Raw genomic sequence first — 57,671 nt, forward strand, 5'->3', positions numbered from 1 at the left:
CTCTGGGACCAGGCCCGCGGGGGTGTCGAGCCGGTGTGGATCGCGCAGCACGCCGTGCAGGCGCGTCATCGCGTCGGGCGACATCGTGTCGCACGCCTCGATGATCCGTGCGGCCCGCGGATCCGTGGCCCGGGCCTGCGCCTTCTCGTCGTCGGTCATCGTCATCACGCGCAGAGTCAAGATCTCGTCGATCTCGGTGCAGTCATACAGCGCGGTATTGCTCTGCTCGGCGACCTCGGGGTGGTCGTAGAGGATGATCGGCGAGATCAGCAGGACGTCGTGGCTGCCGGGCGGACCGGCCAGCACGGGGAAGCAGCGGTGCTGGCTGCACCGCGACGCTGCCTCGGTCGCCGCCCGTGGTGGCTCGAGCAACGAGACGAAGCGGCCACCGACGACCTCGACGATCAGGTGGCTGCCGATCATGGACCGCGCGATCGCGTCGTCCTTGTCCACCGCGGCATCGCCGATATTGTTCAGCCGCACCGAGACTCGGCGCATCGCGCCGTCGGGTTGGCTGCTGACGGTCAGTTCGCCGCGGATCTGCTTGCGTTCGCGAACCAGGCGGCCGCCTTCGACACGCTCGATGTCGGTCGCCGCACTCACCACAATCGGCACTTTCCACACCTGGTCGTCGAGTGCGAGAGGGCCGAAGGACCTCTCGCACTCGACGGCTTCGTCCCAGGTCAGCCACGAGCCGGCCGGCGTGGCGAGCTCGGCAACCGGTTCGAATCGATCGTCGGAGGCGGCGCGTTCGGCCCGGCGGTGCTGCAACTGCAGAAACCGCACCACCAGCGTGAGCGCCTCGGCTCCCTCGACCAGGAACTGCGCCGCCAACCCGTCGTCTTCGCCCAGGCTTTCCGCGGCCGCCCCGGGCGGTCCCAGAACCCCGAACTGCCAACGAGATTGGTTCTTGCTCGACGTGCCGCGGTACGGATAGAGCAGATAACCCTCGTAGAGCACCGCGTCGGCGACGGCGCGGGCGCGGTCCCAGCTCGACGTTGTCATGCCGTGGTCCGTTCGCGATCCAGTAGCGAGGTGACCGCCTGATCGAGGTCGAGCATGCCCTGTACCGACTTGTAGTTGGCCAGCGCGGCGATGGTCTCGTGATTCAGCCGGACCCAGCCGGTGTTGGGATAGTGCTGCGCGATCAGTGCCCGCCAGGCCTGCACCGGCATGTCGTAGCGGTGCTCGCGGTCCCATGGCACTTGCTGGACCGAGAAGCCGCGGTCGGATTTGACGAATATGGTTCCGCTGAACAGGAATTGCAGCGGCACCGCGCCGTCGCGCAGCGCGTGCAGATACTTGGACGCCGCGACCTCGAAGTCGTAGGTGCAGTCCAGCGCAAGCTGCACGGTGGTGTGTCCGGTGAATCCGGGCACCATCGCGGTGCAGTGCTGCCAGAGGAACCCGTGCTGGGTGCTCGCCCAGCGCTCGCGCGGGCCGAACAAGTCGATCAGCCCGGCGGCCTCGTCGTCGGAGTACGACCGGCGCGGCGGCTCGATGCGGACCTGAGCGCGCAGCGCGATGGCGTGCACCGGGTCCCCGTCGGCCACGACGCCGACGCGGGCCGTCAGCACCGGGCTGACCGCGTACGGTTCGGGCGCGACGTCTAGAACGTGGTAAGCCACCTCGGCGCTCATCGCGGCGTCTCCAGTGGCGTTTCTAAAGCGCGGGCCGCGATCGCGGCGAAGAACTCGTCGATGAACCGCCGCGCCTCCTGACCGCCGTCGAAACCGCGCCACAGCATGCGCAGGCGGCCGACGAATTCGTAACAGGCGTCGATCGGGACGAGATAGCTTTGCGGCTGCGCGTATTCGTTGCTGACCCGGACCAGCAGCGCCTCCACGTCCGCGGTGAGCAGGCCCACCCGCGGATCGGCCGCGCGGATGGCGTTCCAGGCGTCGAGGTCTAGCTCGGACTCGCACGCCCCGGCGGGGCCGGGATAGAACGCCACCGTGCGCAGCAGCGCGGAGTTGGTGAAGAAGAACGCCACGCCGACCGGAATCTGCAGTGCGTCCCAGGCGCGCCGGTCCAGCGCGAAATTCGGGAACGCCAAATACCTGTCCGGCACCGCGCGGTAGCTCAACTCGGCTTGCGCGTCGGTGAACAGCAGATAGCAGGCGCGACACACACACATCAGTTGCCGCCCGGCCACATTCACTACGTGCTGATGCTCGTCGGCGATGCTCTCCGAGCACATTTCGCAGCGCTCGCCGGCCGGCTCGGGATTTGCGCGGCCGCTCTGGATACGGGCCAGCACGTCGTACGGGGTTGTCATGCGCCGGCTCCCAACGGTTCGGCCAGTGCCACCGATGGCACCCCGTCACGCAGCAGCAGGGGCAACGGTTCCAGGTGCGCTCCGTCGGGGCCGGCGCCCGCGTGTACGACGTCGAACTGGGTGCGGCAGCGCGGGCAGCCCAGCAGCGTGTCGCGCAGGTGGGCTCCCGCCAACGTGTCGTCGCACACCGGGCAATGGTCGACGTAGGCCAACGGCAGGTCGCCCACCCGGCACACCACGATCGTGGCGCCCGAAATCCGGAATCCGGCCACCTCGCCGGGCGCCAACTCGGCCAGTTCGGGTACCGGGTGCCAGCGGGACCCGTGCGCACGCGGCGGGGAACCGTTCGAACGCACCTGCGCCAGCAGCGATTCCGCGGGAATCACGGACGGCTCGGCCGCGGGTTGGGCGGTGACCACCTCGATTGCCGAAATCTCGGGCGCCGCAGCGCGAACGGCGTCCTGGACGGCGAGCTCCAGCGTCACCGCCGACGACGGGCAGCTCTTACAGCTGCCGGTGAACGCCAGCCGTACGGTGCCGCCGGCGATCCCCAGCAGGTCGACGTCGCCGCCGTGTGAGCCCAAGTACGGCCGCACCCGGTCCAGCGCGTCGCAGACCCGGCGATGCACGTCGTGTGGGTGCAAGCCGTGCACAAGGAGCAGGCTGGCCACCAGGTCGTCGGTGGCCAGCCGCTCGGCTAGGGCCGGGTCTCCGGCTAAAAGATACAGCACGATCCGTTCGAGGCCGGCGCCGTACAAGCCGACCACCTCGCGGACCAACTGCTGTGCGCGCTCATGCGCTGCCGCACCACCCGCCGCGCAGGAATCCAGCAGTGTCTGGATCCGATCGCCCGCAGTACGCCATTGTGTGTCGCTGTCGGGACCTTCCGGGCGATCTGCCATGCGTCCTCCAATATTGTGACGACCCGCTGCGCCCGGCTTCGCCGCGCTTGCGATCGTCACTCCCCGGCGGGTGATTGCGTTGGCGTGTGCAGTCTCTCCAGGGTCTTGCCCTTCCCCAGATACATGTGCACACCGCACGGCAGGCAGGGGTCGAAGCTGCGCACGGTGCGCATGACGTCGATGCCCTTGAAGTTCTCCCGGTCGTTCTCCTCGAAAATCGGCTGCCCCTGGACCGCGTCCTCGTAGGGGCCCGGCGTGCCAAAACTGTCGCGCGGGTTGGCATTCCACGGCGTCGGCGGGTACGGGTGGTAGTTCGCGATCTTGCCGTCCCGGATCACCAAGTGATGGCTCAGCACGCCGCGTACCGCCTCGGTGAAGCCGCACCCGATGCCCTCGTCGGGCACCTCGAAGCGCTCCCAGGTCTTGGTGCGCCCGGCGCGGATCTCCGCCAAGGCCTTTTCGGCGAAGTGCAGCGCGCAGGCCGCCGCGTAGGCCTGGAAGTAGGTCCGGGCGCGGTCGCGTTCGATCGTGTTGCTGCCGTACTTGGGCACCTTCCACTCGAACTCGACCGGCCCCTTCAGCGCGGTCTTGGGCAGGTTGATCTGCACGCTGTCGCCGGTCGCCTTGACGTAGCCGATGTCGACCAGGCCGGCCAGCGCGGTCGACCACAGCCGCGCCAGCGGGCCCCCGCCGGTGTCGAGCGCCAAGTGGTCCTTGCCGTCGAACCAGCGCGGTGACATCACCCAGCTGTACTTGCCGCCGTCCATGTCGCGCTTCTGCGGATGCGGGTTGGTGTGCTGGTTCCACGGGTGCCGACGGTCCACCGCGTTGCCCAGTGGATCGGTCTTGACGAACATCTCCTGTTCGGTCCAGTCGTCGTAATACGAACTGCCCAACAGGATCCGGATGCCGAGATTGATGTCGACCAGCGAGTGGGTGACCAGCTGGCCGTCCACCACCACACCCGGCGTCACGAACATCGCGTTTCCCCAACGCTCCATGTCCTGGTACGCGAAATTGCACACCTCGGGATCCTGGAAGGAGCCCCAGCAGCCGAGCAGGGTGCGACGCAGCCCGACCTTCTCGTAGCCGGGCAGTGCGGTGTAGAAGAAGTCGAACAGGTCGTCGTGCATCGGCACGACCTTCTTCATGAACTCGACATAGCGCATCAGCCGCGTCATGTAGTCCGTCATCAGCTGAATCGTCGCGACCGTGCCCACCCCGCCCGGGTACAGCGTGGACGGGTGCACGTGGCGACCTTCCATCAGGCAGAACATCTCTCGCGTCCAGCGGCTCACCGCCAGCGCCTCGCGATAGAACTCGCCGCTGAACGGATTGAGCGAGCGCATGATGTCGGCGATGGTCCGATAACCGTGCGCGTCGGCGTGCGGTGCCTGCGTTTTCTCAGCCAGGGCAAGCACGCTTGGATTTGTCTCGGCGACCATCTTCTCGCAGAAGTCGACGCCGACCAGGTTCTCCTGAAAGATGTTGTGGTCGAACATGTATTCCGCGGCCTCACCCAGGTTGACGATCCACTCGCCCAGGTGTGGTGGCTTGACGCCGTAAGCCATGTTCTGCGCGTAGCACGAGCACGTCGCGTGGTTGTCGCCGCAGATGCCGCAGATCCGGCTGGTGATGAAGTGCGCGTCGCGGGGATCCTTGCCCTTCATGAAGATCGAATAGCCACGGAAGATCGACGACGTGCTGTGACACTCGACGACTTCCTTGTTCTCGAAATCGATCTTGGTGTAAATGCCAAGGCTGCCGACGATTCTGGTGATCGGGTCCCACGCCATCTCGACGAGCTGACCCGGTTCCTTTTTTTCCTCGGTCGGTTTGGGAATGATGGTTGTCATCGCATTACTGCTCTCTGCCCCAAGGGCTGGTGGCGTGAAGATCGCTGAAACAAGACGAGCGCGCCGCGACCTACCAGGTGCGGCGTGCCCCGCTGACGAGCTCGGTGCCCTTGTGGCGCCAGCGCGGTTCCTTGTCGACGGTTCGGGCCGTGATACCCCTCAAACTACGAATCACGGATCCGTATAACCCCGACGCGGTGCTGGAGAGCTTGCCCCCGGGCGGTTCGTCCATGAACGGCATGAACTTGTCGGGGAACCCCGGCATCGTGCACCCGATGCAGATCCCCCCGACGTTCGGGCAACCACCGATTCCGTTGATCCACCCACGCTTGGGCACGTTGCATTTCACGACCGGGCCCCAACAACCAAGCTTGACAATGCATTTCGGTGAGCCGTACTCGGTGGCGAAATCACCCTGCTCGTAGTAGCCGGCCCGGTCACACCCCTCGTGCACCGTGTTGCCGAATAGCCACTTGGGGCGCAGCGCGTCGTCGAGCGGGATCATCGGCGCCTGACCGGTGGCCATGTACAGCAGGTAGGTCAGCGTCTCGGACAGGTTGTCGGGATGGATCGGGCAGCCGGGCACGCACACGATCGGGATCCCGGCCTTGCTTTTCCATCCCCAGCCGAGGTAGTCGGGTACGCCCATCGCTCCGGTCGGATTGCCGGCCATCGCGTGGATGCCGCCGTAGGTGGCGCAGGTCCCGACCGCGACGATCGCCGTGGCCTTGGGCGCCAGCCGGTCGAGCCACTCGCTGGTGGTCATCGGCTGACCGGTGGCGGGGTCGTTGCCGAACCCACACCAGTAGCCCTCGTCCTTGATCTTCTCGTTGGGAATGGATCCCTCGACGACAAGCACGAACGGTTCCAATTCACCGCGATCGGCCTTGAAGAACCACTCGAGGAAGTCGTCCGCGCCCCCGTTGGGTCCGCATTCGAAATCGATCAGGGGCCAGTGCACGGCGACTTTGGGGAGACCGGGCAGAGCCCCGAGAGCGATCTCCTCGACGCTGGGCTGGGTGGCGGCAGTCAACGCCACCGAATCACCGTCACAACTGAGGCCCGCGTTGATCCATAGAACGTGGATCAGCGTCTCTTCTGCTTTGACTGCTGCTTCCGTTGGCATGCTGCAGCTTTCCGGGGCCGGGCTGGGGCCCCTGCGCCGCCGGAGTCGACCGTCGGCCCACTTGCGCAGCGCTGTTTTTGGGTCTACTCCCGCCCTCAAGGGTTGTCAACGGTTCCGGCACGCGTCGTGAATCAATGGCGCTGTCCTGCAAATGATTTGCAAGACAGTCAGGGTTCAGTCCACGGCGCCTTCGGCGAAGCGTCTCAGCCAGCCGAACCAGGCGCCCATGCCGGCGCCGGTGCGGGCGCTGACCGGCAGGATCGGCGCCGTCGCATTGACCTCGCGAACGTGCGCGATGTAGCTGTCCACGTCCACGTCCAGGTGGGGGATCAGGTCAATCTTGTTGAGCAACACCACATCCACCGATCTGAACATGACGGGATACTTCAGTGGCTTGTCCTCGCCCTCGGTGACGGAGTAGACCATGGCCTTGGCATGCTCGCCGACGTCGAACTCCGCCGGGCAGACCAGATTGCCGACGTTCTCGATGATCACCAGGTCCAGACCGGGTAGGTCGAGGCCCGGCAGTGCGCGATTGACCATGGGCGCGTCGAGGTGGCATTCGCCGCCAAAGCCGTTACTGGTGTTCAGCAGTGACACTTGGGCGCCGCGACCGCTGAGCTTGGCCGCGTCGAGGTCGGTGGCGATGTCACCCTCGATCACCCCGATCGTCAACGGGCCGGCGAGCTCGTCGAGTGTGGCCGCGAGGACGGTCGTCTTCCCCGAGCCCGGCGAGCTCATCAGGTTGAGCGCACGGATGCCGTTGCTCTCGAATGCGGCCCGGTTGGCCTCGGCGCGAACATCGTTCTCGGCGAAGATCGCCTCCAGTACGTCGATGCGCTGCGTGCCGGTCTCGTAGTGACGGTGATCGCCGTGGTCGTGCTCGTGCGCGTGGGTGTGCACGGTGCCGTCGTCGTGCCGATGAAATCTACCCATCGCTCAACACCTTTCGATGTGCCAACGGTGCCGCGGGCCCTTTCTCACGACACGTCCAGCGACGTCACCAGGAACTCGTTGCCGGACACGACCTCGACGTCGGAGCTGTCGCAGCGTGGACACCAAATCGACCAGGCCGAGGTGATCTCCGACCGGCGGCCGCACGCGCGGCAGCGCACCTCGGCGCCGACGCACTCGAGTTCCAGCTCGGCGTCCGGCATGTTCTCCGACTCCCGGACGAGTGTCCAGCAGAACGCCAACGAATCGGGGACCACCTGGCGCAGGGCGCCGATCCGGACACGGACGACGTCGACGTGCCGTCCGTCGGCATGTGTTTTGACCACGCCGGCGATCGCCTCGCACAGCGAGAGCTCATGCATCGCCGGTCCCCGGGCGCGCGGCCATGACGTCGTTTCTACACCCGTGCGGTCGCGGATACCCGGTGAATCCAGGGCGTGCTCACGGCGGCGGGACGGTCCAGACTGGCAATCCGGGGTATCCGGCGCAAGACTAGGCGGGTGACGTCCAACCCGTCGTCGCTTGATCCCGCGGTCACCGAACGCATCGGCGACTTCCTGCGTGCCCGCGGATTGCGGCGCATGACCTCGCGGATCCAGGTACTGGCGGTGCTCGAACCCGTGAACGGACACCTCTCCGTCGCGGAGATTCACCAGCGGGTGCGGGCGAGCCTGCCCGCCGGCGCTCAGCCGCCCGATGTGGCCACCATCTACCGCACGGTGACCACGCTGGTCGAGCAGGCGGTGTTGCACGCGCTCACCCTCGACGGCGGGATCACGACCTACGGATTGGCGACCGCCCCGCACCACCACGCGGTGTGCACGCAGTGCGACTCGATCATCGAAGTGCCCGCGCGTCAGCTCAGCTCGGCGCTCGAGCACGCGATGGAGGGCAGTGCGTTCGCTCTGTCGGATCGGGCCGGGCTGACGCTGCGGGGTCTGTGCCCGCAATGCCAGCAGGGCGGGTCCGCGGCTCGGCGCTGAGGTCAGCGCAGGCCCAATAGCGCGTTCTCCACCACTTCGGGCAGCGCCGGGTGAATCCAGTACTGCCCGCGCGCCATCTCGGGAGCGGTCAGCCCGAAGCTCATCGCCTGGATCAAGGGCTGGATGATCGACGAGGCCTGATGGCCCATGATGTGGGCACCCAGCAGACGCCCGGTGCCGCACTCGCCGATCAGCTTGACGAACCCGGTGGTGTCCTCCATCGCCCATCCGTAGGCGACGTCGCCGTAATCCTGGATCTTCACCGAGATCTTGAAACCCTGTGCAATGGCTTCGTTTTCCGTAAGTCCGACGCAGGCGACCTGCGGGTCGGTGAACACCGCGGACGGCACGAAGCGATGGTCGGTGACCGCCATCGCCTCGGTGTCGTCCCAGTCGCACAGCAGATTGTGCTGCACCACCCGCGCCTCGTGATTGGCGACGTGCTTGAGTTGATACTTCGAGGAAACGTCACCGAGAGCGAAAACCCCACGCGCCGTAGTTCTTTGGTACTCGTCAACGACGACGAGGCCGTCCTCGACGGCGATGCCGGCCTGCTCGAGGTCGAGTTGATCGGCGTTGGAAACCCGGCCGGTCGCGACCAGCATCGCGTCGGCGTTGATGGTGTGGCCGTTGTCGAGTCGCACCGCGACACCGGAGCCCTGGTTCTCGGCGCTCACGACGTTGCAGTGGGTGTGCAGTTCCCATTTGCTCGACGCGATGCGGGTGAAGCGCTTGCACAGGGCGTCGTCGCAGTGCCGCAGCAACGCGGAGCCACGCACCACCAGCGTGACCCGCGCGCCCAGCGACGAGAACATATGGGCGAATTCGGCGGACACGAAACCACCCCCGACGATCACCAGATGTTCTGGGAATTCCGAGATTCGCATGATGGTGTCGCTGGTGTAGTACTGCGCGCCGCAGTCGAGGATCGCGGCGGGAACCACGGCCCGAGCCCCCGCGGCGACCACCACCTGCTCGGCGGTGAACTCGTCGCCGGCGTCGGTGCGCAGCAGATAGCGCCCGTCGGCCTGGACCGGACCGAACCGGGTGTGCTGCTTGTACACGTCGATGTTGGGCGCCGAGCTGCGATAGTCCTCGCCGCCGACCCCGATCGGATCGATGCGCCCGAAGACGCGCGAGACGATGTCGTCCCAGCGCACCCGGTCGATGTGTGCGTCGACGCCGTAACGCGAAGCCTCACGGATGGTTTGGGCGACCTCGGCGGCGTAGACGAACATCTTGGTCGGGATGCAGCCGACGTTGAGACAGGTGCCGCCGAAGGTGCCCTGCTCGCAGATCGCCACCCGCTTGTCGGCGAAACGGTCATCGAGAACGGTGTTGCCCGAGCCGGTTCCGATGATCGCGAGGTCGTAGGTCTCCACGCCGTCACCCCTTTCCGAACGATGCCGAGGCGTCGCTGTTCGTGGAGCGCAGGTAGCCGTCCAGCCACAGATCCAGTTCCCGATAGGCGACCGAGCGCGGACCCTCCAGCGACAGGAACACGTCGTGTTTGGCGTCGGCCACCGGAACGACGTTGCTGCGGTGCCCGATGCAGCCCGCCCACCGGGCGATCTGAGTGACGTCGAGGACCGCGTCGCCGCGTTGCATCGACATCGCGTCCGCGGATTCGGTCACGCTGTGGTCCGAGCGCAGGATCAGGTTCGACACCCCCACGTCGAGGCCCCGGTGCAGGCGGGCCTGGCCGCGGCGCACGGCGTGCAGCCATCCCGCGGTAATAGGGAAGCCGCCCAACGGTTTCCAGTCCAGGTTGTAGTCGAACTCGCCGTCGTAGTCGCGGTGCAGCGTGGTGCCGTATCCGCCCTTGCTGGTGCCACGCAACACGACTTTGGAACGCACCCGCGACAGGCCGCCGATCATCGCCGACGTCATGCCCAGGCGCAGCACCGCCGGGCCATGCAGATCCAGGAAGGGGCTGTTGAGCACCAAGCCGCCGATACCCGCGTGCGCCTTGGCGTTTCGGCGGCGCAACCGGTCCAGCCACAGCGGCACGATCAGGCCGCCGGCCGAATGGCCGTACATCAGGACCCGGACGTCGGGGGCCTGCTCGCCGATCACGGCCAGGGCGCGGTCGAGTTCGGTGTCGTAGTGCGCGAGATCGGTGATGAAGTGTGGGGTCTGGCCGTCGCGTCGCGACCGTCCGCACTTCTGCAGGTCCAATGCGTAGAAGGTGAAACCACGGGCGGCGAAGTGATCGGCCAGCGCGGTGTTGAAGAAATAGTCGGTGTAACCGTGCACCGTCAGAACCGCGTGCTCGAGACCGCCGCCGTCACCGCCGCCGGGGCCGCGCCGAATCAAGGTTGCGACGATGTCGCCCTCGCCGGCGGGGTCGGGTCCCAATTCGATGGTGTACTGCCAATAGCCAGGCAGGACATCGGGCACCCAGCCAGTCACCAGGCCAGCTTAGCGTGGCGACTGCTTTTGCTGGTCGTGGCCGGTTCGGGTCGGCGCGGCCGCGCCGGCCGGGATAGCCTGGATGACCGGCTGGAAAAGGACCTAGAAAAGGAATCAGAAAGGGCCAGCGTTTCGGTGTCAGACACAACGGCGCGCACCGACATCGTGCTGGTCGGCGCCGGGATCATGAGCGCCACCCTGGCCGTATTGCTGCGGCGGCTGGAGCCGGACTGGTCGATCACGGTGGTCGAGCGACTCGATGCGGTCGCCGCCGAGAGCAGTAGCCCCTGGAACAACGCGGGCACCGGGCATGCCGGGCTGTGCGAGATGAACTACACCCCCGAGCGGGACGGGTCGATCGACATCACCAAAGCCGTGTCGATCAACGAGCAATTCCAGGTGACGCGCCAGTTCTGGGCCTATGCCGTCGAGCACGGCATCCTCACCGATCCGGGCTTCGTCAACGCCGTCCCGCATGTCAGCTTCGTGCAGGGCGCGCGACAGGTCGATTATCTGCGGCGCCGTCAGCAGGCGCTGGCGCCGAATCCGCTGTTCGCCGGGACGGAATTGGTCGACGACCCGGGCGAGTTCGCCCGCCGGCTGCCGTTGATGGCCGACGGACGTGACTTCTCGGAGCCGACTGCGCTCAACTGGGCCGCCGACGGCACCGACGTCGACTTCGGCGCGCTGACCAAGCAGCTCATCGGCTATTGCGTGCGCCACGGCGCCACGGCGCTGTTCGGCCACGAGGTGCGCAACCTGACCCGTCATGCCGGCGGCTGGACGCTGCGGATCGCAAACCGGCGGACCGGCGAAAAGCGCAAGCTGGACGCAAAATTCGTATTCGTCGGCGGCGGTGGTGACGCACTGCCGCTGTTACAGAAGTCTGGGATCGCGGAGGTCAAAGGCTTCGCCGGCTTCCCGATCGGCGGGCGGTTCCTGCGCACCGACAACCCGGCGCTGACCGCCGCGCACCGGGGCAAGGTCTACGGCGTCCCCGCCCCCGGTGCCCCGCCGCTCGGGGCGCTGCATCTGGACCTTCGGTTCGTCAACGGCAAGTCGTGGCTGGTCTTCGGGCCGTATGCCGGTTGGTCGCCTAAGTTCCTGAAACATGGTCACGTCAGTGATTTGCCCCGTTCGGTCAGGCGGGACAACGTGGTGTCGATGCTGGGGGTCGGGATCACTGAGATGACGCTGGTCAATTATCTGGTTCGCCAACTGCGCCTCACCGAACGCGACCGGATGGATGTGCTGCGCGAATTCGCGCCTGGCGCGCGGGATTCGGATTGGCAACTGACGGTGGCCGGTCAGCGCGTGCAGGTGATCCGGCGGGTCGCGGGCAAGGGTGGGGCCCTCGAGTTCGGCACCACCGTGGTGGGATCGTCGGACGGCAGCATCGCGGGTCTGCTCGGCGGCTCGCCCGGCGCCTCGACGGCCGTCCCGATCATGCTCGATGTGCTGGCCAGTTGTTTTGCCGACCGCTACCAATCCTGGCTACCCAGGCTCAAAGAGATGGTGCCCTCGCTGGGGACCCGGCTATCCGAGGAACCGGCGCTCTACGACGAGGTGAGAACGTGGAGCGCCAACGTATTACAGTTGAACGGCTCATGAACCGCGCCGGCGAGCCAACCGAACTGATGAGGAGGAGCGGCGCCGATGACAGAAGCGCTACGCCGCATCTGGGCCAAAGACCTTGACGCGCAGACCCTTTACGAGCTACTCAAGCTACGGGTAGAGGTGTTTGTCGTGGAGCAGGCCATCCCGTATCCGGAACTGGACGGGCGGGATTTGCTCGCCGAGACCCGGCACTTCTGGCTGGAGACGGCGGACGGCGAGGTGATCAGCACGCTGCGGCTGATGGAGGAGCACGCGGGCGGGGAGAAGGTGTTCCGGATCGGGCGGCTGTGCACCAAACGCGGTGTGCGCGGACAGGGCCACACCACCCGGCTGCTGCGGGCCGCGCTGGCCGAGGTCGGTAACTACCCGTGCCGGATCAATGCGCAGACCTATCTCGCCGAGATGTACGCCCACCATGGTTTTGTGCGCGACGGCGACGATTTCATCGACGACGGCGTGCCGCACGTCCCCATGCTGCGGCCCGGCTCCGGGCAGACGGCCAAGCCGTGAAGCCGTATCCGTTCAGCGCGATCGTCGGCCACGACCAGTTACGGCTGGCGCTGCTGCTGTGTGCGGTGCGCCCGGAAATCGGCGGCGCGCTGATCCGCGGCGAGAAGGGCACCGCCAAATCGACGGCCGTGCGCGGGCTTGCCGCGCTGTTGTCCGCGGCGACCGGAACCAACGGCGGCGGGTCCGGCCTGGTCGAAATGCCGCTCGGCGCAACCGAAGACCGGGTGATCGGGTCGCTGGATCTGCAGCGGGTGCTGCGCGACGGCGAGCATGCTTTCTCGCCCGGGTTGCTCGCGCGTGCCCACGGCGGCGTGCTGTACGTCGACGAGGTCAACCTGCTGCACGATCATCTGGTCGACGTGCTGCTCGACGCCGCCGCGATGGGCCGGGTGCACATCGAACGCGACGGCATCTCGCATTCGCATGAGGCGCGTTTCGTGCTGATCGGCACGATGAATCCAGAGGAAGGCGAACTGCGCCCGCAGCTACTCGACCGGTTCGGGCTGACGGTCGAGGTGCACGCTTCGCGTGACGTCGAGGTGCGCGCGGAGGTGATCCGGCAGCGGATGGCCTACGAGGCCGACCCGGACGGGTTCGCCACCCGCTACGCCCCCGACGACGCCGAGCTGGCCCAGCGGATCGCCGCGGCCCGCGCACTGGTCGACGATGTTGTGTTGCCGGACAACGAATTACGGCGCATCGCGGCGCTGTGTGCGGCGTTCGACGTCGATGGGATGCGGGCGGATTTGGTGGTGGCGCGCACCGCCGTCGCGCACGCCGCCTGGCGGGGCGCGACAACCGTGGCCGAGCAGGACATCAGGGTGGCCGCCGAGCTGGCGCTGCCGCACCGGCGTCGCCGCGACCCGTTCGACGACCCGGGCATCGATCGCGAGCAGCTGGACGAGGCGCTGCGGCAAGCCGGCGACCAGCCGGAGCCCGATCCCGACCCGCCCGGCGGCGGCCAGTCCGCCAATGACTCAGCCGCACAACAAGAGTCGTCTTCCAACGGGAAAACCCAGACGCCCCAGACACGACCCAGCGCACCGCCGTCGAAGACGTTTCGCACCCGGGCATTGACGGTGCCCGGCGTCGGTGAAGGCGCGCCCGGCCGGCGCTCGCGGGCCCGCAATTCCTCGGGCAGCGTCGTGGCGTCGGCCGGCGCCGACGACGCGGGCGCCCATGGTCTGCACCTGTTCGCCACTCTGCTGTCGGCCGCCGAGCAGGCCGGCGCGGGACCGCTGCGCCCGCGGCCGGGTGACATCCGCCGCGCCATCCGCGAGGGACGCGAAGGCAACCTGGTGATCTTCGTCGTCGACGCGTCCGGGTCGATGGCCGCCCGCGACCGGATGGCCGCCGTCAGCGGTGCCGCCCTGTCGCTGTTGCGCGACGCCTATCAACGGCGCGACAAGGTCGCGGTGATCACGTTCCGGCAGCAGGAAGCGCGGTTGCTGCTGCCGCCGACCTCGTCGGCCCACATCGCCGGCCGGCGGCTGGCCCGATTCGACACCGGCGGCAAGACCCCGCTGGCCGAGGGTCTGCTGGCCGCGCGGGAGCTGGTCGTGCGGGAGCGGGCCCGCGATCGCGCGCGCCGTCCGCTGGTGGTGGTGCTGACCGACGGCCGGGCAACCGCGGGCCCGGACCCGTTGGGCCGCAGTCGAATCGCGGCGTCGCGACTGGCGGCCGAGGGTTCCGCCGCGGTGGTCGTGGACTGTGAAACGTCGTATGTGCGACTGGGATTGGCTCAGCAGCTGGCCCGCCAGCTCGGCGCACCGACCGTCCGGCTGGAGCAACTGCACGCCGACCATCTGACACGAGCCGTCCGCGGCGCGGCCTGACCATGCCACAGGGAATCCCGCTGCAGGTGCCGGATGACGGACTGAGCACCCGGGCCCGGCGCAACCTGCCGGTGCTGGCGGTGCATACCGGTGAGGGCAAGGGCAAGTCCACCGCGGCGTTCGGGATGGCGTTGCGCGCGTGGAACGTCGGCCTCGACGTCGCGGTGTTTCAGTTCGTCAAGAGCGCGAAGTGGAAAGTGGGGGAAGAAGCCGTCTTTCGGCGGCTGGGCCGATTGCACGAGGAGCATGGCGTCGGTGCGGCGGTGGAATGGCACAAGATGGGCAGCGGCTGGTCCTGGACGCGCAAATCGGGCAGCGAGGACGACCACGCGGCCGCGGCCGCCGACGGCTGGGTGGAGATCTCGCGCCGGCTGGCCGAGCAGCGTCACGACTTCTATGTGCTCGACGAGTTCACCTACCCGCTGAAGTGGGGGTGGGTCGACGTCGACGAGGTGGTGGACGCATTGGTGGCCAGGCCCGGCCATCAGCATATGGTGATCACCGGACGCGCCGCCCCGCCGCGACTGATCGAGGTCGCCGACCTGGTCACCGAGATGACCAAGGTCAAGCATCCGATGGATGCGGGCCGCAAGGGGCAGAAGGGCATCGAGTGGTGAACGCCCCCGCGGTCGTCATCGCCGCGCCCGCCTCCGGCAGCGGAAAGACCACGATCGCAACGGGTTTGATCGGGGCCCTGCGCCAGGCCGGGCACACGGTCGCGCCGTTCAAGGTGGGGCCCGACTTCATCGACCCCGGCTACCACGGGCTGGCCGCGGGCCGGCCCGGGCGCAACCTCGATTCGGTGATGGTGGGCGACGAGCTGATCGGCCCGCTCTACGCGCACGGCGCCGCCGGCGCGGACATCGCGGTGATCGAGGGCGTGATGGGTCTGTTCGACGGGCGAATCGGGCCCGACACACCGCCGGCGGGCTCCACGGCGCACGTCGCCGCGCTGGTCGGCGCCCCGGTGATCCTGGTCGTCGACGCGCGCGGCCAGAGCCACAGCATTGCCGCACTGTTGCATGGCTTTTCGACGTTCGATACCGCAACCCGGATCGCCGGCGTGATCCTCAACCGGGTGGGATCGCCCCGGCACGAGCAGGTGTTGCGACAGGCCTGCGAGCACACCGGCATCCCGGTGTTGGGTGCCATTCCGCGAACCGCCGAATTGGAGCTGCCGACACGGTATTTGGGCCTGGTCACCGCGGTCGAATACGGGCGGCGGGCCCGGCTCGCCGTCGAGGCGATGACCGATCTGATCGCGCGGCATGTCGACCTGGCCGCGGTGCTGGCGGTCGCGGCAAGCCGCACCACCAGCACACCGTGGGACCCCGTTGCCGCGGTGGGGGGGACGGCGCCCGGCCGCGCCACGGTCGCAATGGCCGCGGGCAAGGCATTCAGCTTCGGCTACGCCGAACATGCCGAGCTGTTGAGCGCGGCCGGTGCCGACGTGGTCGAGTTCGACCCGCTGGTCGATACGCTGCCCGACGGCACCGCCGCCGTGCTGCTGCCCGGCGGCTTCCCCGAACAGTTCACCGCCGATCTTTCCGCCAATGATGTTGTGCGACAGCAGATCCGCGAGTTGGCTGCCGCCGGGGCTCCGGTGCACGCGGAATGCGCGGGCCTGATCTACCTGGCTTCCGAACTCGACGGGTACCCGATGTGCGGGGTGCTGGGCGGGGCGGCGCGGTTCACCGCGGCGCTGAAGCTGGCGTATCGCGACGCGGTCGCGGTGGCCGATTCGGCGCTGTACGCAGCCGGGGCCGGGGTGGTCGGACACGAATTCCACCGGACCGTGATCACCTTCACCGAGAGCTACCAGCCGGCCTGGGTCTACCGGGCCGGCGACGCGGCGCCGCTGCGCGACGGCGTGGTGCACGCCGGGGTGCACGCGTCGTATCTGCACACCCACCCGGCCGCGGTGCCCGACGCGGTGGCGCGGTTCGTCGCCCGCGCCGCGGCGCGCCCGTCGTGACGGCCGCGCCGATCGTCTTCACTAGGCTTGCCGGGTGACCGAGAGCCCCTACCTCGTCGGACTGCGGCTGGCCGGCAAGAAGGTCGTTGTGGTCGGCGGCGGCTCGGTCGCCCAGCGCCGGCTACCCCTGCTGATCTCGAGTGGCGCCGACGTCCACGTGATCAGCCGGACTGCCACCCCCGCCGTCGAGGCGATGAGCGGAATCACGTTGACGATGCGCGAATACCGCGCCGGTGACCTCGACGGAGCCTGGTATGCGATCGCGGCCACCAACGACGCGGCGGTCAACGAGGCCGTCGTCGCCGAGGCCGACAGCCGGCAGATCTTCTGCGTGCGCGCCGACATCGCCATCGAGGGCACCGCGGTGACCCCGGCGTCGTTCGAATACGCCGGCCTGTCGGTGGGTGTGCTGGCCGGTGGCGAGCACCGCCGGTCGGCGGCGATCCGCTCGGCGATCCGCGAGGCGCTGCAACAGGGCCTGATCGCCCCGGGCAGCTCGGGGAGCTCCGACGCCGTGCGCGGCGGGGTGGCGCTGATCGGGGGTGGCCCCGGCGACCCCGAGCTGATCACCGTCCGCGGGCGGCGGCTGCTGGCCCAGGCCGACGTCGTGGTCGCCGATCGCCTGGCCCCGCCCGAACTGCTCGCCGAGCTGGGGCCGCACGTCGAAGTCATCGACGCCGCCAAGATCCCGTACGGCCGGGCCATGGCCCAGGACGCGATCAACGACGTGATGATCGAACGGGCCCGCGCCGGGCACTTCGTCGTTCGCCTCAAGGGCGGTGACCCATTCGTGTTCGCCCGCGGTTACGAGGAAGTGATCGCGTGCGCCGACGCCGGCATTCCGGTCACCGTGGTGCCCGGTGTGACGAGTGCCATAGCGGTGCCCGCGCTGGCGGATGTTCCCGTCACCCATCGAGCGGTAAATCACGAGTTCGTGGTGGTCAGCGGCCATCTGGCGCCCGGGCATCCCGAATCGTTAGTGAATTGGAATGCACTGGCAGCGTTGTCCGGCACGATCGTTTTGCTGATGGCCGTCGAACGCATCGAACTCTTCGTCAACGCGCTGCTGGAAGGCGGTCGACCTGCGGATACGCCGGTCCTTGTCGTTCAGCACGGAACGACCCCGGCGCAGCACACGTTGCGGGCGACTCTTGCCGACACGCCGCAAAAGGTGCGGGCGGAGGGGATCAGACCTCCCGCGATCATCGTGATAGGGCCCGTAGTAGGCCTGAGTAGCGTTCGGGGTTTAAACGATTCTTAAGATTACTGTAAGGTAACTCGTTATGACGGCCCTCAACGACACTGAGCGCGCGGCCCGAAATTGGTCCGCTCTGCGCCCCGATCGTCCGGCACCCGAGCGCGCCGAGCGCCCGTCGGAAACCGCTTCCGGGTCCGCCACCACCCGCACTAGCAGGTATTACCCGACCTGGCTGCCTTCCCGCCGCTTCATCGCGGCCGTGATCGCCATCGGCGGCATGCAGTTGCTGGCAACGATGGACAGCACCGTCGCGATCGTCGCGCTTCCTAAGATTCAGAACGAGCTGAGCCTGTCCGACGCCGGCCGTAGCTGGGTGATCACCGCGTATGTGCTCACCTTCGGCGGGCTGATGCTGCTGGGCGGGCGCCTCGGTGACACCATCGGCCGCAAACGCACCTTCATCGTCGGCGTCACGCTGTTCACCATCTCCTCGGTGTTGTGCGCGGTGGCCTGGGACGAGGTGACGCTGGTCATCGCCCGGCTGCTGCAGGGTGTCGGGTCGGCGATCGCGTCGCCCACCGGTCTGGCCCTGGTAGCGACGACGTTTGCCAAGGGTCCGGCGCGCAACGCGGCCACCGCCGTGTTCGCCGCGATGACCGCGATCGGTTCGGTGATGGGCCTGGTCGTCGGCGGCGCGCTGACCGAGGTCTCCTGGCGGCTGGCGTTCCTGGTCAACGTGCCGATCGGGCTGGTGATGATCTACCTGGCCCGCACCGCGCTGCGCGAGACCAACCGGGAGCGGATGAAGCTCGACGCCACCGGGGCCATGCTGGCCACCTTGGCCTGCACGGCTGCGGTGTTCGCCTTCTCGATGGGCCCGGAAAAGGGCTGGATATCGGCGATCACGCTGGGTTCGGGTGCGGTGGCCGTGGCCGCCGCCATCGCGTTCGCCATCGTCGAGCGCACCGCCGAGAACCCCGTCGTGCCGTTCGGCTTGTTCCGCGACCGCAACCGGCTGGTCACGTTCACCGCGATCCTGCTGGCCGGCGGCGTGATGTTCAGCCTCACCGTCTGCATCGGCCTCTACGTTCAGGACATCCTGGGCTACAGCGCGCTGCGTGCCGGCGTCGGATTCATCCCGTTCGTCATCGCGATGGGCATCGGTCTGGGTATCTCCTCGCAGCTGGTGTCGCGGTTCTCGCCGCGAGTGCTGACCATCGGCGGTGGTTGGCTGCTGCTGCTGGCCATGATCTACGGCTGGGCGTTCATGCACCGCGGCGTGCCGTACTTCCCGAATCTGGTGCTGCCGATCGTCGTCGGCGGAATCGGCATCGGCATGGTCGTGGTGCCGCTGACGCTGGCCGCGATCGCGGGCGTCGGTTTCGACCAGATCGGCCCGGTGTCGGCGATGACGCTGATGCTGCAAAGCCTGGGCGGGCCGCTGGTGCTGGCCGTCATCCAGGCCGTCATCACCTCGCGCACGCTGTACCTGGGCGGCACCACCGGCCCGGTGAAGGTGATGAACGACGCACAATTGCGAGCCCTTGACCACGGCTACACCTATGGGCTGCTATGGGTGGCCGGCACGGCCGTCATCGTCGGCCTTGCCGCCCTGTTCATCGGGTACACCCCGGAGCAGGTCGCGCACGCCCAAGAGGTCAAGGAAGCCATCGACGCCGGCGAGCTGTAACTCGCAACGTCTTTCCCACGGCTGGATGCCGTGAGTCATCACGCTAGGCTGGCCCGCTGTGATCACCCGGATGTCCGAGCTGTTCCTGCGCACCCTGCGCGACGATCCCGCCGACGCCGAAGTGCCCAGCCACAAATTGCTGGTGCGGGCCGGATACATCCGGCAGGTCGCCCCCGGGCTGTACAGCTGGCTGCCGCTGGGGCTGCGGGTGCTGCGCAATATCGAACGCGTTGTCCGCGAAGAGATGAACGCGATCGGCGGGCAGGAGATCCTGTTCCCCGGGCTGCTGCCGCGCGGGCCGTATGAGACGACGAATCGCTGGACCGAGTACGGCGACGGGGTGTTCCGCGTGCAGGACCGTCGCGGGAACGACTACATGCTCGCCCCCACGCACGAGGAGTTCTTCACCCTGGCCGTCAAGGGGGAGTACAGCTCCTACAAGGATTTCCCGCTGACGCTGTACCAAATTCAGATCAAGTACCGCGACGAGGCGCGGCCGCGGGCCGGCATCCTGCGTGCCAGAGAATTCGTGATGAAGGACTCCTACTCCTTCGATATCGACGCCGCCGGGCTCAAGGCCGCCTACCACGCGCACCGGGAGGCCTACCAGCGCATCTTCGACCGGTTGCGGGTTGGCTACGTGATCGTGTCGGCGGTGTCGGGCGCGATGGGTGGCAGCGCGTCCGAAGAGTTCCTGGCCGAGAGCCCGATCGGTGAGGACACCTTCGTGCGGTGCGCGGAGTCGGGGTATGCCGCCAACGTCGAAGCGGTGCTCACCGCCCGCCCCGAGGCGCTGCCCATCGACGGTCAGCCCGCGGCGCAGGTGCACGACACCGGCGATACCCCGACCATCGCCGCGCTGGTCCAGTGGGCCAACGGCGCCGGACTGGGCCGCACCGTTACCGCGGCCGACACGCTGAAGAACGTTCTGGTCAAGGTCCGTGCGCCGGGCGGGGAGTGGGAGCTGCTGGCCATCGGGGTGCCCGGAGACCGCGAGGTCGACGACAAACGGCTGGGCGCCGCGCTGGAGCCGGCCGAATACGAATTGCTCGGCGACGCGGATTTCGCCAAGTACCCGTTCCTGGTGAAGGGCTATATCGGTCCGAAGGCATTGCTGGACAACGAGGTTCGCTATCTCGTCGACCCGCGGGTGGTGGACGGCACCAGCTGGATCACCGGGGCCGACGAGCCGGGCCGCCATGTGGTCGGGCTGGTGGCCGGCCGCGACTTCACTGCCGACGGCACCATCGAGGCCGCCGAAGTGCGCGAAGGCGACCCGTCTCCCGACGGTGCCGGCCCGCTGGTCATGGCGCGCGGCATCGAGATTGGGCACATCTTCCAGCTGGGCCGCAAGTACACCGACGCGTTCGCCGCCGACGTGCTCGGCGAGGACGGCAAGCCGGTGCGACTGACCATGGGCTCCTACGGCATCGGGGTGTCGCGTCTGGTTGCCGTCGTCGCCGAGCAGCAGCACGACGAACTGGGCCTGCGCTGGCCGGCGTCGATCGCCCCGTTCGACGTGCACCTGGTGATCGCCAACAAGGACGCGCAGGCCCGCGAAGGCGCCACGACGCTGGCCGCCGACCTGAGCCGACTGGGCCTCGAGGTGTTGCTGGACGACCGCACCGCCTCGCCCGGGGTCAAGTTCAAGGACGCCGAGCTGCTCGGGATGCCCTGGATCGTCGTGGTCGGCCGGGGTTGGGCCAATGGCGTCGTGGAGCTTCGCGACCGCTTCGGCGGGCAGGCGCGCGAACTGGCGGCCGGTGTCTCGCTGGCCACTGAGATCGTGAACGCGGTGACCGGCTAAGCGGGCTTACTCGTTGCCGCCGGGGAAACTGCTGGTGATCGGCCAGGCGCCCAGGATGCGGCTCCAGCGCGCGCTCATCACCGCGCTCTGGGTCAGGGCCGTCGAGGCGAACGCACGGTCGTCGGCGGTCTCGGCGTGCTCGGTGACCGCGCGCCACGCCGTCGCGCCGTCGTTCTCCATCCGCACCGCCAGGCGAGCCGCGTCGGCCGGGCTGCCCACCAGCAGGGGCAGCTGATAGCCCGCGGCGGCCGGTGGCGGGGTGACCTTGCGGGCGGCCAGCATGGCGATCACGTCGTCGCGACGCTGGCGGTGTTGCAGCAGCGCCTCCACCACCAGGTTGTTGACGCTGGGCGGCGACAGCGCGGACACGATGCCGTAGCCGTAGATCGTCGAGTGCTCGACCGCCAGGGCATCGCAGAGCGCCTGGTTGTCGGCGTCCTTGCCGGAGGTCATATCGACGGTCCCCCGGGCACCAGTGCCACCAGGTAGGACGCCGTGCACGACGCGGCGATGGACGCCAGCAGCCCGGCCCGGTAGCCCGACTCGGCCGACACCAACCGGGCGGCGTTGTCGGCCGAGGTCTTCAGCGCATTGATTACGTCGGACACCGGGGGTGGCGGCGGTGGCGGCCCCGCCGGCGCGGCCGGACTGGGAGCGGCGCTGGTGGTTTCGCTCGTGGAGGCGCTGAGCTTGCCAGCCGCCCGGGCGATCTCCGTGGACAGTGCGCGGGCGTGTGCGGCGCGCTGGTTGGCCACCACCGACAGCGCGGCCGCGATCTGCGGCGCGACGCCGACGGCCGCGGCGGCCGCACCGGCGAGCACGCTGTCGTGTCTGGCCTGGTCTAACGGACCCAATAATTGTTCGACCGCTGGGGGTTTCGGCGGGGACTCACCGCAGGCGGAGACGACCACCCCGAGCGCAGCAAGCGCCGCACCCCCGGCGAGCACACCCCGCCGACTGGTGACGGGTACAGCGCTAGGCACGCCCAACATCCTGCCATTGGGCGCCGGCCGGGCATGCCGCCAGGACCTCGACCTACGCGATCACCTCGTCATACGCGATTCCTGGCGTATCGTTGGTACCCGGTTCTCGCGGAACTTGAAGCGGTTCCACCGACGCCGGAAGCCAGTTGACCGGACAACTCAAGATGAGGAGCTCGCCGTGACCACCGGGCTACCGTCGCAGACGCAGGTGATCGAGCTACTCGGTGGAGAGTTCGCGCGCGCCGGCTATGAGATCGAAGACGTGGTCATCGATGCCCGGGTGCGCCCGCCGCGCATCACGGTGATTGCCGACGGCGACACCCCTCTGGACTTGGACACCGTCACGACCCTGTCGCGGTCGGCATCGGCTTTGCTGGACGGGCTGGGCAGCACCGGCGGCAGCTACGTGCTCGAGGTCTCCTCGCCCGGTGTCGAGCGTCCGCTCACCAACGAGAAACACTTCCGCCGCGCGCGGGGCCGCAAGGTCGAGGTGGCGCTGGCAAACGGATCGCGATTGACCGGCCGGGTGGGACAGACCGGTGCCGACGCGGTGGCACTGGTGATCCGCGACGGCCGCGACTGGGCGGTGCGCGAGATCCCGCTCGCCGAGATCGCGAAAGCGGTTGTCCAGGTTGAGTTTTCGTCGCCATCCCAAGCCGAATTGGATTTGGCGGGTGTGGGTGAGTCTGGCAGGACGGAGGCCGGAGCATGAATATCGACATGGCCGCGTTGCACGCGATCGAGGTGGACCGGGGGATCTCGGTCAACGAGCTGCTCGAGACGATCAAGTCGGCGTTGCTGACCGCCTACCGGCACACCCAGGGCCACCAGAACGACGCGCGGATCGAGATCGACCGCAAGACGGGCGTGGTGAAGGTGATGGCCCGCGAGGTCGACGAGGACGGCAACGTCATCAGCGAATGGGACGACACCCCCGAAGGGTTCGGGCGCATCGCGGCGACCACCGCGCGCCAGGTGATGCTGCAGCGCTTCCGCGACGCCGAGAACGAGCGCACCTACGGCGAGTTCTCCACCCGCGAGGGCGAAATCGTCGCCGGCGTTATTCAGCGTGACAGCCGCGCGAACGCCCGCGGTCTGGTCGTGGTGCGGATGGGCAGCGAAACCAAGGCCTCCGAGGGCGTCATCCCGGCGGCCGAACAGGTCCCCGGTGAGAGCTACGAGCACGGCAACCGGGTGCGTTGCTATGTGGTCGGCGTGACGCGGGGTTCGCGTGAGCCGGTGATCACGTTGTCGCGCACCCACCCCAATCTGGTGCGCAAGTTGTTCTCGCTCGAGGTTCCCGAGATCGCCGACGGCTCGGTGGAGATCGTGGCCGTGGCGCGCGAGGCGGGCCACCGCTCCAAGATCGCGGTCGTGTCCCGGGTGCCCGGCCTGAACGCCAAGGGCGCCTGCATCGGTCCGATGGGGCAGCGGGTTCGCAACGTGATGAGCGAGCTGTCCGGCGAGAAGATCGACATCATCGACTACGACGAGGACCCGGCCCGGTTCGTCGCCAACGCGCTGTCGCCGGCGAAGGTGGTGTCGGTGTCGGTGATCGACCAGACCGCCCGTGCCGCCCGCGTCGTGGTGCCCGACTTCCAGTTGTCCCTGGCAATTGGCAAGGAAGGGCAGAACGCGCGGCTGGCCGCCCGGCTCACCGGGTGGCGCATCGACATCCGCGGCGATTCGCCCGCGGCCGGGCAGCCGGAGGGCCAGCCGGAACACGGCGCCAGCACCCCGATGGCTCACGATCACTAGTTCACGTTTCACCGACGACCGATCGTGTCGGACCCCCGTGACATAATCGAATGTATGTTCGAAACACCGTCAGCGGCGCGCTTCGACGACTGGGCTGCTCAGGCCCGGGCACAACTCGAGGCATTGACGGGTACGCCGGAGTCGCCAGAATGGACGGGCCGCATCTGCGCCGCTGCACGGCTGGCGAACCAGGCCGTCGCCGCGCAGTTGGTGGCGATCGGGGAGTTGTTTGCCTACCGGTATTCGCGCTGTGCGCAGGCCCAGGAGTGGGTGGTCGACGCGGTGGACGCAGTGGCCGCGGAGGTTGCCGCGGCGTTGAGGATCAGTCAGCCTCGGGCGCGGGGCCGCGTCGAGGACGCCCGTGCACTGCGCGAACGCCTGCCGAAGGTGGGGCAGGTGTTCGCGCTCGGCGACATCGACGTCGAGGCCTTCCGCACCATCGTGTCCCGCACCGATCTGATCCAGGACCCCGACATCCTGGCCGTCGTGGATGGGCGGATCGCCGCGAATGTGACGCGCTGGCCGTCGATGACGCGGGGACGGCTAGCGGCCAAGGTCGACGCGATCGTGGCGAGGGTCGATATCGACGCGGTGCGCCGGCGCAAAGAGATGCGCAGCGATCGTGAGGTGTGGATCGGCGGGGACATCGACGGCATCGCCCAGATCCAGGGCACCCTGTTGTCCCCGGATGCTCACGCCCTGGACGCCCGGCTGACCGCGCTGGCGGGCACCGTGTGCCGGCACGATCCGCGCACCACCACTCAGCGCCGGGCCGACGCGCTGGGTGCACTGGCTGCCGGCGCCGACCGCCTCGGGTGTCGTTGCCGGCGGGCGGATTGCGCCGCGGGGGCCCGCCAACCCGCCTCGCCGGGGACCATCCATGTGATCGCCGAACAGGGCGCCGTCGACGGCACCGGCACCGCGCCCGCGTCTGAACTCGACGCCGACGGGTTGATCGATCCCGAGCTGCTCATCGAACTCGCCCAAACCGCCAAGCTGGTACCGCTGCTACATCCCGGAGATGCCCCGCCGGAACCCGGCTATGTGCCGTCCGCGGCGCTGGCCGCATTCGTGCGGGCCCGCGACCTGACGTGTCGCTGGCCGGGCTGCGATCACCCCGCGATGCGCTGCGATCTCGACCACACCGTCCCCTTCGCCGACGGCGGTAAGACGCATGCCGCCAATCTGAAGTGCTACTGCCGGACCCATCACCTGGTGAAAACGTTCTGGGCTGGACCGACCAACAGTTACCCGACGGCACGCTGATCCTGACGTCACCGTCCGGGCAGACCTACGTCACCACCCCCGGCAGCGCCCTGTTGTTCCCCAGCGTGTGCCGCGCCGTGGGCGGCATCGCTGCGTCCGAGGCCGACCTCGCGCCCGCCGACCCCTGTTCGGGGCGTACCGCGATGATGCCCCGACGTCGCCGCACCCGTGCCGACGAACGCGCCCTGCGCATCGGTGCCGAACGCCGACAACACCACCAGGCCCGCATGAAAGCCCGTGCCGCCCCTCGCCCCGACCCCGGCGAACCGCCGCCCTTCTAGTTCAACGCCGATCAAACTCGGCAGTTGCGTGGGCGATCGGGCGCGCAGGTTACGGTGCGGTTGCGGGTGGTTCTGACCATCGCTTCCGTGACGCTAGACTGAGCCGTGATCCAGCGCGAGCCTTCGGCCTCGGCGCGCACACACACGGGCGGACCCGTGCGAATGTGTGTCGGGTGCCGGAAGCGAGAGTTGGCCGTCCAATTGCTCCGAGTGGTGGCGGTGTCCAACGGGAACGGCGAATACGCCGTAATCGTTGACACGGCGACTCGCCTGCCGGGACGGGGTGCGTGGCTGCATCCCGCACCGCGGTGCGCAGACGAAGCGATCCGGCGGCGGGCTTTCACCAAGGCGCTGCGCATCGAACGTCCACCGGACACATCCGCGTTGGTCGAGTACTTAGAGGTGCTCGACTCACCCGGCAACAGAACAGGTAGCGAAGAACATGAGCACACCGTGAAGTCCCGATGACCATGCGTCATAGCTAAACCCGAGGCGCGGCCCGCTGCTGTCGCCTCATAGACAGGAGATGTAGTGGCAGGTAAGGCCCGCGTACACGAGTTGGCCAAGGAACTCGGTGTCACCAGCAAGCAAGTTCTCGCCCGGCTGAATGAACAGGGCGAATTCGTCAAATCCGCGTCGTCGACCGTAGAAGCGCCGGTTGCTCGTCGGCTGCGGGAGTCGTTCGGCGGCGGCAAGCCCGCGTCGGCCGGCGCCAAGAGCGCCCCGAAGAGCCCGGACCGCTCGCTGGACAAGGCACTGGACAGGGCGATTCAGAAGCCCTCCGGCAACGGTGAGGCGGCCGCCGCTCCGGCGAAGCCCGCTGACCCACCGGCTGCCCCTGCGGCCAAGCCCGCCCCGGCGGCTCCGCCCGCTGCGCGCGCCGATGCCGCCCCGGCGCCGACGCCCGCGCCCCGACGGCCCGCGCCGTCACCCGCGCGTCCCTCGGCACCGTCCCCCGGGCAGCCGAAACCGCCGTCGCCCGGTGGCCAGGCGCCCAGCCAGCAGCCGCCGTCGCCCGGTGCGACCCCCGGCCCGCGGCCCGGCCCGATCCCGAAGCCGGCGGCCCGTACCCCGCGTGTCGGCAACAACCCGTTCTCGTCGGCGCAGCCCGTCGACCGGCCCATTCCGCGTCCGCAGGCGCCGCGCCCGGGCGCACCCCGTCCCGGCGCACCCCGCCCCGGCGGCGGCGCTTCGCCCGGGAGCATGCCGCCGCGTCCCGGCGGTAGCAGCGGCGGCGGCTTCCAGCGATCGGGGCGTCCCGGTGGTGGCGGTGGTCCGCGTCCCGGCGGTGGCGGCGGCCGTCCCGGTGGTCCCGGCGGTGGCGGCGGTGGTAATTACCGCGGCGGCGGAGGCGGCGTCGGTGCCGCGCCCGGTGGCGGCGGCGGTTTCCAGGGCCGTCCCGGCGGCGGCGGTCCCGGTGGTGGCCGTCCCGGCCAGCGCGGCGGCGCGGCCGGTGCGTTCGGCCGTCCGGGTGGTGCGCCGCGGCGCGGTCGCAAGTCGAAGCGGGCGAAACGCGCCGAGTACGAGAACATGCAGGCCCCGGTCGTCGGTGGGGTGCGGTTGCCGCACGGCAACGGCGAGACCATCCGGCTGGCCCGTGGCGCGTCGCTCTCCGACTTCGCCGACAAGATCAACGCCAACCCGGCCTCGCTGGTGCAGGCGCTGTTCAACCTCGGCGAGATGGTGACCGCGACCCAGTCGGTCGGTGACGAGACGCTCGAGCTGCTGGGCAGCGAGATGAACTACGTCGTCCAGGTCGTCAGCCCGGAGGACGAAGACCGTGAGCTGCTGGAGTCGTTCGACCTCACCTACGGCGAGGACGAGGGCGGCGAGGACGATCTGCAGACCCGTCCGCCGGTGGTGACCGTCATGGGTCACGTCGACCACGGTAAAACCCGACTGCTGGACACCATTCGAAACGCCAGCGTCCGCGAGGGCGAGGCCGGTGGCATCACCCAGCACATCGGTGCCTACCAGGTCGGGGTCGACTTCGAGGGCACCGAGCGGCTGATCACCTTCATCGACACCCCGGGTCACGAGGCGTTCACCGCCATGCGTGCCCGTGGTGCCAAGGCCACCGACATCGCGATCCTGGTGGTTGCCGCCGACGACGGAGTGATGCCGCAGACGGTGGAGGCGATCAACCACGCGCAGGCGGCCGACGTGCCGATCGTGGTGGCGGTCAACAAGATTGACAAGGAAGGCGCCGACCCGGCCAAGATCCGCGGTCAGCTCACCGAATATGGTTTGGTGGCAGAGGATTTCGGTGGCGACACGATGTTCGTCGACATCTCGGCCAAGCAGGGCACCAACATCGAGGCGCTGGAAGAGGCGGTGCTGCTGACCGCCGATGCGGCCCTGGACCTGCGCGCCAACCCCGACATGGAAGCCCAGGGTGTGGCGATCGAGGCGCACCTGGACCGCGGTCGCGGACCGGTGGCCACCGTGCTGATCCAGCGCGGCACGCTGCGGGTCGGTGACTCGATCGTCGCCGGCGACGCCTACGGCCGGGTTCGTCGGATGGTCGACGAGCACGGCGAGGACGTCCACGAGGCGCTGCCGTCGCGGCCGGTGCAGGTCATCGGTTTCACGTCGGTGCCCGGCGCGGGGGACAACCTGCTGGTCGTCGACGAGGACCGCATCGCCCGCCAGATCGCCGACCGGCGCAGCGCCCGCAAGCGCAACGCCCTGGCGGCACGTTCGCGCAAGCGGATCAGCCTGGAGGACCTGGACTCGGCGCTGAAGGAAACCAGCCAGCTGAACCTGATCCTCAAGGGCGACAACGCCGGTACCGTCGAGGCGCTCGAAGAGGCCCTGATGGGAATCGAGATCGACGACGAGGTGGAGTTGCGCGTCATCGACCGCGGCGTCGGTGGCATCACCGAGACCAACGTCAACCTGGCGTCGGCCTCGGACGCGGTGATCATCGGCTTCAATGTGCGTGCCGAGGGCAAGGCGACCGAGCTGGCCAACCGTGAGGGCGTGGACATCCGCTACTACTCGGTGATCTACCAGGCCATCGATGAGATCGAGAAGGCCCTGCGCGGCATGCTCAAGCCGATCTACGAGGAGAACCAGCTGGGCCGCGCCGAGATCCGCGCGATCTTCCGGTCCTCCAAGGTCGGTGTCATCGCCGGCTGCCTGATCACCTCCGGCGTCGTGCGGCGCAACGCCAAGGCCCGGTTGTTGCGCGACAACATCGTGGTCGCCGACAACTTGACGATCTCCTCGCTGCGCCGCGAGAAGGACGACGTCACCGAGGTTCGCGACGGCTTCGAATGCGGTATGACGCTGACCTATTCCGACATCAAGGAAGGCGACATCATCGAGTCCTTCGAGCTCGTCGAGAAAGAGCGCGCCTGATGGCAGACCCTGCACGGGCGCGCCGGCTGGCCAAGAGGATCAACACCATCGTCGCCTCGGCGATCGAATCCGAGATCAAGGATCCGCGACTGGACGGGGTGACCGTCGTTGACACGAAGGTCACCGCCGACCTGCACGACGCGACGGTGTTCTACACCGTGATGGGACCGACGCTGGACGACGAGCCCGACTACGAGGGCGCGGCTGCCGCGCTGGACCGGGCCAAGGGCACGTTGCGCACCATGGTCGGTGCGGGCACCGGTGTGCGGTTCACTCCCACGCTGACGTTCACCCGGGACACGACGACGGACACCGTGGCGCGAATGGACGAGCTGCTTGCGCGTGCCCGTGCGGCCGACGCCGACGTGGCGCGGGTTCGGGTGGGGGCCAAACCGGCGGGGGAGGCCGATCCCTACCGCGAGATCGGGGCGGCGACGGGAGCAGCGGACGCTGAGGACCGCGGTGACGACTATCGACCCGAAGACTGAGCTGGCGCGCCCCCCGGGCGCGGGGGCGCGCCTGGACGCGGTCGGTGCCGCCGAGTTGCTTTCGGCCGCAACGACAATCGGGGTGATCTGCCACGTCCATCCCGACGCCGACACCATCGGCGCGGGCTTGGCGCTCGCCACGGTGCTCGACCGGGCCGGCAAAGACGTCGAGGTCAGCTTCGCCGCGCCGGCCACGCTGCCGGAGTCGCTGCGTTCGCTGCCCGGGTGCCAGCTGCTGGTGAGCCCCGACGCGATGCGCCGAGACGTCGATTTGGTTGTGACGGTGGATGTTCCGAGCCGCAAGAGGCTGGGCGCGCTCGGCGACGCGTTCGGCCGCGACCAGCCGCTGCTGGTGATCGATCACCACGCCTCCAACGAAATGTTCGGTACCGCGAATTACGTTGACCCGTCCGCGGATTCGACGACGCTGTTGGTGGCCGAACTGCTCGACGCCTGGGACAAGCCGATCGACCGCGACGTCGCGCACTGCATCTACGCCGGGCTGACCACCGACACCGGCTCGTTCCGCTGGGCCAGTGCCCGCGCGTTCCGGCTGGCCGCCCGGCTGGTCGAGCTCGGTGTGGACAACGCCGAGATCAGCCGCACCCTGATGGACACGCACCCGTTCGTGTGGCTGCCGCTGCTGTCGCGGGTGCTCGGCTCGGCGCAACTGGTGCCGGACGCGGTGCAGGGGCGTGGGCTGGTGTATGCGGTCGTCGGCAACGAGGACTGGACCACCTCACGTCCGGAGGAAGTCGAGAGCATCGTCGACATCGTGCGCACCACGCAGCAGGCCGAGGTCGCCGCGGTGTTCAAAGAGGTTGACCCGCAACAGTGGTCGGTGTCGATGCGGGCCAAGGCCGACGTCGACCTGGCCGCGGTGGCATCGGTGTTCGGTGGCGGCGGCCACCGGTTGGCCGCCGGATATTCGACCACCGGGTCGATCGCCGAAGTGGTGGCCTCGCTGCGCACGGCGCTTGACTAGGCCGGTCTAGAACGCCCAGCTTCCGACCGACTGCAGCACGAACCCGTGATCCCCGTTGGTGGTGTCCAGACAGGCGATGACGTTGTCGGCACTCACCGCGCAGGTGACGTTGAGATAGGACAATTTCTGCCCCGCGGCCAGCGGCTTACCGGCAAAGGGCAAGGCGGCCGGGCCGCCGCCGCATCCGCCGTAAGTCATCCGGCTCAACTCGTAGCCGGGTCCCTTGAAATTCACCGCCCCCTCCACACAGTCACCCGGCCTCGGATGGCCGCCGCCGGGAAACGTGATGTCGTCTATTCCGGGCACTTCGCCATTGCACCGAATATCTTGTGACTGCTGCGGCGCGGGCGCCGGTCCGCCATAAAAGTCGCACACCACCGAATTCGGCGTCGAGAAACTGATTCGCGGCGCGTTGCCCGGCAGCGCCGTCGAAACATAACCGTCCGCCGGCACCGGGGTGAATCCGTCCAGATTGGGAAAACGAGGTGGCGGCTGTGCGGTCGCGTGCTGCCCGGATGCGATCAGCGATGCGATGACCAGCGTCAGGACGCAAAGAGCCCGCATTGTGAGGTCGACGACATTGCGCATCTTGGGATCGTATTGGCAATTGACACCCGTGGCGATCACCGGTCATTTATCTCGCCGTGGGTAAGGCATTCACCCACAGCCCCATGTTGATCAGAAAGCACACCATGACAATGGTCAGCCCGAATGCGGGCCACTTCCACATCCAGGTTCCGCGCAAACCGGAAACGAGTGTTCCGCAGGCCGCCACCAGCAGCGCGACACCCACCCCGGCCACCATGATCAGCGCCCCGGTCCAGGTGCTGGGGACGACGTGGGACAGCTCGGCGCTATCGCAGCGACCGCCGCAATCGGCCATCGTCGACCCCAGCAGCCCCGGGACAACCACTATCGAACTGCTCGCCGCCAGCTGTCCGGCAAACAGCAGGACGGTCGCGACGATGTCGGCGGTCGAGCGCACGGCTGAGCGGCGCCGCTAGCGCACCTGCGCCCGCCCGCGTTGCAGCACGGCTTCGCGATTGGCGGCGATGTCGTCGCCGGTGGTCCGAAACGCCCTGGCCGCCGTGGCCTCCAGCCACAGGCCCTCGCTGGTCTGCGATTCGTCGATGCGGTGGTAGGAGGCCAGCAATGCGCGTACCGCGTCCTGGTTGTTGCCGACGATCGAGGCGGCGACCTGACGCGCGGTGGCCAGCAGCTGGTCGTGCGCCACCACCTCGGTGGCCAGCCCGGCCCGCAGCGCGTCGGCGGCCGACAGGTAGTCGCCGGTCATGCTCATCCGCCGGGCCAGATTCACCCCCACCTTCTGGGGCAGTCGCACGGACAGTCCCCAGGTGGGCAGCAGGCCCACCCGGGCGTGGGTGTCGGCGAAGCGGGCCTGCTCGGAGGCGATCACGATGTCGCAGTACAGGACCAGCTCCAGCCCGCCGGTCACCGCGGCGCCGTTGATCGCGCCGATCACCGGCTTGGTCATCGATGGCCACCGCGGCGAGATGTCGGGTAGCGCCGTCGAATCGCCCAGTTCCTTGAGATCCAGCCCGGCGCAGAACACCGGATCGGTCCCGGTGAGGATGACGACGTCGACGTCGTCATCGGCTTCGGCGTCGGTCAGCGCCCCGAAGAACCGATCCCGCAGCGCCGAGGACAGCGCATTGCGGGATTGCGGCCGATTCAGCGTCAGGGTGCGCACCCGCTCGTCGGTGGAGATCAGCAGGATGTCGTCGGTCATGGCTTCACCGTAGAGGGTCACTCGCTGCGCCTATCGTTGAGACATGTGCCGGAACATCACCGAACTGCGCGGTTTGCAGCCGTCGGCCACGGCTGAGGAGATCGCCGCGGCGGCGCGCCAGTATGTGCGCAAGGTCAGCGGCATCACCCGCCCGTCGGCGGCCAACGTCGAGGCTTTCGAGGCCGCGGTCGCCGAGGTCACGCAGACGACGACGCGCTTGCTGGAGTCGCTGCCGCCGCGGCGCCAACCGCCCAAGACGGTGCCCCCGTTGCGCCGACCCGAGGTCGTCGCCCGTCTCGCCGCAACGAAATGACGCTCACCGCAACGGCGACCGCGCTCAAGGAGTGGAGCGCGGCCGTGCACGCATTGCTGCTCGGCCGCCAGTATGTGCTGTTGCGCAAGGGTGGCATCGCAGAGAAGCGGTTCGAAGTCGCGTCCGGTGAGTTCTTGCTGTTCCCGACGGTTGCGCACAGCCACGCCGAGCGGGTCCGGCCCGAGCACCGCGACCTGCTGGCCGCCGCGGCCGACGACAGCACCGAGGATCATCTGGTGATCCGTGCGGCGGCGAAAGTAGTTGCGGCACTTCAGGTTAACCGGCCAGAGCGGCTGCCGGAGATCGAGGATATGCACATTTGGACCGCCGAGTCGGTGCGCGCCGACCGGCTTGATTTCCGGCCCAAGCACAAACTCGCCGCGCTGGTGGTGTCGGTGAGCCCGCTCGTCGAGCCGATACGCCTGCCCCGCACTCCCGAGTACGGCGGCTGCATCAGCTGGGTGCAGCTGCCCGTGCGGGGCAGCGCTGCCGCGCCGATGCACGACCCCGTTCACGACGAAACGGTGCTAAGCGCCGTCGCCGCCCGGGTTCGCGACGCCATTGGCTGACAGGTCGAGCGGGCCGATCGGAAGCAGCAGCCGGGAGCGCCCATAAGCGATGCTGCGGGTAGCCGGTTTCAGATGCCGCGCCGTCAGCGTCGGCTCGCCCGTGCCCGGGTTGCGCGCGTAGCGCGGCGACCAGCTGCCGGTGATGAGCAGCCGGATCCGTGAGCCGGCGCGGAAGCGGTGCGCGATCGGGTCGAGTTCGATCGTGACGGTCTTCGTCGCCGCGGACAGCCGGCGGTAGCCGTCGCTGACGTTGCGCGACCGGCCCTTGGCGTCTACTTCGCTGACCCGGACGAACAGGTCGGCGTTCGGATTGTTCGAGCGGTGCGCCAGCTCGACGACCGGGTTTCCGTATACGCACAGATCGCGCAGCAGGGTCGCGCTGTTGAAGGTCAGCACGTCGTCGCGCAACGCGAGGCTACTGTCGTCGCGGTAGCCGCCGATCGGGGACAGCAGCCCTCCACCGATGGTCGGCGTCGGGTTGGCGGGGTCGTAGCGGAAGGTCGCCGGCGGCAGCTTCGGCAGGTCGGTGGGCGACGTCTCGTCCAGGTAGCGGCCGGGCCGCAGGTATAGCGCGCGCTGCGACGTGGCGGGCGGCCAGTCCGGCAGGTTGCGCCAGCCCTGGCCGGTGACACAGACGCGAACCCTGCCGGGGCGGCCGAGCGACGCGGTGCCCGCCAGATGGGTGTCCAGCCAGTCCAGCGTCTCGCGCAGACTGGTGCGCAGCCCCTTGGTGAGCAGCTCGGTGTGTGTCCAGGGGCCGATCGTCATCGCGACATCGACGCCGCGGCGGCGCAGGTGGCCGTATTGCTGCACCGTTTGCCGCACGAAGACGTCCTGCCAGCCGCCGAGCAACAGCACTGGCACCTGCACGCGATCCAGGGACGAGCCGAACCGCAGTCGTTGCCAGAACGGGTGATCCGGGTCGGCGTTTTCCACCCATGACTCGAACCACGGCGCCCCGGCTCCCAGCATCCGGCGGGCCGACGTGCCGAACGGCGCCCCGGCGACCGCCTTCGCGATCCGTCGCGGCGCTCGCATTTGCCGGATGCCCGACAGGAGGCGAATCGGGTCTTCCTGGTGGGCGACGAGATCGCTCCAGCCCAGAAAGTCACTGACCGCGAACGACCCGGTGCCATACACGGAGTCCGCGAAATCGTGCGGGCCAGCGGTGATCACCGCCGCGACCAGCTGGGGCGGCGGCTCCTGCAATATCGCCCATTGGGTGAAGCCCAGATAGGACGGTCCCATCGTGGCGAAGCTGCCGGTGAACCAGGGCTGCTCGACCAACCAGGCGACCGTGTCGGCGCCGTCGGTGGCCTCGTTGACCATCGGCTCGAATGCGCCGGCGGAACCGAACGTCCCGCGCACACTTTGCAGCACGACGTGGTAGCCCCGCGCGGCGTACGGCCGGGCGAACAACAGAGAGAACGGAAATCCGCGCCCGTAGGGCCCGCGCACCAGCACGGTGCCGACCGGGCTGGACGTGTCCGGTGCGTAGTGATCGGCGACCAGCCGCACTCCGTCGCGCATCGGGACTTCGACTCGGTTCACGCGGTAACCGGTGGTGGCCGGCCGCAGACCCAGCAGCCGGCCCGCGGCGTTGACGCCGGCCTCGGTCAGGCCGTGCAGCGCCGGTTCGGCGGGTCGCGTCGATGTCATGCTCACGCTCATCAGGTTAAGGCCGACCGGCGGTGGTTATTGACGCCGACGCGAATTCATTTCGGCCACAAAACATCGTGCTCAGCGGCGCGGATCGGCACGGCGCGGCTAGAACTTGTAGTACGGCGTCAGGTCGTTGGCCCGCGCCAGGTTGGTCGACGGGCAGTCGACCTCGGGGTTGGAGTAGACCGTCGAGTAGAACAGCGCCTGCTGCAGCACGCCGTAGCTGGTCTTGAACGCCACCATGCAGGAGAAGAACCAGTAGCTGTTGTGGTAGGTCGGCTTCAGCACCCAGTACGTCGCGGCGCGGTGTCCCTGGATCGTGGTCTCGAGGGCGTCGGGGGGCAGGGACTGCTCATAGGTGCGCCAGATGATGGGCTCGACGGCGAGCTGATAGTTGCCGGCATCGAACTGGCAGCGCAGGCCGTCCTGGGGCTCGGGCGGGGTGAACGCCAGCCCGAGCCGCTGCAGCGCGTCGAACGGGATGTCCCGGCAGGGATCGAACGGGCTCGGGTCGGTGGTGGCGATGATCGGGCTCTTCATCGTGGTTCCCAACGGCAGCGCCGTCGACCGCAGATCGACGGCGTTGCCGCCGCCGGTTGGTGCGGGCGGCGCGCTGTGCCAGCCCAGCACGACCGCTGTCATCACCGCACCGAGCGCCCCGATCAGGCGCACCTTGGTAAACATGACACCCCCTAGCCCTCGGCCGTCCCTTTTGCGGGGAGTTTACAAGTCACGTGCGCGAGGTCACAGCCAAACCTGAACTTGTTCTAATTGGCAGGTGGCAAAGGCGGCGGACTTGGGTCCAAAGCCGCAGCGGGAAAGGGTCGCCGCACCGGGTCGTTAGGCTGGTTAGTCGTGGTAGGGAATGAATCGGGGCAGGACTCGGCCAATGGGGGACAGCCGACCCCCCAACCGACACTGTGGGCGGTCTCCGACCTGCACACCGGCCACATGGGCAATAAGCCGGTCACCGAGTCGCTGCATCCGTCGTCGCCGGATGACTGGCTGATCGTCGCAGGTGACGTGGCCGAGCGCACCGACGAGATCCGATGGGCCCTTGACCTGCTGCGACGCCGGTTCGCCAAAGTGATCTGGGTGCCCGGCAACCACGAGCTGTGGACCACCAATCGCGACCCCAACCAGGTCTTCGGCAAGGCTCGCTACGACTACCTGGTCAACATGTGCGACGAGATGGGCGTGATCACGCCGGAACATCCCTACCCGGTGTGGACCGAGCGCGGCGGCCCGGCGACGATCGTGCCGATGTTCTTGCTCTACGACTACACCTTCTTGCCAGAGGGGGCGCTGAGCAAAGCCCAGGGGTTGGAAATCGCGCGGGAGAACAATGTGGTGGCCACCGATGAATTCCTGCTCTCCTCGGAGCCATACCCCACCCGCGACGCCTGGTGTCGTGAGCGGGTGGACATCACCCGGGCCCGCCTGGAGCAACTCGACTGGATGACACCGACCGTTCTGGTGAACCACTTCCCGTTGGTGCGCGACCCCTGCGACGCGTTGTTCTATCCGGAGTTCTCGCTGTGGTGCGGGACCACCAAGACCGCCGACTGGCACACCCGTTACAACGCCGTCTGCTCGGTCTACGGGCACCTGCACATCCCCCGGACCACGTGGTACGACGACGTGCGCTTCGAGGAGGTCTCGGTGGGCTACCCGCGAGAGTGGCGGCGCCGCAAGCCGTACAGCTGGCTGCGCCAGATCCTTCCCGATCCGAAATACGCGCCCGGCTACCTCAACGACTTCGGCGGTCACTTCGTGATCACCCCCGAGATGAAGGCGCAGTCCGAACAGTTCCGGGAAAAGTTGCGGCAGCGACAGTCACGATGAGCGCAGAAACGTTGGTGTCGTCGGTGTTGCCGGCGACCGTCGAGATCGCGGATGCGATGGCGTACTCGGAGGTGTACTCCGACCCGCCTGGCCTGACCCCGCTGCCCGAGGAGGAGCCGCTGATCGCCAAGTCGGTGGCCAAGCGGCGCAACGAGTTCGTCACCGTTCGGTACTGCGCGCGGATTGCGCTGGGCGAGCTGGGCCTGCCGCCGGTGCCGATCCTCAAGGGCGACAAGGGCGAACCCTGCTGGCCCGAGGGCGTGGTCGGCAGCCTCACGCACTGCGCGGGGTATCGCGGTGCGGTGGTGGGGCGCAGTGCCGCGGTGCGTTCGGTGGGTATCGACGCCGAGCCGCACGACGTGTTGCCGGGCGGCGTGCTGGACGCGATCAGCCTGGCCGACGAGCGCACCGAAATTCCGCAGGCGATGCCGGATGGTCTGCATTGGGATCGAATCCTGTTCTGCGCCAAGGAAGCAACGTACAAAGCGTGGTTCCCGCTGACCAAGCGATGGCTGGGTTTCGAAGACGCCCACATCAGCTTCGAGGCCGACGGTCCGGCATCCGGTACGTTCGTCTCCCGGATCCTGATCGATCCCGAGGCGCTGTCGGGTCCGCCGCTGACGGCGCTGCGGGGCCGCTGGTCGGTCGAGCGAGAACTCGTGCTGACCGCGATCGTGTTATGAGCGTAAGCCCCACCGGTCCGGGATTGGTCGTCGTCGACAAGCCCGCCGGAATGACCAGTCACGACGTGGTGGGGCGCTGCCGGCGAATGTTTTCCACCCGGCGGGTGGGCCACGCGGGGACGCTGGACCCGATGGCCACCGGTGTGCTGGTAATCGGAGTCGACCGCGCCACCAAGATCCTCGGCCTGCTCACGGCATCGGAGAAGTCGTATGCCGCAACCATCCGCCTCGGTCAGACCACCACCACCGAGGACGCCGAAGGTGAACTGCTGCAAACCATTTCGGCCGCACATGTGACGGACCAGGCCATCGCCGAAGCGATCGCCGGGCTGCGTGGCGACATCGAGCAGGTGCCGTCGGCGGTCAGCGCGATCAAGGTCGACGGCAAGCGCGCATACCAACGGGTCCGCGAGGGCGAGACCGTCGAGCTCAAGGCGCGCCCGGTGCGCATCGACCGGTTCGAGGTGTCGGCGACGCGGCACTGCGGCGACGTGATCGATCTCGACGTCGACGTCGACTGCTCGTCGGGGACCTACGTCCGCGCGCTGGCGCGCGACGTCGGCGCCGCGCTCGGGGTGGGTGGGCACCTGACGGCGTTGCGGCGCAGCCGGGTCGGGCGCTTCGAGCTTGACCAGGCCCTTACCCTCGACGAACTCGCGCAGCGGCCGCGGCTGAGCTGGACGTTGGACGAGGCGTGCCTGCTGGTGTTCCCGCGCCGCGTCTTGACGCCCGAGGAGGTCGAGGCGACCAGGCACGGCCGGCCGTTGTCGCCGACCGGAATCGACGGCGTCTATGCCGCCAGCGACGACGATGGCCGGGTGATCGCGCTGCTGCGCGACGAGGGTTCGCGAACCAAGTCGGTGGTGGTGTTGCGCCCGGCGACGATGCAGAACGGCACGTTCTGAGGAGGAGTCGGGCAATCAGGCGGCGCCCGGCGACGATGCAGAACGGCACGTTCTGAGGAGGAGTCGGGCGATCAGGCGGCGCCCGGCGACGATGCAGAACGGCACGTTCTGAGGAGGAGTCGGGCAATCAGGCGGCGCCCGGCGACGCTGTGGCTCCTCAGAGCCGGCCGAGCAGTTCGGCCTTCTTCGTGGCGAATTCCTCGTCGGAGAGGATGCCGCGTTCGTGTAATCCGGCCAGCGATTCGATGGCGGCAATGATGGCCGCGGCGTCTGTGGGCGCGGCTGCTGCGGCGTCCGGGGGCCCGCCTGCTGCGGCGCTCGGCGCGGCTGCCGCGGGCGCTGGTGTCTCCGGCGTGGGTGTTTCGGCGGGTTGCGCACCGAGCTCGCGCAAACTGAGGACGCCGAACGTGCCGAGCTGGCTGGTGAAGCCGACCGAGCTGATCCCGCCGCCCTGCTGCTGTTGCACGCCACCGATGTGGTGCTCGCCGGTATCGAAAACCCTTGTCACGCCGCCGATCTCGATCACCAACCGCCGAGAGGACGGGAAGAACGCGTAGCGCACGTCGTTCTGCGCGCCCACCGCACTCGGGACGCCGAGATCGGCCGGCCACCAGTTGTTCGCCGAGAATCCGATCTGGGACTGCGTAGTCGACGCCGGAAAGACCGTAGTGGTCGCGAGCAGCTGGACCAACTCGTTACACAGCGCGTCGACGCGTGCCTTGAGCGCGTTGTCGAACATGTCGCCGACCATCGTCATCCCACCCCGCATCCATTGCCCGCTGCCGCCGAGTTCGGGGATGTTGAACTGGGCCATGGTGCCGTTGCCGGCGCGCAGGGCGAACAACATGCTCAGCACCGCGTCGCGGGAAAGTCCGTGACGCGCGGCGATCTCGCCAACGGCTTTGGTGGCTTCGGGGGTGACCGTTGCGTTCATGCTCCGAGCCTACGCAAACCCGGGGGAACGAGCAGGGGACGACGACGTCGCGGTAAGTTCCGACACGTGAGCGAAGACAGGGTCCGGGTTTCCGTCGGGGCGGGTGGCGTAGCCACCGTGACGATGGTGCGCAGCGACAAACACAATGCACTTGACCAAGCCATGTTCGAAGGCTTGATGGGTGCCGCAGATCAACTGGCACAAGATAGTTCGGTTCGTGCGGTCGTTCTGCACGGCGAGGGGAAGAGCTTCTGCTCCGGCCTGGACATCGCGAGTTTCATGTCCGGACAGGGTGGCACCGGCGTGCTGCTGGAACGCGACGGCGACCGGCTGGCCAACTTCGCGCAGCGCGTGGCCTACGACTGGTCGCTGGTGCCGGCGCCGGTCATCGCCGCGATTCACGGGAACTGCTTCGGCGGCGGTCTGCAGATCGCGCTGGGCGCCGACATCCGGATCGCCACGCCGGACGCGAAGCTGTCCGTGATGGAGGTCAAGTGGGGGCTGGTTCCCGATATGGGCATCACGCAGTCACTGCCGCGATTGGTCCGTATCGATGTGGCGAAGGAGCTGACGTTCACCGGCCGCGTGCTGCCCGGCAGCGAGGCTTTGGCGCTCGGACTGGTCACCCGGACCAGTGATGATCCGTTGGCTTCCGCGCTGGCGCTGGCCGATGAGATCGTGCGGAAATCCCCGGACGCCGTGCGGGCCGCCAAGCGTCTCTACGACGAAACATGGGTCAGCAACGACGCCGCCGGCGCGCTCAAACTCGAATCCGAGCTGCAGATCGGCCTGATCGGCAAACCCAATCAGCTTGCCGCGGTGGTGGCCGGAATGTCGGGGGAGGACCCAGTCTTCGTCGACCCCGCTTGACCCGCTGGCTAAGCTCCGGACTAGACGGGTGTCAACTCGCCCACATCTCCGGAAGGCTCGCTATGTCCAACAAGGTTTACGTCATCGGCGTCGGCATGACGAAGTTCGAGAAGCCGGGCCGCCGCGAGGGCTGGGACTACCCGGACATGGCGCGCGAATCGGGCACCAACGCCCTGGCCGACGCGGGCATCGACTACAGCGACGTTGAGCAGGGCTACGTCGGCTACGTTTACGGCGAGTCGACCTCCGGGCAGCGCGCCCTCTACGAATTGGGCCTGACCGGAATTCCGATCGTCAACGTCAACAACAACTGTTCGACCGGCTCGACGGCCCTGTTCCTGGCCGCGCAGGCGATTCGCGGGGGGTTGGCCGACTGCACGATCGCGCTGGGGTTCGAGAAAATGAAGCCCGGATCGCTGGCGACGACCTATGAGGACCGCACCAATCCGATGGACAAGCACGTCAAGGCGATGGCCGAGATCAGCGAGTTCGCCTTCCCGGCGGCGCCGTGGATGTTCGGCGCGGCGGGCCGTGAGCACATGAAGCAGTACGGCAGCACCGCCGAGCACTTCGCCAAGATCGGCTACAAGAACCACAAGCACTCGGTGAACAACCCGTTCGCGCAGTTCCAGGACGAGTACACCCTCGACGACATCCTGGCCGCCAAGACGATCTACGACCCGCTGACCAAGCTGCAGTGCTCGCCGACCTCGGACGGCTCTGGCGCGGCGATCCTGGCCTCGGAGGGCTTCGTCGACCGGCACGGGCTGGCCAGCCAGGCGGTCGAGATCGTCGGGCAGGCCATGACCACCGACTTCAAGTCCACCTTCGACGGCAGCGCCAAGGGCCTGATCGGCTACGACATGAATGTGCAAGCGGCACAACGGGTTTACGACCAATCGGGTCTCGGCCCGGAGGACTTCCAGGTGATCGAGCTGCACGACTGCTTCTCGGCCAACGAGCTGCTGCTCTACGAAGCCCTGGGGCTGTGCGGGCCGGGCGAGGCGCCGAAGCTGATCGACAACGGCGACACCACCTATGGCGGACGCTGGGTGGTCAACCCGTCCGGTGGCCTGATCTCCAAGGGTCACCCGCTCGGCGCGACCGGGCTGGCGCAGTGCGCCGAGCTGACCTGGCAGCTGCGGGGCCGCGCCGACAAGCGTCAGGTCGACAACGTCAGTGCCGCACTGCAACACAACATCGGCCTGGGTGGCGCCGCCGTCGTCACCGCATACCAGCGGGCCGAGCGCTGAGCATGATCGAATGGTCCGAGACCGATCTGATGATGCGCGATGCCGTTCGTCAGTTCGTGGACAAGGAGATCCGCCCGCATATCGACGAACTGGAAACCGGTGCGCTGTCGCCGTATCCGATCGCGCGCAAGTTCTTCAGCCAGTTCGGCCTGGACGCGATGGCCGCCGAGTCGGTCAAGAAGATGCTGGACCGCGAGCGCGCCAAGACCAACGGTGAACCCAAAACTGAAAAGCGGGACGGCGCAGACGATTCCGGTGGCCTGGGGGGCCAGCAGTCGATGGTCGCGGTGCTGGTGTCCGAAATCGCGCGGGTCAGCATCGGGTTGCTGAGTACCGCGTCGGTCAGCCTCGGTCTGGGCGCGGCGACGATCATGAGCCGCGGCACGCTGGCCCAGAAAGAGCGCTGGCTGCCGGAGCTGATGACGCTGGAAAAGATTGCGGCGTGGGCGATTACCGAGCCGGACTCCGGATCGGATGCGTTCGGCGGCATGAAGACCTACGTCAAGCGTGACGGGCAGGACTACATCCTCAACGGACAGAAGACATTCATCACCAACGGGCCGTACGCCGACGTGCTGGTGGTGTACGCGAAGCTCGACGAAGGCGACGCGGCACCGGACAAGCAAGACAAGCGCAACCGCCCGGTGCTGGTGTTCGTGCTCGACGCGGGGATGGAAGGCCTGACGCAGGGCAAGCCGTTCAAGAAGATGGGCATGATGTCCTCGCCGACCGGGGAGCTGTTCTTCGACAACGTGCGGCTGACCCCGGACCGGCTGCTCGGCGAGAGCGAACAGCAGAGTGACGGCCGCGAAAGCGCGCGCGACAATTTCGCCGCCGAGCGGATCGGGATCGCGATGATGGCGCTGGGCATCATCGACGAATGCCACCGGCTCTGTGTGGATTACGCGAAGAGCCGCACGCTGTGGGGCCGCAACATCGGGCAGTTCCAGCTGATCCAGCTCAAACTCGCGAAAATGGAAATCGCCCGGATGAACGTGCAGAACATGGTGTTCATGACGATCGAGCGTCAACAGGCCGGTAAACCGCTGACGCTGGCCGAGGCGTCGGCGGTCAAGCTGTACTCCTCGGAGACGGCTACCGAGGTGGCGATGGAGGCCGTGCAGTTGTTCGGCGGCAACGGCTACATGGCCGAATACCGGGTCGAGCAGCTGGCCCGCGACGCCAAGTCGCTGATGATCTACGCCGGCAGCAACGAGGTCCAGGTCACCCACATCGCCAAGGGCCTGCTAGCCGGTTAGGGCACGACCCAGATCGCCCGGGCGGCGGGACTGCCCAGATCAACAGTGATCTCGGCGCCGTCGGCGGCTTCGATCGCGACCGAGATCATGCCGGCGAATTCGCGGCGGGTCACCACCCGCACCTGCGAGTCGAGGTTGATCCCGACGCTGTCGAAATACCGCAGCATCTCCGGGTCCTTGTCGGAGATGCGGGCCACCGTGATGGTTTCGTCCTCGCCGCACGCCCACAGCTGGCGCACCGGCCGGGTGGGCACCTGGCCGTCGGAAGCCGGGATCGGGTCGCCGTGCGGGTCGCGGCGCGGGAAGCCCAGTTTGGCGTCGATGCGGTCCACCAGCCGGTTCGATACCGCGTGCTCGAGCACCTCGGCCTCGTCGTGCACCTCGTCCCAGCCGTAGCCGAGCTCGTTGACCAGGAACGTCTCCAGCAGCCGGTGTCGCCGCACCACTTCGAGCGCCGCGCGCCGGCCCGCTTCGGTCAGGGTCACGGCGCCGTATTTCGCGTGGTCGACCAGGCCCTGCTCGGCGAGCTTGCGGATCGATTCCGAGGCCGTGCTGGCCGAGACGCCGATGCGGTCGGCCAGCATCTTGGTGCTGACCTTTTCCACCGACCACTCCTGGGCATTCCAAATGACCTTGAGATAGTCCTGGCCGACCGCGGTGAGACCGCCGGCCTCTTCGTCAGCCCTCACAAACAAAAAGTTTAGGCAATCTGGGTCTGGTCTGGCGTGGTGACCGGCCCGGCCGGTGTCGCCGTGCCGAAAACACCGGCCCCGGTACTGCGGAATCCGGATCCTACGGCGCGTCGGGTCGCAGCGCACCGTAGGCTTGCGATCGTGCAGCGGTGGCGCGGCCAAGACGAGATTCCCACTGACTGGGGCCGATGCGTGCTCACGATCGGGGTGTTCGACGGTGTGCACCGCGGTCATGCGGAGTTGATCGCGCACGCGGTGAAAGCCGGACGGGCACGCAATGTGCCGGCCGTGCTGATGACGTTCGATCCGCATCCGATGGAAGTGGTCTATCCGGGCAGTCACCCGGCGCAGCTGACCACTCTGACCCGCCGCGCCGAGCTCGTCGAGGAGCTGGGTGTCGACGTCTTCCTCGTGATGCCGTTCACCACGGATTTCATGAAGCTCACGCCGGAGCGCTACGTGCACGAGTTGCTCGTGGAGAACCTGCATGTCGTCGAGGTTGTGGTGGGGGAGAACTTCACCTTCGGCAAGAAGGCGCTCGGCACGGTCGACACCCTGCGCAAGGCCGGTGACCGGTTCGGATTCGCGGTCGAGTCGATGTCGCTGCTGTCCGAGCATCACAGCAACGAGAACGTGACGTTCTCGTCGACCTACATCCGCTCCTGCGTGGACGCCGGCGACATGGTGGCGGCCACCGAGGCGCTGGGCCGCCCGCACCGCGTCGAAGGCGTCGTTGTACGCGGTTACGGGCGGGGCGCCGAGCTGGGCTTTCCCACCGCCAACGTCGCCCCGCCGATGTACTCGGCGATCCCGGCCGACGGCGTGTACGCGGCCTGGTTCACCGTGCTGGGGCATGGACCGGTGACCGGCACCGTCGTCCCGGGGGAGCGCTACCGGGCCGCGGTCTCGGTGGGCACCAACCCGACGTTCTCCGGGCGTACCCGAACCGTCGAGGCCTTCGTTCTCGATACGACGGCTGACCTGTACGGACAGCACGTCGCGCTGGACTTCGTCGCGCGCATCCGCGGCCAGCACAAGTTCAATTCGGTAAAAGAACTGGTGGACGAGATCGGCGTCGACACCGACCGGACCCGCACTCTGCTCGGCGACTGATCACGCATCTCCTTCGGCTCCGACTCTGTTTTTGAGCTCACTTAATTAAGTGACCGCTTGGGATTCTCAAGATGTTCACGATGGTTCACTAAGTGATCACTTTTGATCCGTGTTAGTTTCGCAGCGCGGGCTTTTTTGGGCTGATACCGACGCGCCGACTGGGGGACTTGTCGTGGATTTTGGCTTGCTTCCGCCTGAGATCAATTCCGAGCTGATGTACACCGGCCCCGGGTCGGGGCCGATGCTCGACGCCGCGGCTAACTGGGACGCGGTGGCCGCACAATTGGAAGCCGCTGCGGCGGGTTACTCGTCCGAAGTCTCGGGGCTGACCGGTTCGGCGTGGTCCGGCCCGTCATCGCTGGCGATGTCCGCGGCGGCCGAGCCCTACGTGGCCTGGCTAGAGACCAGCGCTGCCCAAGCGGCCCAAACCTCGGCCCAGGCATACGCGGCCGCCGCGGCGTACGACGCCGCGTTCGCGATGACGGTCCCGCCGCCGCTCATCGCGGCCAACCGGGTGCAGTTGATGACGCTCGTCGCCACGAACTTCTTCGGCCAGAACACCTCGGCGATCGCCGCGACCGAAGCCGAGTACGCGCAGATGTGGGTCCAAGACGCCACCGCCATGTACGGCTATGCCGCCGACTCCTCGGTCGCCGGCGACTTGACCTCCTATGACGAGCCCCCGCAAAGGACCAACGACAGCGGGCAGGATGCTCAGGCCCGTGCGGTGGCGCAGAGCGCGGCCGACTCCGCGAAGGCCGAGACCCAAAACCTGACCCAGCTGGCACAACCCGCCGCCAACGGCGGAACCGTTGATGCCGGGGGAAACCTCACCATCGGGTGGCAACAGACCGTGACCATCGGCTCCGGCGAAACGGTCACCGTCGGTCCCGGCGGGACGTACACCTCGATCACCGTCCAAGCCGGCGGCACCCTGATCAATAGCGGCACCCTGACCGTCAACACCGGCGGCAGCCTGGCGGTTCAGACCGGCGGTACCCTCACCAATGCCGGTAGCCTCACCGTCAACGGCGCCCTCACCAACGGCGGTCTCCTTACCAACGCGGGCACGCTCACCGTGAACACCGGGGGAATCCTCACCAACACCGGCACCCTGACCATCAGTCCCGGTGGCGTTCTCACCAACAGCGGCACCCTCTCCGTCAGCAGTGGGACCGGCATTCTTACCAACAGCGGCAGCGTTACCAACATCGGCAATATCACCGTCGTCGGCAACAGCAATCTCAACATCAGCTCCGGTGGCACCATTTCCAACAGCGGCACTATCACCGTCAACAGCGCCGGCAATCTGGCCAACGGCGGCACCCTGACCGTCAACAACGGCGGCCTCATCAATCTGTCCGACACCGGCACCCTGACCAACACCGGCACGCTCACCAACAACGGCACCGTTACGGTCGGCGTCGCAAGCAACGTCACGGTCAACGGCGGCACGCTCGATAACGCCGGCGTTCTCAATATCAACTCCACCAGTCAGCTCGCCGTCAACGCCGCTGGCACCCTCAACGTCCAGAGCGGTGGCAGCCTCACCATCAGCCAGAACGCCACGCTCACCGACGCTGGCACGCTGAACGTGAACGGCGGCGTGCTCAATGACTACGGCACCCTCAGCGTCCCGACCGGCGGGACCCTCAACGACGCCGGCACAGTCAACGTCTTCAACGGCTCTGCCATCAACCCCACCGGCGCAGTGCTGACCGACACCGGCACCCTGAATATCCAAGATGGCGGCACTCTCAACGTCTACCAGGGCACCAGCGCCGCTTCGGGCACATTCACCAACCCCGGCACGCTCACCGACGCCGGCGCGCTCAATGTCCAGGCCGGCGGCACCCTCAACAACGCTGGGACCTTCAACGTCAATCACGGGGCCACCCTTGCCAATAGCGGCACCGTGAACGTCCAGGGCGGTGGCACCCTCTCCGACGCGGGCACGATCACCGTCGACAACGGCGGGACCCTTGCCGACAGCGGCACCCTGACCGTCCAGTCCAACGGCGCCATCACGGTTAACGACGGCGGCGCCGTCACCATCAACACCGGCGGCAGCCTGACCGACGCGGGCACGCTCACCGTCAACGGCAGCCTCACCGACAGCGGCACCCTGGCCGTCCCATCCAACGGCACCATCACGGTTAACGACGGCGGCACCGTCACCGTCAGTACCGGCGGCGCACTCAACGACTCCGGCGCCCTCACGGTTAACGACGGCGGCACCGTCACCGTCAGTAGCGGCGGCTCTCTCAGCGACCCCGGAACCGTGACCGTCCAAACCGGGGGAACTCTCAATGACGCCGGCACCCTCGTCGTCTACAACCACGGCACGCTGACTGTCCAAAGCGGCGGCACGCTCAACGACGCCGGAACCCTGACTGTCCAATCGGGCGGCACCCTCAACGACGCCGGTACCGTCACCGTCAACAACGGCGGCACGCTCACCAACGGCGGCGTCCTCACGGTCGGCAACCACGGCACCCTGACCGTCGAAACCGGTGCCACCCTGAACGATGCCAGCACGCTGACCGTCCAATCCGGCGGCACTCTCAACGACGCCGGCACTCTGATCGTCAATAACCAAGGCATCCTTAACGTCCAAAGCGGCGCCGCCCTGAACGACTCCGGCAGTTTGAACATCTACACCGGGGGCGTTCTTAACGACGCCGGCACCGTCACAATCCAAACTGGTGGCACGCTCAGCGATGTCGGCACCCTGACGGTCCAATCGGGCGGCACGCTGAACGACGCCGGCACCCTCCTCGTCTACAACCACGGCGTCGTGACTGTCCAATCCGGCGGCACGCTGAACGACGCCGGCACCCTGACGGTCCAAAGCGGCGGCACCCTGACCGACAGCGGCACCGTGACCGTCCAGAGTGGGGGTGCACTCAACGACGCCGGCACCGTCACCGTCAGCACCGGCAGCCCCCTCAACATCGACGACGGCGGCAGCCTCACGGTCAACTCCGGCGGTGTGCTGACCAACAGCGGCACCATTACCGACGCGGGCGACCTCACCGTCAACGCCGGCGGCAGCCTCAACGACGGCGACATGCTCGGCCTGAAGCCGGGCACTCTGACTGTCGCCGACGGCGGCACCCTCAGCGACTACGGCAGCATCAACATCTATTCGAACAGCGCCCTGACCATCGATACCGGCGGCACCGTCACCGACGGCGGCACGCTCAACGTCAGCGGCGGCACGCTTACCGACGGCGGCACCCTGACCGTCAGCAACGGCGGCATCCTTAACAACAATGGCACCGTCGCGATCAGCAATGGCGCCATCCTCACCAACAACGGCACGCTGACCGACGGCGGGACGCTGACCATCGGCCCCGGTGCCACTTTGACCGACGAGGGCACCCTGACCGTTTCCAGCGGCGGCACCCTGACCGACGGCGGAGTCCTCACCGCCAACGGCAGCCTCGTCGTCGACCCCGGCGGCACCGTGACCGTCGATACCGGCGGTTACGTCATCGTCAACAGCGGCGGTACGCTCACCGACGCGGGTTCCCTGACCGTCGACAACGGCGGCTCGCTCACGGTCGCTCACGGCGGGATCCTCACCGACAGCGGCACATTCACCAACAGTGGGGCCATCTACGACTCCGGCACGCTCAGCGTTACCAACACCGGCACGCTCGAAGACGCCGGCAGTCTCAACATCCAGTCCGGCGGCGCTTTCACCGTCGAGTCCGGCGGCACCGTCACCAGTGACACCGGCGGGTTCATCGAAGTCGCACAGGGCGGCAGCCTCTCCAACGGCGGCGTCCTGACCAGCAACGGCACGCTTCTCGACTCCGGAAGTGTCACCAACGCCGGCCAATTCACCGTCAACGGCGGCCTGAACGTCTACACCGACGCCAGTTTCACGAACAGCGGCACCCTTACCAACCTCAACAGCGGTAGCAACTTCACCGTCTACGGCACCCTCACCAACAGCGGCACCCTTACCGACGCCGGCGTATTCGACAACGAAGGCGTCCTCGCCAACAACGGCAGCATCATCGTGCAATCCGGCGGCAACTTCCTCGACGACGGCATCCTGACCAACGAAGGAGCCGTCGCCATCGACCACGGGGGCACCTTCTACGTCTCCGCCGGGGGCACCCTCAACGACGGCGGCACGATCACCAGCAGCGGCAACCTGTACAACGCCGGGACTTTCCACGTCGCCGACGGCGGCACTCTCACCGTTGACACCGGCGGCTTCCTCGACGACAGCGGCACCCTCGCGGTCAACGACGGCGGCGCCCTGACGGTCAACTCCGGCGGCGACCTCTACATCGAAACCAGCGGCATCCTCAACGACGGTGGGATGTTCACCGTCACCGACGGCGGTACCGTCACGGACCTGGGCACGTTCAGTGTCGACTCCGGCGGCACGCTCACCGTCGACCACGGAGGCTCCCTCGCCGTCGGCCACGGCGGCGCGTTCCTCGACAGCGGCACCGTCAACGACTTCGGTACGTTCAACGTCACCGACGGCGGGACCGCCACCATCGACCCCAGTGGGACCCTCACGGTCGACCCGGGCGGCATCCTCACCGTGAACCACGGTGGTGTCCTCTCCGATAGCGGCAGCCTCAGCGCGTTCCCCGGCGGCACCATCAACGACGACGGCGTCCTCACTGTCAACGCCGGCGGCACCATAACCGTCGACGACTCGGGCGCGCTCACCGTCAGCAACGGCGGCACCCTCACCGTCGCCGACGGCGGCTTCGTCACCGACGGCGGCACTCTCACCGACTTCGGGAGCCTGACGATCGACTCGGGCGGCAACATCAACGTCATCGCCGACGGCAGTCTCGTCTCCGAGAACGGCGGCGTCGTGACCGACGGTGGCATGCTCACGGTCAACGACGGCGCCACGCTCACCCTCGGCGACGGCGGCAGCCTCACCGTCGTCGACGGGGGCACTCTCGCCGACGCCGGCACGGTGACGGTCGACCTTGACGGCAATCTGATCGTCAATTCTCAAGGCATCCTCACCGTCAGCGACGGCGGTGTGCTCGTCGACTACGGCACCCTCACCGATAGCGGCAGCCTGACCGTCGACTCCGGTGGCGTGCTGTCCACCGACGGCGGCACGCTCACCGTCGCCGACGGTGGCACCCTCACCGACGGCGGTTTCCTCGGGGTCACCGACGGCGGCACCCTCAACGTCGACTCCGGCGGTGCCGTGACCGTCGGCAACGGCGCCGTGCTCGACCTGAACCCGGGCGCTTCGCTCAGCGACGGCGGCACCGTCACCGTCCAGGCCGGCGGCACCCTCGACGACGCCGGGGTGCTCACCATCGATCAAGGTGGCTCACTGGCCAACAGCGGCACGCTGAACGTCTTCCCCGACAGCGGCCTGAACGACTTCGGCACCTTCACCAACAGCGGCACCCTGACCAACACCGGGACGCTGACCGTCGATGCGGGCGGCACGCTCACCAATGACGGCACCTTCGACGACTTCGGATTTGTCAGCAACAGCGGCACGCTCACCCTCGACCACGGCAGCACCCTCACCGTCTATCCCGGCAGCAGCTTGGACGACTACGGCATTCTCGACAACTACGGCACCCTTACTGTGAACAACGGTGCGCTCACCGACCCCGGGGTTCTCGCGGTTCACGCCGGCGGCGCGCTCAATGACTACAGCCACCTCATCGTGAATCTCAACGGGACGCTGAACGTCGACACCGGTGGCGCTCTCAACGAATACGGGACGCTCACCATCTCCAACGGCGGCATCCTCAACGACACCGGCGTCCTCACCGTCAACAACGGCGCCACGCTGATCGACGCCGGCACGCTCAACGTCGACGCCAGCGGAGTTTTGTCCGACAGCGGCACGCTGACCGTCAGCCCCGACAGCTTCCTGGCGAACGCGGGGACTTTGACGGTCAACCCCGGCGGTGTCCTGACCGATGCCGGCTCGCTGACGGTCGGCCCAGGCGGCCTCCTGGACGACGGCGGCAGCCTGATCGTCGACCCCGGCGCTACCTTCGCCGACCAGGGCGTCGTCGCCGTCGGACCGGGCGGCACGCTGATCGACGCCGGCACGCTCACCGTCGACGGCGGCGCCACATTCGGCGTCGGCGACGGCGGCAGCCTGACGGTCTCCCCGGGCGGCAGCCTCGTCGACGGCGGCATCTTCACCGACGGCGGCACCGTCACCGTCGACGGTGGTGGCAGCCTCGCTCTCGCCGACGGCGGCACCCTCACCGTGAGCGACGGCGCCACCCTCACCATTAGCCCCGACGGCACTATGACCGTCGGCGTGGGCGGCAACGGCGCGACCGCCACACTGGTCGTCGACAGCGGCGGCACCCTCGCCGTCGACGGCGGCGGTTACCTGACCGTCAACGCCGGCAGTTCGGTCCCCATCACCGACGGCGGCAGTTTCACCGTCGGCGTGGGCGACATCATCACCGTCTACCCCGGTGGTTCGTCGGGGCCCACCGGCCTGTTCGGTCCCGCGACCGTCGCGCCCGGGGTGCTGCCGCCGGCAGCGCTGCCGCCGGCTCCCGGGGGCACGGCGGGGCTGCCCGCCTTGGCGGGGGCACCGGGGTTGTCCGGGACCTCGGGCATCCAGCCGCAGCTGGACGCCGATGCGCTGCGCGACGCGTTCCAGGACACTCTTGATGCCCTCGACGACGCGCTCAGGGGCACCCTCGACTTCGTCGGCGACTAGCCACGATTCGGGCCTGGCAGCCCGCGGCTGCTAAACTTCCGGACGACATCGGCGCGTGCTGCGGTTCGCGGCGGCCGTGCCTTGATTGTGAACATTCGCGGACCGATCGATGGAGTTAATTTCGTGGCGCTTACTGCCGAGCAGAAAAAAGAAATTCTGGGCCAGTACGGCCTGCATGACACCGACACCGGATCGCCGGAGGCGCAGATCGCGCTGCTGACCAAGCGGATCGCCGACCTCACCGAGCACCTCAAGGTGCACAAGCACGACCACCACTCGCGGCGCGGTCTGCTGCTGCTGGTCGGTCGCCGGCGCCGGCTGATCAAGTACATCTCGCAGGTCGACGTCGAGCGCTACCGCTCGCTGATCGATCGGCTGGGCCTGCGTCGCTGACGCGGCGCCACCCCCACGTCACTCTGGCGGGCTAAGTTCGCCCATGTAGAGTGGATGCGTTCTGGGCCTGTCTGGCCCGAGCAAATGGTGCGGTCCACGCAGATCCGCGGGTGCCGTTCCAGCGTGTCACTGCGCACGTTCCGAGAGAGCAGCCCAGTCTGTATCGGGCGGTCTTCGGTAGTGGCAGCCGGGCTCCCCGGATCAGGGGCAGGTCGGCCGCTTCGATCGATGGCCGTAGCCGTATTCAGACTTTTCCTTCCGGGAAGCTCTTTGGGCACTCGCGCGTGACGACGCGAAATAGCTGAATACTCAGAGAGGCTGTACGGACACCTAATGTCTGTAGCTCAAATTGATGAGGGCGTGTTCGAGTCGACCGCCACAATCGACAACGGGACCTTTGGTACCCGCACCATTCGCTTCGAGACCGGCCGGCTGGCCCAGCAGGCCGCCGGTGCCGTCGTCGCCTACCTCGACGACGAGAACATGCTGCTGTCGGCCACGACCGCCAGCAAGGCACCCAAAGAACACTTCGACTTCTTCCCGCTGACGGTCGACGTCGAAGAGCGGATGTACGCCGCCGGGCGAATCCCCGGTTCGTTCTTCCGTCGCGAGGGCCGACCGTCCACCGACGCGATCCTGACCTGCCGGCTGATCGACCGCCCGCTGCGGCCCTCGTTCATCTCCGGGTTGCGCAACGAGATCCAGGTCGTCGTCACGATTCTGAGCCTGGACCCCAACGACCTGTACGACGTGCTGGCGATCAACGCCGCGTCGGCCTCCACCCAGATCAGCGGGCTGCCGTTCTCCGGCCCCGTCGGGGGCGTGCGGGTCGCGCTGATCGACGGCCAGTGGGTCGCGTTCCCGACCGTCGAGCAGCTCGAGCGGGCCGTGTTCGACATGGTCGTGGCCGGCCGCATTGTCGGCACCGACGCCGACGGCAAGCCCGACGTCGCCATCATGATGGTCGAGGCTGAGGCCACCGAACGGCTCATCGAGCTCGTCGAGGGCGGCGCCAAGGCGCCGACGGAAACCGTTGTGGCGGAAGGCCTGGAAGCCGCCAAGCCGTTCATCGCGGCGCTGTGCACCGCGCAGCAGGAGCTGGCCGACGCGACCGCCAAGCCCGTCGGTGACTACCCGACGTTCCCGGACTACGCCGAAGACGTCTACTACGCGGTCGCCTCGGTGGCCACCGACGAGCTGGCCAAGGCGCTGACCATCGGCGGCAAGGCCGAGCGCGACGCGCGCACCGACGAGCTCAAGGCCGAGGTGGCCCAGCGGCTTGCCGAGACCTACGAGGGCCGTGAGAAAGAGGTCAGCGCCGCGTTCCGCTCGCTGACCAAGAAGCTGGTGCGCCAGCGCATCCTGACCGATCACTTCCGCATCGACGGTCGCGGCATCACCGACATCCGCGCCCTGTCGGCCGAGGTGGCCATCGTGCCGCGGGCGCACGGCAGCGCGCTGTTCGAGCGGGGTGAGACCCAGATCCTGGGGGTGACCACGCTGGACATGGTCAAAATGGCTCAGCAGATCGATTCGCTGGGGCCGGAAACCTCCAAACGGTACATGCACCACTACAACTTCCCGCCGTTCTCCACCGGCGAGACGGGCCGCGTCGGTTCGCCGAAGCGGCGTGAGATCGGGCACGGCGCCCTGGCCGAGCGGGCGCTGATCCCGGTGCTGCCCAGCGTCGAGGAATTCCCCTACGCGATCCGTCAGGTGTCGGAAGCGTTGGGCTCCAACGGTTCGACGTCGATGGGATCGGTCTGCGCGTCGACGCTGGCGCTGCTGAACGCGGGGGTTCCGCTGAAGGCGCCGGTGGCCGGTATCGCGATGGGCCTGGTCTCCGACGACGTCGAAGTCGACGGTACGACCGAGCGCCGCTTCGTCACGCTGACCGACATCCTGGGTGCCGAGGACGCCTTCGGCGACATGGACTTCAAGTGCGCCGGCACCAAGGACTACGTCACCGCGCTGCAGCTGGACACCAAGCTCGACGGGATCCCGTCGCAGGTGCTCGCGGGTGCGCTGGCCCAGGCCAAGGATGCGCGGTTGACGATCCTCGAGGTGATGGCCGAGGCCATCGACGCCCCCGACGAGATGAGCCCGTACGCCCCGCGGGTGACCACCATCAAGGTGCCGGTCGACAAGATCGGTGAGGTCATCGGGCCCAAGGGCAAGGTCATCAACGCGATCACCGAGGAGACCGGCGCGCAGATCTCCATCGAGGACGACGGCACGGTGTTCGTCGGCGCCACCGATGGTCCCTCGGCACAGGCCGCGATCGACCGGATCAACGCCATTGCCAACCCGCAGCTGCCGACGGTGGGTGAGCGATTCCTCGGAACCGTGGTCAAGACAACGGATTTCGGTGCCTTCGTGTCGCTGCTGCCGGGCCGCGACGGTCTGGTGCACATCTCCAAGCTCGGCAAGGGCAAGCGCATCGCCAAGGTCGAGGACGTGGTGAACGTCGGTGACAAGTTGCGCGTGGAGATCGCCGACATCGACAAGCGGGGCAAGATCTCGCTGGTCCTGGTCGAGGATGACAGCGCAGCCCCCGCTGCCGATTCCCCGGAGACCGCGCCGGCCGATGCCGCGACAGCCAGCAGCTGACTTACCCGGGGCGCGCCCCGGTCGAGTGGGTGCCCTGCGGCGGGGCAAGCACGCCGCCGAGGCTGAACCTGCGCTGCAGGCCACGGTGCGCCGCACCACGTTGCCGGGTGGTCTGCGGGTGGTCACCGAATACCTGCCCGCGGTGCGGTCCGCGTCGGTCGGGGTGTGGGTCGGTGTCGGGTCGAGGGACGAGGGCGCGACCGTCGCCGGTGCGGCGCACTTCCTCGAGCACCTGCTGTTCAAGTCGACGCCGACGCGCACCGCGGTCGACATCGCCCAGGCGATGGACGCCGTCGGCGGCGAACTGAACGCGTTCACCGCCAAGGAGCACACCTGCTACTACGCGCACGTGCTCGACAGCGATCTCGCGCTGGCCGTCGACCTGGTCGCCGACGTGGTCCTCAACGGCCGCTGCGCCGTCGAAGACGTCGAGCTCGAACGTGACGTCGTCCTCGAAGAAATCGCGATGCGCGATGACGACCCCGAAGACGCGCTGGGGGACATGTTCCTCGCGGCGCTCTTCGGCGATCATCCGGTCGGGCGCCCGGTGATCGGTACCGCGCAATCGGTGTCGGCGATGACCCGCGCGCAGCTGCACTCCTTCCACGTGCGGCGCTATACACCCGAGCGGATGGTGGTCGCGGTAGCCGGCAACGTCGACCACGACGAGGTGGTCGCCTTGGTGCGCCGGCACTTCGGATCTCGTTTGGTGCGTGGGCGCCAGCCCATTTCGCCGCGCAAGGGCACCGGGCGCGTGAACGGCCAACCGGGACTGTCGATGGCCAAACGCGACGCCGAGCAGACCCACGTCTTGCTGGGGGTGCGCACGCCCGGACGCGGGTGGGAACACCGGTGGGCGCTGTCGGTGCTGCACACCGCGCTGGGTGGCGGGTTGAGCTCCCGGCTGTTTCAAGAGGTTCGCGAATTGCGCGGACTGGCCTACTCGGTCTACTCCTCGGTCGACATGTTCTCCGACAGCGGCGCGCTGTCGGTCTATGCGGCCTGCCTGCCCGAGCGGTTCGCCGACGTGATGCGGGTGACCACCGAGGTGCTCGAATCGGTGGCCCGCGACGGCATCACCGAGGCGGAGTGCCGCATCGCCAAGGGCTCCATGCGTGGCGGGATCGTCCTTGGCCTGGAAGACTCCAGTTCTCGTATGAGCCGCATCGGTCGTAGCGAATTGAACTATGGCAAGCACCGCAGCATCGAGCACACCCTGCGGAAGATCGATGACGTCACCGTCGACGAGGTCAACGCGGTGGCCAGCCAGCTGCTGACCAAGCGTTACGGCGCCGCGGTGGTTGGCCCGTATGCTTCGAAACGATCACTGCCGCAACAACTTCGGGCGATGGTACGGTAGCTCAATGTCCGTCTTATCACTTCCGCCGTGCCGGCGCTCGTCGTCGCCGGACTAGCCAGATGGTGCTGGGTTTTTGGGATATCGCGGTGCCCATCGTGGGCGCACCGATGTCGGGCGGACCCGGCAGCCCGGCATTGGCGGCGGCGGTGTCCAACGCGGGCGGACTCGGTTTCGTTCCCGCCGGGTACGTCAGTGCCGACCAGTTTGCGCAGGATGTCGCCGCGGCGCGCGCTGCCACCACCGGCCCGCTCGGGGTGAACCTGCTTGTGCCGCAACCCAGTGTCGCCGACTGGGTGGCGTTGGACTATTACGCGGAGGCCCTCGAAGCGATCGCCGAGCACTACCAGGTTTATGTGGGCCGGCCCGAATTCGGGCACGACGACGACTGGGCGCGCAAGCTCGAAGTCGTCGCCGACCTGCGCCCGGAACTGGTGTCGTTCACCTACGGAGTGCCGTCGCCGGATGTGATCCGGCGCTTCGGTGCTCTCGGACTGTTGGTGATGGTGACGGTGACGTCGCTTTATGAAGCCGGGGTGGCCGTCGCCGCCGGCGCGGACAGCCTGGTGGTCCAGGGTCCGAATGCCGGCGGGAACCGCGCCACCTTCGCACCCGACATGGATCCCGGCGGCGAGTCGCTGCATCAGCTGATCGACCGCATCCATCGGGCACATCGCGACGTCCCGATCATCGCCGCGGGTGGCCTGGGCACCGCCGAGGATGTCGCGGGTGTGCTGCGCCGGGGCGCGGTGGCCGCGCAGGTGGGCACCGCGCTGCTGCTCAGCGACGAAGCCGGCACCAGCACCGGTCAACGCGTCGCCATGAAGAATCAACTCTTTTCCAAGACCATCGTCACGCGGGCGTTCTCGGGACGGTATGCGCGCAGCCTGGAGAACGAATTCATTCGCCTGTTCGACAACGTGGCGCCCCTGGGCTATCCCGAGGTGAACCAGATGACGTTGCCGATTCGGGAGGCGGCGACCGAGCGGGAAGATCCCCAGGGCATGAGCCTTTGGGCGGGAACGTCGTTCCGCGAGGCGCAGGCGGGTCCGGTGGCCGACATCGTCGCGAGCCTGAACCCCGACGACTAACCGAGCGTGTCAGAACTAACCCGCCGGCGGTTGTTGGTGGCCGCGATGACGACCCCGGTGCTGAGCGCGTGCGCACCACCCGCACATGCCGATCCGCCGCCGGTCTACGGTCGCCTGGCTGAGCTCGAGCGCCAATACGACGCCTACATCGGCCTTTTCGCGGCAGATCCCGGGTCGGGGCGCACCTGCGCCCATCGCGACGACGATCCCTTCGCGATGTGCTCGACGTTCAAGGTCTACGCCGCGGCGCGGGTGTTGCAGATGGCACAGCACGGCGAATTGGATTTGCAGCAACCGATTTTCATCGATCCCGCCGCGTTACTGCCCAACTCGCCGGTGACCGCGCCGCGGGCCGGCAACACCGTGCCTCTCGCGCAACTGTGCGCGGCCGCGTTGCAGCGCAGCGACAACGTGGCCGCCAACCTGCTGCTGGCGCAGATCGGCGGACCGCCCGCCATCACCGACTTCGCTCGCTCCATTGCAGACGAGCGCACCCGGCTCGATCGCTGCGAGATCGAATTGAACACCGCGATCCCCGGCGACCCCCGCGATACCAGCACCCCGCGCGCGCTTGGCACCGGAGTCCAAAACCTGCTCAGCGGAACGGTTCTGGGTGACGCGCAGCGCCGTCAGCTGGAACAGTGGATGCGCGACAATGTGACCTCGAGCATGCGGGCGGGCCTGCCGCCGGGGTGGACCAGCGCCGACAAGACCGGCACCGGGGACTACGGCAGCACCAACGACGTCGGCATGGTGTACGGGCCGGCCGGGCAGCGCGCGTTGCTGTCGGTGATGACGCGTTCGCGGTCGGCCAACTCTAACGCCGATGCGCTGCGGCCGCTGATCGTCGAGGTGACGAAATCGGTGCTGAGATGGCTGACCGGCTGAGCGTCAGGCCAGCACGCCGACCGGGTCGGTGAACGGCAGGCTCAGGTCGGCGGCCACCCGCTCGGACAGCAGCGCGCCTTCGTGTGTCGAAAGGCCTTTTGCCAGAGCCGGATCCGACCGGCAGGCCTGCTGCCAGCCCTGGTCGGCGAGCCGGAGCACGTACGGCATCGTCGCGTTGGTCAGCGCGTAGGTCGAGGTCTTCGGGACCGCGCTGGGCATGTTCGCCACGCAGTAGAACAGGACGTCGTGCACCGTGAACGTCGGGTCGTCGTGGGTGGTCGGCCGCGAGTCCTCGAAGCAGCCGCCCTGGTCGATCGAGATGTCCACCAGCACGGCGCCTTTTTTCATCTGTGCGACAAGCGAATTCGAGATCAACTTCGGCGCCTTGGAGCCGGGCACCAGCACGGCCCCGATCACCAGGTCGGCGTGTCTGACCGCGCCCTCGAGCTCGTAGGTCGACGAGTAGCGGGTCTGGATACGGCCGGTGAACTCGGCGTCGAGAAGTCGCAGC

Annotated in this window: 50 protein-coding genes and 1 pseudogene (2 of these 51 running past the window's edge); 31 read left to right on the forward strand and 20 right to left on the reverse strand. The window is 67.9% G+C overall.

Going from position 1 to position 57,671, the window contains the following annotated elements; all coding sequences use genetic code 11:
• The 8 genes from MAAFP003_RS08880 to MAAFP003_RS08915 form a co-directional block, all read right to left on the reverse strand.
• On the reverse strand, nucleotides 1-1,005 hold the 5' portion of the coding sequence (locus tag MAAFP003_RS08880; protein ID WP_096286180.1) for a hypothetical protein. 351 nt of this gene lie to the left of the window's left edge; only the first 1,005 of its 1,356 coding nucleotides appear in the window; its start codon is at nucleotides 1,003-1,005; the stop codon falls past the left edge of the window.
• Entirely contained in the window at nucleotides 1,002-1,640 is a 639-nt protein-coding gene (locus tag MAAFP003_RS08885) for a DUF6084 family protein (protein WP_096286182.1), read from the reverse strand. The genes MAAFP003_RS08880 and MAAFP003_RS08885 overlap by 4 nt, the downstream gene beginning before the upstream one ends.
• The gene (locus MAAFP003_RS08890) at nucleotides 1,637-2,278 is read right to left on the reverse strand and encodes a DUF5947 family protein (protein ID WP_096286184.1); all 642 of its coding nucleotides are present in this window, start codon (nucleotides 2,276-2,278) and stop codon (nucleotides 1,637-1,639) included. Before MAAFP003_RS08890 ends, MAAFP003_RS08885 begins: the two co-directional genes overlap by 4 nt.
• On the reverse strand, nucleotides 2,275-3,180 hold the full coding sequence (locus MAAFP003_RS08895; RefSeq protein WP_096286186.1) for a NifU family protein: 906 nt from the start codon (nucleotides 3,178-3,180) through the stop codon (nucleotides 2,275-2,277). Before MAAFP003_RS08895 ends, MAAFP003_RS08890 begins: the two co-directional genes overlap by 4 nt.
• Before the next feature lie 56 nt (nucleotides 3,181-3,236).
• Entirely contained in the window at nucleotides 3,237-5,036 is a 1,800-nt protein-coding gene (locus MAAFP003_RS08900; RefSeq protein WP_096286188.1) for a nickel-dependent hydrogenase large subunit, read from the reverse strand.
• Between the two features lie 70 nt (nucleotides 5,037-5,106).
• On the reverse strand, nucleotides 5,107-6,162 hold the full coding sequence (locus tag MAAFP003_RS08905) for an NADH-quinone oxidoreductase subunit B family protein (RefSeq protein ID WP_096286190.1): 1,056 nt from the start codon (nucleotides 6,160-6,162) through the stop codon (nucleotides 5,107-5,109).
• Nucleotides 6,163-6,336: 174 nt separating this feature from the next.
• Nucleotides 6,337-7,098 carry a hydrogenase nickel incorporation protein HypB gene (hypB, locus tag MAAFP003_RS08910; protein ID WP_096286192.1) on the reverse strand — a complete coding sequence of 254 codons (762 nt, stop codon included), beginning with the start codon at nucleotides 7,096-7,098 and terminating at the stop codon, nucleotides 6,337-6,339.
• A gap of 44 nt (nucleotides 7,099-7,142) precedes the next feature.
• Nucleotides 7,143-7,478, reverse strand: coding sequence for a hydrogenase maturation nickel metallochaperone HypA (locus MAAFP003_RS08915; protein WP_096286194.1), 336 nt, complete (start codon nucleotides 7,476-7,478; stop codon nucleotides 7,143-7,145).
• Nucleotides 7,479-7,616: 138 nt separating this feature from the next.
• Between MAAFP003_RS08915 and MAAFP003_RS08920 the strand changes: the two genes are divergently transcribed.
• Nucleotides 7,617-8,099 carry a Fur family transcriptional regulator gene (locus MAAFP003_RS08920; protein WP_096286196.1) on the forward strand — a complete coding sequence of 161 codons (483 nt, stop codon included), beginning with the start codon at nucleotides 7,617-7,619 and terminating at the stop codon, nucleotides 8,097-8,099.
• A 2-nt stretch (nucleotides 8,100-8,101) separates the two neighbouring features.
• Here the strand turns inward: MAAFP003_RS08920 and mtr are convergent, their stop codons facing one another.
• Both mtr and MAAFP003_RS08930 read right to left on the reverse strand, forming a co-directional pair.
• The gene (gene mtr / locus MAAFP003_RS08925) at nucleotides 8,102-9,481 is read right to left on the reverse strand and encodes a mycothione reductase (protein ID WP_096286198.1); all 1,380 of its coding nucleotides are present in this window, start codon (nucleotides 9,479-9,481) and stop codon (nucleotides 8,102-8,104) included.
• A gap of 4 nt (nucleotides 9,482-9,485) precedes the next feature.
• Entirely contained in the window at nucleotides 9,486-10,511 is a 1,026-nt protein-coding gene (locus tag MAAFP003_RS08930) for an alpha/beta hydrolase (RefSeq protein WP_243393838.1), read from the reverse strand.
• Nucleotides 10,512-10,697: 186 nt separating this feature from the next.
• Here MAAFP003_RS08930 and mqo point away from each other — a divergent pair, with 186 nt between their 5' ends.
• From mqo to MAAFP003_RS08970, 8 genes are read left to right on the forward strand one after another with little or no spacing between them, the layout of a single operon-like run.
• On the forward strand, nucleotides 10,698-12,122 hold the full coding sequence (gene mqo, locus MAAFP003_RS08935) for a malate dehydrogenase (quinone) (protein ID WP_423790888.1): 1,425 nt from the start codon (nucleotides 10,698-10,700) through the stop codon (nucleotides 12,120-12,122).
• A gap of 45 nt (nucleotides 12,123-12,167) precedes the next feature.
• The gene (locus MAAFP003_RS08940; RefSeq protein ID WP_096286202.1) at nucleotides 12,168-12,638 is read left to right on the forward strand and encodes a GNAT family N-acetyltransferase; all 471 of its coding nucleotides are present in this window, start codon (nucleotides 12,168-12,170) and stop codon (nucleotides 12,636-12,638) included.
• A complete protein-coding gene (locus MAAFP003_RS08945) occupies nucleotides 12,635-14,473 on the forward strand; it encodes a magnesium chelatase subunit D family protein (protein WP_096286204.1) in 1,839 nt (612 codons plus the stop codon). The genes MAAFP003_RS08940 and MAAFP003_RS08945 overlap by 4 nt, the downstream gene beginning before the upstream one ends.
• A 2-nt stretch (nucleotides 14,474-14,475) precedes the next feature.
• Nucleotides 14,476-15,090 carry a cob(I)yrinic acid a,c-diamide adenosyltransferase gene (gene cobO, locus MAAFP003_RS08950; protein ID WP_096286206.1) on the forward strand — a complete coding sequence of 205 codons (615 nt, stop codon included), beginning with the start codon at nucleotides 14,476-14,478 and terminating at the stop codon, nucleotides 15,088-15,090.
• Nucleotides 15,087-16,448, forward strand: a complete 1,362-nt coding sequence (locus tag MAAFP003_RS08955; protein ID WP_096290992.1) for a cobyrinic acid a,c-diamide synthase CobB — start codon at nucleotides 15,087-15,089, stop codon at nucleotides 16,446-16,448. The genes cobO and MAAFP003_RS08955 overlap by 4 nt, the downstream gene beginning before the upstream one ends.
• Nucleotides 16,449-16,482: 34 nt before the next feature.
• Complete coding sequence (cobA, locus tag MAAFP003_RS08960; RefSeq protein ID WP_096286208.1) at nucleotides 16,483-17,709, forward strand: uroporphyrinogen-III C-methyltransferase; 1,227 nt, start codon at nucleotides 16,483-16,485, stop codon at nucleotides 17,707-17,709.
• 22 nt (nucleotides 17,710-17,731) lie between these two features.
• A complete protein-coding gene (locus MAAFP003_RS08965) occupies nucleotides 17,732-19,336 on the forward strand; it encodes an MFS transporter (protein WP_096286210.1) in 1,605 nt (534 codons plus the stop codon).
• A gap of 58 nt (nucleotides 19,337-19,394) precedes the next feature.
• Nucleotides 19,395-21,143 carry a proline--tRNA ligase gene (locus MAAFP003_RS08970; protein WP_096286212.1) on the forward strand — a complete coding sequence of 583 codons (1,749 nt, stop codon included), beginning with the start codon at nucleotides 19,395-19,397 and terminating at the stop codon, nucleotides 21,141-21,143.
• Nucleotides 21,144-21,149: 6 nt separating this feature from the next.
• On the opposite strand, the gene MAAFP003_RS08975 is transcribed toward MAAFP003_RS08970, so the two are convergent.
• Both MAAFP003_RS08975 and MAAFP003_RS08980 read right to left on the reverse strand, forming a co-directional pair.
• Nucleotides 21,150-21,596, reverse strand: coding sequence for a ferritin-like domain-containing protein (locus tag MAAFP003_RS08975; RefSeq protein WP_096286214.1), 447 nt, complete (start codon nucleotides 21,594-21,596; stop codon nucleotides 21,150-21,152).
• Entirely contained in the window at nucleotides 21,593-22,135 is a 543-nt protein-coding gene (locus MAAFP003_RS08980) for a hypothetical protein (protein ID WP_165796334.1), read from the reverse strand. The genes MAAFP003_RS08975 and MAAFP003_RS08980 overlap by 4 nt, the downstream gene beginning before the upstream one ends.
• 169 nt (nucleotides 22,136-22,304) lie before the next feature.
• Here MAAFP003_RS08980 and rimP point away from each other — a divergent pair, with 169 nt between their 5' ends.
• The 7 genes and pseudogenes from rimP (at nucleotide 22,305) to MAAFP003_RS09015 (ending at nucleotide 30,267) form a co-directional block, all read left to right on the forward strand.
• Nucleotides 22,305-22,838, forward strand: coding sequence for a ribosome maturation factor RimP (rimP, locus tag MAAFP003_RS08985; RefSeq protein ID WP_096286216.1), 534 nt, complete (start codon nucleotides 22,305-22,307; stop codon nucleotides 22,836-22,838).
• Entirely contained in the window at nucleotides 22,835-23,884 is a 1,050-nt protein-coding gene (gene nusA / locus MAAFP003_RS08990; protein WP_096286218.1) for a transcription termination factor NusA, read from the forward strand. Before rimP ends, nusA begins: the two co-directional genes overlap by 4 nt.
• 54 nt (nucleotides 23,885-23,938) lie before the next feature.
• Nucleotides 23,939-25,431 (forward strand): annotated as a pseudogene (locus MAAFP003_RS08995) (HNH endonuclease signature motif containing protein).
• A 162-nt stretch (nucleotides 25,432-25,593) separates the two neighbouring features.
• Nucleotides 25,594-25,899, forward strand: a complete 306-nt coding sequence (locus tag MAAFP003_RS09000; protein ID WP_341477084.1) for a YlxR family protein — start codon at nucleotides 25,594-25,596, stop codon at nucleotides 25,897-25,899.
• 63 nt (nucleotides 25,900-25,962) lie between these two features.
• Complete coding sequence (gene infB / locus MAAFP003_RS09005; RefSeq protein WP_096286220.1) at nucleotides 25,963-28,794, forward strand: translation initiation factor IF-2; 2,832 nt, start codon at nucleotides 25,963-25,965, stop codon at nucleotides 28,792-28,794.
• Nucleotides 28,794-29,282 (forward strand): 30S ribosome-binding factor RbfA, encoded by a 489-nt coding sequence (gene rbfA, locus MAAFP003_RS09010; protein WP_096286222.1) that lies wholly within the window; start codon nucleotides 28,794-28,796, stop codon nucleotides 29,280-29,282. The genes infB and rbfA overlap by 1 nt, the downstream gene beginning before the upstream one ends.
• Entirely contained in the window at nucleotides 29,257-30,267 is a 1,011-nt protein-coding gene (locus MAAFP003_RS09015; RefSeq protein ID WP_096286224.1) for a DHH family phosphoesterase, read from the forward strand. Before rbfA ends, MAAFP003_RS09015 begins: the two co-directional genes overlap by 26 nt.
• 6 nt (nucleotides 30,268-30,273) lie before the next feature.
• Here the strand turns inward: MAAFP003_RS09015 and MAAFP003_RS09020 are convergent, their stop codons facing one another.
• The 3 genes from MAAFP003_RS09020 to MAAFP003_RS09030 are packed head-to-tail and all read right to left on the reverse strand — an operon-like array spanning nucleotide 30,274 to nucleotide 32,017.
• On the reverse strand, nucleotides 30,274-30,855 hold the full coding sequence (locus tag MAAFP003_RS09020; protein WP_096290995.1) for a hypothetical protein: 582 nt from the start codon (nucleotides 30,853-30,855) through the stop codon (nucleotides 30,274-30,276).
• Nucleotides 30,856-30,901: 46 nt separating this feature from the next.
• Nucleotides 30,902-31,252: a hypothetical protein gene (locus MAAFP003_RS09025; protein ID WP_096286226.1), complete on the reverse strand. Its 351-nt coding sequence runs from the start codon at nucleotides 31,250-31,252 to the stop codon at nucleotides 30,902-30,904.
• Nucleotides 31,253-31,267: 15 nt separating this feature from the next.
• Nucleotides 31,268-32,017, reverse strand: a complete 750-nt coding sequence (locus MAAFP003_RS09030) for an enoyl-CoA hydratase (protein WP_096290996.1) — start codon at nucleotides 32,015-32,017, stop codon at nucleotides 31,268-31,270.
• 43 nt (nucleotides 32,018-32,060) lie between these two features.
• Between MAAFP003_RS09030 and MAAFP003_RS09035 the strand changes: the two genes are divergently transcribed.
• On the forward strand, nucleotides 32,061-32,330 hold the full coding sequence (locus tag MAAFP003_RS09035; RefSeq protein ID WP_096286228.1) for a DUF2277 domain-containing protein: 270 nt from the start codon (nucleotides 32,061-32,063) through the stop codon (nucleotides 32,328-32,330).
• The gene (locus MAAFP003_RS09040) at nucleotides 32,327-32,899 is read left to right on the forward strand and encodes a DUF1802 family protein (RefSeq protein ID WP_096286230.1); all 573 of its coding nucleotides are present in this window, start codon (nucleotides 32,327-32,329) and stop codon (nucleotides 32,897-32,899) included. Before MAAFP003_RS09035 ends, MAAFP003_RS09040 begins: the two co-directional genes overlap by 4 nt.
• On the opposite strand, the gene MAAFP003_RS09045 is transcribed toward MAAFP003_RS09040, so the two are convergent.
• Together MAAFP003_RS09045 and MAAFP003_RS09050 are read right to left on the reverse strand one after the other, a co-directional pair.
• Nucleotides 32,858-34,564: a CocE/NonD family hydrolase gene (locus MAAFP003_RS09045; RefSeq protein ID WP_165796335.1), complete on the reverse strand. Its 1,707-nt coding sequence runs from the start codon at nucleotides 34,562-34,564 to the stop codon at nucleotides 32,858-32,860. The two genes, MAAFP003_RS09040 and MAAFP003_RS09045, sit on opposite strands and share 42 nt — an antisense overlap.
• A 102-nt stretch (nucleotides 34,565-34,666) precedes the next feature.
• The gene (locus MAAFP003_RS09050; protein WP_096286234.1) at nucleotides 34,667-35,245 is read right to left on the reverse strand and encodes a DUF3558 domain-containing protein; all 579 of its coding nucleotides are present in this window, start codon (nucleotides 35,243-35,245) and stop codon (nucleotides 34,667-34,669) included.
• A gap of 171 nt (nucleotides 35,246-35,416) precedes the next feature.
• Here MAAFP003_RS09050 and MAAFP003_RS09055 point away from each other — a divergent pair, with 171 nt between their 5' ends.
• The 3 genes from MAAFP003_RS09055 to truB are packed head-to-tail and all read left to right on the forward strand — an operon-like array spanning nucleotide 35,417 to nucleotide 37,994.
• Nucleotides 35,417-36,406, forward strand: a complete 990-nt coding sequence (locus tag MAAFP003_RS09055; protein ID WP_096286236.1) for a metallophosphoesterase family protein — start codon at nucleotides 35,417-35,419, stop codon at nucleotides 36,404-36,406.
• On the forward strand, nucleotides 36,403-37,089 hold the full coding sequence (gene pptT / locus MAAFP003_RS09060; RefSeq protein WP_096286238.1) for a 4'-phosphopantetheinyl transferase PptT: 687 nt from the start codon (nucleotides 36,403-36,405) through the stop codon (nucleotides 37,087-37,089). The genes MAAFP003_RS09055 and pptT overlap by 4 nt, the downstream gene beginning before the upstream one ends.
• Entirely contained in the window at nucleotides 37,086-37,994 is a 909-nt protein-coding gene (gene truB, locus MAAFP003_RS09065; protein WP_096286240.1) for a tRNA pseudouridine(55) synthase TruB, read from the forward strand. Before pptT ends, truB begins: the two co-directional genes overlap by 4 nt.
• 157 nt (nucleotides 37,995-38,151) lie before the next feature.
• Here the strand turns inward: truB and MAAFP003_RS09070 are convergent, their stop codons facing one another.
• Nucleotides 38,152-38,928 carry an SHOCT domain-containing protein gene (locus MAAFP003_RS09070; protein ID WP_096286242.1) on the reverse strand — a complete coding sequence of 259 codons (777 nt, stop codon included), beginning with the start codon at nucleotides 38,926-38,928 and terminating at the stop codon, nucleotides 38,152-38,154.
• A 66-nt stretch (nucleotides 38,929-38,994) separates the two neighbouring features.
• Between MAAFP003_RS09070 and MAAFP003_RS09075 the strand changes: the two genes are divergently transcribed.
• From MAAFP003_RS09075 to MAAFP003_RS09085, 3 genes are all read left to right on the forward strand, one after another.
• Nucleotides 38,995-39,798: a crotonase/enoyl-CoA hydratase family protein gene (locus tag MAAFP003_RS09075; RefSeq protein WP_096286244.1), complete on the forward strand. Its 804-nt coding sequence runs from the start codon at nucleotides 38,995-38,997 to the stop codon at nucleotides 39,796-39,798.
• Between the two features lie 62 nt (nucleotides 39,799-39,860).
• Nucleotides 39,861-41,051, forward strand: a complete 1,191-nt coding sequence (locus tag MAAFP003_RS09080) for a lipid-transfer protein (RefSeq protein ID WP_096286246.1) — start codon at nucleotides 39,861-39,863, stop codon at nucleotides 41,049-41,051.
• Nucleotides 41,052-41,053: 2 nt separating this feature from the next.
• Nucleotides 41,054-42,310 (forward strand): acyl-CoA dehydrogenase family protein, encoded by a 1,257-nt coding sequence (locus tag MAAFP003_RS09085; RefSeq protein ID WP_096286248.1) that lies wholly within the window; start codon nucleotides 41,054-41,056, stop codon nucleotides 42,308-42,310.
• Here the strand turns inward: MAAFP003_RS09085 and mntR are convergent.
• The gene (mntR, locus tag MAAFP003_RS09090) at nucleotides 42,307-42,999 is read right to left on the reverse strand and encodes a manganese-binding transcriptional regulator MntR (protein WP_096286250.1); all 693 of its coding nucleotides are present in this window, start codon (nucleotides 42,997-42,999) and stop codon (nucleotides 42,307-42,309) included. The two genes, MAAFP003_RS09085 and mntR, sit on opposite strands and share 4 nt — an antisense overlap.
• Nucleotides 43,000-43,143: 144 nt before the next feature.
• On the opposite strand from mntR, the gene MAAFP003_RS09095 reads away from it, so the two are divergent.
• The 7 genes from MAAFP003_RS09095 to bla all read left to right on the forward strand — a co-directional run bounded on the left by MAAFP003_RS09095 (nucleotide 43,144) and on the right by bla (nucleotide 57,160).
• Nucleotides 43,144-44,115: a bifunctional riboflavin kinase/FAD synthetase gene (locus MAAFP003_RS09095; RefSeq protein ID WP_096290997.1), complete on the forward strand. Its 972-nt coding sequence runs from the start codon at nucleotides 43,144-43,146 to the stop codon at nucleotides 44,113-44,115.
• Nucleotides 44,116-44,287: 172 nt separating this feature from the next.
• Nucleotides 44,288-50,821: a PPE domain-containing protein gene (locus MAAFP003_RS09100; protein ID WP_096286252.1), complete on the forward strand. Its 6,534-nt coding sequence runs from the start codon at nucleotides 44,288-44,290 to the stop codon at nucleotides 50,819-50,821.
• A gap of 123 nt (nucleotides 50,822-50,944) precedes the next feature.
• Nucleotides 50,945-51,214, forward strand: a complete 270-nt coding sequence (rpsO, locus tag MAAFP003_RS09105; protein WP_096290998.1) for a 30S ribosomal protein S15 — start codon at nucleotides 50,945-50,947, stop codon at nucleotides 51,212-51,214.
• 333 nt (nucleotides 51,215-51,547) lie between these two features.
• On the forward strand, nucleotides 51,548-53,824 hold the full coding sequence (locus MAAFP003_RS09110; protein ID WP_096286254.1) for a polyribonucleotide nucleotidyltransferase: 2,277 nt from the start codon (nucleotides 51,548-51,550) through the stop codon (nucleotides 53,822-53,824).
• On the forward strand, nucleotides 53,802-55,184 hold the full coding sequence (locus tag MAAFP003_RS09115) for a M16 family metallopeptidase (RefSeq protein ID WP_096290999.1): 1,383 nt from the start codon (nucleotides 53,802-53,804) through the stop codon (nucleotides 55,182-55,184). The genes MAAFP003_RS09110 and MAAFP003_RS09115 overlap by 23 nt, the downstream gene beginning before the upstream one ends.
• A 59-nt stretch (nucleotides 55,185-55,243) precedes the next feature.
• A complete protein-coding gene (locus MAAFP003_RS09120; RefSeq protein ID WP_096286256.1) occupies nucleotides 55,244-56,272 on the forward strand; it encodes a nitronate monooxygenase in 1,029 nt (342 codons plus the stop codon).
• Between the two features lie 6 nt (nucleotides 56,273-56,278).
• Nucleotides 56,279-57,160: a class A beta-lactamase gene (gene bla, locus MAAFP003_RS09125; protein WP_423790867.1), complete on the forward strand. Its 882-nt coding sequence runs from the start codon at nucleotides 56,279-56,281 to the stop codon at nucleotides 57,158-57,160.
• A 3-nt stretch (nucleotides 57,161-57,163) separates the two neighbouring features.
• Here bla and ald read toward each other — a convergent pair whose 3' ends face one another.
• On the reverse strand, nucleotides 57,164-57,671 hold the 3' end of the coding sequence (gene ald, locus MAAFP003_RS09130) for an alanine dehydrogenase (protein ID WP_096286258.1). The gene runs 608 nt beyond the window's last position; 508 of the gene's 1,116 nt are visible here — the last part of the coding sequence; the start codon falls outside the window, past its right edge; its stop codon occupies nucleotides 57,164-57,166.

The sequence above is a fragment of the Mycobacterium ahvazicum genome (assembly GCF_900176255.2).
Classification (GTDB): Bacteria; Actinomycetota; Actinomycetes; order Mycobacteriales; family Mycobacteriaceae; genus Mycobacterium; species Mycobacterium ahvazicum.

Coding starts and splice junctions, on each gene's coding strand:
- MAAFP003_RS08885 (WP_096286182.1), bottom strand. CDS start 1,640: ATGAGCGCCGAGGTGGCTTACCACGTTCTAGACGTCGCGCCCGAACCG.
- MAAFP003_RS08890 (WP_096286184.1), bottom strand. CDS start 2,278: ATGACAACCCCGTACGACGTGCTGGCCCGTATCCAGAGCGGCCGCGCA.
- MAAFP003_RS08895 (WP_096286186.1), bottom strand. CDS start 3,180: ATGGCAGATCGCCCGGAAGGTCCCGACAGCGACACACAATGGCGTACT.
- MAAFP003_RS08900 (WP_096286188.1), bottom strand. CDS start 5,036: ATGACAACCATCATTCCCAAACCGACCGAGGAAAAAAAGGAACCGGGT.
- MAAFP003_RS08905 (WP_096286190.1), bottom strand. CDS start 6,162: ATGCCAACGGAAGCAGCAGTCAAAGCAGAAGAGACGCTGATCCACGTT.
- hypB (WP_096286192.1), bottom strand. CDS start 7,098: ATGGGTAGATTTCATCGGCACGACGACGGCACCGTGCACACCCACGCG.
- MAAFP003_RS08915 (WP_096286194.1), bottom strand. CDS start 7,478: ATGCATGAGCTCTCGCTGTGCGAGGCGATCGCCGGCGTGGTCAAAACA.
- mqo (WP_423790888.1), top strand. CDS start 10,698: ATGAGCGCCACCCTGGCCGTATTGCTGCGGCGGCTGGAGCCGGACTGG.
- MAAFP003_RS08940 (WP_096286202.1), top strand. CDS start 12,168: ATGACAGAAGCGCTACGCCGCATCTGGGCCAAAGACCTTGACGCGCAG.
- cobO (WP_096286206.1), top strand. CDS start 14,476: ATGCCACAGGGAATCCCGCTGCAGGTGCCGGATGACGGACTGAGCACC.
- MAAFP003_RS08965 (WP_096286210.1), top strand. CDS start 17,732: ATGACGGCCCTCAACGACACTGAGCGCGCGGCCCGAAATTGGTCCGCT.
- MAAFP003_RS08975 (WP_096286214.1), bottom strand. CDS start 21,596: ATGACCTCCGGCAAGGACGCCGACAACCAGGCGCTCTGCGATGCCCTG.
- MAAFP003_RS08980 (WP_165796334.1), bottom strand. CDS start 22,135: ATGTTGGGCGTGCCTAGCGCTGTACCCGTCACCAGTCGGCGGGGTGTG.
- nusA (WP_096286218.1), top strand. CDS start 22,835: ATGAATATCGACATGGCCGCGTTGCACGCGATCGAGGTGGACCGGGGG.
- MAAFP003_RS09000 (WP_341477084.1), top strand. CDS start 25,594: ATGTGTGTCGGGTGCCGGAAGCGAGAGTTGGCCGTCCAATTGCTCCGA.
- rbfA (WP_096286222.1), top strand. CDS start 28,794: ATGGCAGACCCTGCACGGGCGCGCCGGCTGGCCAAGAGGATCAACACC.
- MAAFP003_RS09020 (WP_096290995.1), bottom strand. CDS start 30,855: ATGCGCAATGTCGTCGACCTCACAATGCGGGCTCTTTGCGTCCTGACG.
- MAAFP003_RS09030 (WP_096290996.1), bottom strand. CDS start 32,017: ATGACCGACGACATCCTGCTGATCTCCACCGACGAGCGGGTGCGCACC.
- MAAFP003_RS09035 (WP_096286228.1), top strand. CDS start 32,061: ATGTGCCGGAACATCACCGAACTGCGCGGTTTGCAGCCGTCGGCCACG.
- MAAFP003_RS09040 (WP_096286230.1), top strand. CDS start 32,327: ATGACGCTCACCGCAACGGCGACCGCGCTCAAGGAGTGGAGCGCGGCC.
- MAAFP003_RS09050 (WP_096286234.1), bottom strand. CDS start 35,245: ATGTTTACCAAGGTGCGCCTGATCGGGGCGCTCGGTGCGGTGATGACA.
- pptT (WP_096286238.1), top strand. CDS start 36,403: ATGAGCGCAGAAACGTTGGTGTCGTCGGTGTTGCCGGCGACCGTCGAG.
- truB (WP_096286240.1), top strand. CDS start 37,086: ATGAGCGTAAGCCCCACCGGTCCGGGATTGGTCGTCGTCGACAAGCCC.
- MAAFP003_RS09070 (WP_096286242.1), bottom strand. CDS start 38,928: ATGAACGCAACGGTCACCCCCGAAGCCACCAAAGCCGTTGGCGAGATC.
- MAAFP003_RS09080 (WP_096286246.1), top strand. CDS start 39,861: ATGTCCAACAAGGTTTACGTCATCGGCGTCGGCATGACGAAGTTCGAG.
- MAAFP003_RS09085 (WP_096286248.1), top strand. CDS start 41,054: ATGATCGAATGGTCCGAGACCGATCTGATGATGCGCGATGCCGTTCGT.
- MAAFP003_RS09110 (WP_096286254.1), top strand. CDS start 51,548: ATGTCTGTAGCTCAAATTGATGAGGGCGTGTTCGAGTCGACCGCCACA.
- MAAFP003_RS09115 (WP_096290999.1), top strand. CDS start 53,802: ATGCCGCGACAGCCAGCAGCTGACTTACCCGGGGCGCGCCCCGGTCGA.
- MAAFP003_RS09120 (WP_096286256.1), top strand. CDS start 55,244: ATGGTGCTGGGTTTTTGGGATATCGCGGTGCCCATCGTGGGCGCACCG.